This window comes from Scytonema sp. HK-05, assembly GCF_963872035.1.
In the GTDB taxonomy this organism is placed as follows: domain Bacteria; phylum Cyanobacteriota; class Cyanobacteriia; order Cyanobacteriales; family Nostocaceae; genus Kalymmatonema.
This window is the reverse complement of record NZ_CAWMYC010000057.1, coordinates 57,672-115,342: the sequence shown is the minus strand read 5'-3', so window position 1 is coordinate 115,342 and position 57,671 is coordinate 57,672. Positions and strand designations below refer to the sequence as shown.

General features: G+C 44.0%; 49 protein-coding genes and 1 pseudogene (1 of these 50 only partly in view). 18 read left to right on the top strand and 32 right to left on the bottom strand.

All coding sequences use genetic code 11. The annotated features are described in order from the left end of the window. The first annotated feature begins 228 nt into the window (after window positions 1-228). Window positions 229-1,854 carry a cyclic peptide export ABC transporter gene (locus AACT52_RS09225; RefSeq protein ID WP_073630430.1) on the top strand — a complete coding sequence of 542 codons (1,626 nt, stop codon included), beginning with the start codon at window positions 229-231 and terminating at the stop codon, window positions 1,852-1,854. Window positions 1,855-2,216: 362 nt separating this feature from the next. Here the strand turns inward: AACT52_RS09225 and hpnK are convergent, their stop codons facing one another. From hpnK to AACT52_RS09200, 5 genes are all read right to left on the bottom strand, one after another. Continuing rightward, window positions 2,217-3,077 (bottom strand): hopanoid biosynthesis-associated protein HpnK, encoded by an 861-nt coding sequence (gene hpnK / locus AACT52_RS09220; RefSeq protein ID WP_073630368.1) that lies wholly within the window; start codon window positions 3,075-3,077, stop codon window positions 2,217-2,219. Window positions 3,078-3,082: 5 nt separating this feature from the next. Next, the gene (locus tag AACT52_RS09215; protein ID WP_073630366.1) at window positions 3,083-3,949 is read right to left on the bottom strand and encodes a ferritin-like domain-containing protein; all 867 of its coding nucleotides are present in this window, start codon (window positions 3,947-3,949) and stop codon (window positions 3,083-3,085) included. A 302-nt stretch (window positions 3,950-4,251) separates the two neighbouring features. Beyond that, the gene (hpnJ, locus tag AACT52_RS09210; RefSeq protein ID WP_073630428.1) at window positions 4,252-5,718 is read right to left on the bottom strand and encodes a hopanoid biosynthesis associated radical SAM protein HpnJ; all 1,467 of its coding nucleotides are present in this window, start codon (window positions 5,716-5,718) and stop codon (window positions 4,252-4,254) included. Window positions 5,719-6,190: 472 nt separating this feature from the next. Further along, entirely contained in the window at window positions 6,191-7,012 is an 822-nt protein-coding gene (locus AACT52_RS09205; RefSeq protein ID WP_073630364.1) for a squalene/phytoene synthase family protein, read from the bottom strand. A gap of 438 nt (window positions 7,013-7,450) precedes the next feature. After that, window positions 7,451-7,672 (bottom strand): hypothetical protein, encoded by a 222-nt coding sequence (locus AACT52_RS09200; protein ID WP_143172759.1) that lies wholly within the window; start codon window positions 7,670-7,672, stop codon window positions 7,451-7,453. Between the two features lie 438 nt (window positions 7,673-8,110). On the opposite strand from AACT52_RS09200, the gene AACT52_RS09195 reads away from it, so the two are divergent. From AACT52_RS09195 to AACT52_RS09170, 6 genes are all read left to right on the top strand, one after another. Next, window positions 8,111-8,398: a hypothetical protein gene (locus AACT52_RS09195; protein ID WP_073630360.1), complete on the top strand. Its 288-nt coding sequence runs from the start codon at window positions 8,111-8,113 to the stop codon at window positions 8,396-8,398. Between the two features lie 298 nt (window positions 8,399-8,696). Next, window positions 8,697-9,212, top strand: a complete 516-nt coding sequence (locus AACT52_RS09190; protein ID WP_073630358.1) for a hypothetical protein — start codon at window positions 8,697-8,699, stop codon at window positions 9,210-9,212. A 388-nt stretch (window positions 9,213-9,600) separates the two neighbouring features. Continuing rightward, window positions 9,601-11,946 carry a two-partner secretion domain-containing protein gene (locus AACT52_RS09185; protein WP_073630356.1) on the top strand — a complete coding sequence of 782 codons (2,346 nt, stop codon included), beginning with the start codon at window positions 9,601-9,603 and terminating at the stop codon, window positions 11,944-11,946. A 706-nt stretch (window positions 11,947-12,652) separates the two neighbouring features. Continuing rightward, window positions 12,653-12,892 (top strand): type II toxin-antitoxin system Phd/YefM family antitoxin, encoded by a 240-nt coding sequence (locus AACT52_RS09180; protein ID WP_073630354.1) that lies wholly within the window; start codon window positions 12,653-12,655, stop codon window positions 12,890-12,892. After that, window positions 12,889-13,296, top strand: coding sequence for a type II toxin-antitoxin system VapC family toxin (locus AACT52_RS09175; RefSeq protein WP_073630352.1), 408 nt, complete (start codon window positions 12,889-12,891; stop codon window positions 13,294-13,296). The genes AACT52_RS09180 and AACT52_RS09175 overlap by 4 nt, the downstream gene beginning before the upstream one ends. Window positions 13,297-13,567: 271 nt before the next feature. After that, window positions 13,568-14,818 carry a tetratricopeptide repeat protein gene (locus tag AACT52_RS09170; protein WP_073630350.1) on the top strand — a complete coding sequence of 417 codons (1,251 nt, stop codon included), beginning with the start codon at window positions 13,568-13,570 and terminating at the stop codon, window positions 14,816-14,818. A 106-nt stretch (window positions 14,819-14,924) separates the two neighbouring features. Here the strand turns inward: AACT52_RS09170 and AACT52_RS09165 are convergent, their stop codons facing one another. Beyond that, window positions 14,925-15,749 carry a phosphate/phosphite/phosphonate ABC transporter substrate-binding protein gene (locus tag AACT52_RS09165; protein ID WP_073630348.1) on the bottom strand — a complete coding sequence of 275 codons (825 nt, stop codon included), beginning with the start codon at window positions 15,747-15,749 and terminating at the stop codon, window positions 14,925-14,927. Next, the gene (locus tag AACT52_RS09160) at window positions 15,716-16,000 is read right to left on the bottom strand and encodes a hypothetical protein (RefSeq protein WP_073630346.1); all 285 of its coding nucleotides are present in this window, start codon (window positions 15,998-16,000) and stop codon (window positions 15,716-15,718) included. Before AACT52_RS09160 ends, AACT52_RS09165 begins: the two co-directional genes overlap by 34 nt. A gap of 390 nt (window positions 16,001-16,390) precedes the next feature. Here AACT52_RS09160 and AACT52_RS09155 point away from each other — a divergent pair, with 390 nt between their 5' ends. After that, window positions 16,391-16,975, top strand: coding sequence for a beta-class carbonic anhydrase (locus AACT52_RS09155; RefSeq protein WP_073630344.1), 585 nt, complete (start codon window positions 16,391-16,393; stop codon window positions 16,973-16,975). 8 nt (window positions 16,976-16,983) lie between these two features. Here the strand turns inward: AACT52_RS09155 and AACT52_RS09150 are convergent, their stop codons facing one another. From AACT52_RS09150 to AACT52_RS09130, 5 genes are all read right to left on the bottom strand, one after another. Further along, on the bottom strand, window positions 16,984-17,475 hold the full coding sequence (locus tag AACT52_RS09150; RefSeq protein ID WP_073630342.1) for a hypothetical protein: 492 nt from the start codon (window positions 17,473-17,475) through the stop codon (window positions 16,984-16,986). A gap of 69 nt (window positions 17,476-17,544) precedes the next feature. After that, on the bottom strand, window positions 17,545-18,639 hold the full coding sequence (locus AACT52_RS09145) for an RNA-guided endonuclease InsQ/TnpB family protein (RefSeq protein ID WP_198940888.1): 1,095 nt from the start codon (window positions 18,637-18,639) through the stop codon (window positions 17,545-17,547). Continuing rightward, entirely contained in the window at window positions 18,596-19,231 is a 636-nt protein-coding gene (locus tag AACT52_RS09140; RefSeq protein WP_073630338.1) for an IS607 family transposase, read from the bottom strand. Before AACT52_RS09140 ends, AACT52_RS09145 begins: the two co-directional genes overlap by 44 nt. A 137-nt stretch (window positions 19,232-19,368) precedes the next feature. Then, complete coding sequence (locus AACT52_RS09135; RefSeq protein ID WP_073630337.1) at window positions 19,369-21,522, bottom strand: pentapeptide repeat-containing protein; 2,154 nt, start codon at window positions 21,520-21,522, stop codon at window positions 19,369-19,371. 56 nt (window positions 21,523-21,578) lie between these two features. Further along, window positions 21,579-21,920, bottom strand: a complete 342-nt coding sequence (locus tag AACT52_RS09130; RefSeq protein ID WP_073630335.1) for a hypothetical protein — start codon at window positions 21,918-21,920, stop codon at window positions 21,579-21,581. Between the two features lie 482 nt (window positions 21,921-22,402). On the opposite strand from AACT52_RS09130, the gene AACT52_RS09125 reads away from it, so the two are divergent. Then, complete coding sequence (locus tag AACT52_RS09125) at window positions 22,403-22,849, top strand: hypothetical protein (RefSeq protein ID WP_073630331.1); 447 nt, start codon at window positions 22,403-22,405, stop codon at window positions 22,847-22,849. 31 nt (window positions 22,850-22,880) lie between these two features. Here the strand turns inward: AACT52_RS09125 and AACT52_RS09120 are convergent, their stop codons facing one another. Both AACT52_RS09120 and AACT52_RS09115 read right to left on the bottom strand, forming a co-directional pair. Continuing rightward, complete coding sequence (locus AACT52_RS09120) at window positions 22,881-25,133, bottom strand: diguanylate cyclase domain-containing protein (RefSeq protein ID WP_073630329.1); 2,253 nt, start codon at window positions 25,131-25,133, stop codon at window positions 22,881-22,883. Between the two features lie 109 nt (window positions 25,134-25,242). Next, the gene (locus tag AACT52_RS09115) at window positions 25,243-28,119 is read right to left on the bottom strand and encodes a PAS domain S-box protein (protein ID WP_073630327.1); all 2,877 of its coding nucleotides are present in this window, start codon (window positions 28,117-28,119) and stop codon (window positions 25,243-25,245) included. A 125-nt stretch (window positions 28,120-28,244) separates the two neighbouring features. On the opposite strand from AACT52_RS09115, the pseudogene AACT52_RS09110 reads away from it, so the two are divergent. The 6 genes and pseudogenes from AACT52_RS09110 to AACT52_RS09085 all read left to right on the top strand — a co-directional run. Continuing rightward, window positions 28,245-28,331 (top strand): annotated as a pseudogene (locus AACT52_RS09110) (DUF2887 domain-containing protein); the annotation flags it as partial. Window positions 28,332-28,761: 430 nt separating this feature from the next. Further along, window positions 28,762-30,456, top strand: coding sequence for an ABC-F family ATP-binding cassette domain-containing protein (locus AACT52_RS09105; RefSeq protein ID WP_073630323.1), 1,695 nt, complete (start codon window positions 28,762-28,764; stop codon window positions 30,454-30,456). A 206-nt stretch (window positions 30,457-30,662) separates the two neighbouring features. Further along, entirely contained in the window at window positions 30,663-32,261 is a 1,599-nt protein-coding gene (gene gpmI, locus AACT52_RS09100; protein WP_073630321.1) for a 2,3-bisphosphoglycerate-independent phosphoglycerate mutase, read from the top strand. A 704-nt stretch (window positions 32,262-32,965) separates the two neighbouring features. Beyond that, a complete protein-coding gene (gene secG, locus AACT52_RS09095) occupies window positions 32,966-33,199 on the top strand; it encodes a preprotein translocase subunit SecG (protein ID WP_073630319.1) in 234 nt (77 codons plus the stop codon). A 39-nt stretch (window positions 33,200-33,238) separates the two neighbouring features. Beyond that, window positions 33,239-34,090 carry a peptidase gene (locus AACT52_RS09090; protein ID WP_073630317.1) on the top strand — a complete coding sequence of 284 codons (852 nt, stop codon included), beginning with the start codon at window positions 33,239-33,241 and terminating at the stop codon, window positions 34,088-34,090. Between the two features lie 451 nt (window positions 34,091-34,541). Then, window positions 34,542-36,200: a fasciclin domain-containing protein gene (locus tag AACT52_RS09085; RefSeq protein WP_073630315.1), complete on the top strand. Its 1,659-nt coding sequence runs from the start codon at window positions 34,542-34,544 to the stop codon at window positions 36,198-36,200. Window positions 36,201-36,374: 174 nt separating this feature from the next. On the opposite strand, the gene AACT52_RS09080 is transcribed toward AACT52_RS09085, so the two are convergent. From AACT52_RS09080 to AACT52_RS09010, 15 genes are all read right to left on the bottom strand, one after another. Then, a complete protein-coding gene (locus AACT52_RS09080; RefSeq protein ID WP_073630313.1) occupies window positions 36,375-37,526 on the bottom strand; it encodes a glycosyltransferase family 4 protein in 1,152 nt (383 codons plus the stop codon). 378 nt (window positions 37,527-37,904) lie between these two features. Beyond that, window positions 37,905-39,554, bottom strand: a complete 1,650-nt coding sequence (locus AACT52_RS09075) for an MFS transporter (RefSeq protein ID WP_073630311.1) — start codon at window positions 39,552-39,554, stop codon at window positions 37,905-37,907. Continuing rightward, a complete protein-coding gene (gene recO, locus AACT52_RS09070; RefSeq protein WP_073630309.1) occupies window positions 39,538-40,449 on the bottom strand; it encodes a DNA repair protein RecO in 912 nt (303 codons plus the stop codon). The genes AACT52_RS09075 and recO overlap by 17 nt, the downstream gene beginning before the upstream one ends. A gap of 45 nt (window positions 40,450-40,494) precedes the next feature. Further along, a complete protein-coding gene (gene deoC, locus AACT52_RS09065; protein WP_073630307.1) occupies window positions 40,495-41,175 on the bottom strand; it encodes a deoxyribose-phosphate aldolase in 681 nt (226 codons plus the stop codon). A gap of 179 nt (window positions 41,176-41,354) precedes the next feature. Next, on the bottom strand, window positions 41,355-42,521 hold the full coding sequence (locus tag AACT52_RS09060) for a DNA cytosine methyltransferase (protein WP_073630305.1): 1,167 nt from the start codon (window positions 42,519-42,521) through the stop codon (window positions 41,355-41,357). A gap of 260 nt (window positions 42,522-42,781) precedes the next feature. Beyond that, the gene (locus AACT52_RS09055; protein WP_073630303.1) at window positions 42,782-44,254 is read right to left on the bottom strand and encodes a slr1306 family protein; all 1,473 of its coding nucleotides are present in this window, start codon (window positions 44,252-44,254) and stop codon (window positions 42,782-42,784) included. Further along, window positions 44,151-44,486 (bottom strand): group I intron-associated PD-(D/E)XK endonuclease, encoded by a 336-nt coding sequence (locus AACT52_RS09050; RefSeq protein WP_272937086.1) that lies wholly within the window; start codon window positions 44,484-44,486, stop codon window positions 44,151-44,153. Before AACT52_RS09050 ends, AACT52_RS09055 begins: the two co-directional genes overlap by 104 nt. A 32-nt stretch (window positions 44,487-44,518) precedes the next feature. Beyond that, window positions 44,519-44,923, bottom strand: a complete 405-nt coding sequence (locus tag AACT52_RS09045) for a group I intron-associated PD-(D/E)XK endonuclease (protein ID WP_233153889.1) — start codon at window positions 44,921-44,923, stop codon at window positions 44,519-44,521. 90 nt (window positions 44,924-45,013) lie between these two features. Further along, window positions 45,014-45,136, bottom strand: a complete 123-nt coding sequence (locus tag AACT52_RS09040; RefSeq protein WP_272937085.1) for a hypothetical protein — start codon at window positions 45,134-45,136, stop codon at window positions 45,014-45,016. A 252-nt stretch (window positions 45,137-45,388) separates the two neighbouring features. After that, the gene (locus AACT52_RS09035) at window positions 45,389-46,342 is read right to left on the bottom strand and encodes an asparaginase (RefSeq protein ID WP_073630301.1); all 954 of its coding nucleotides are present in this window, start codon (window positions 46,340-46,342) and stop codon (window positions 45,389-45,391) included. An 86-nt stretch (window positions 46,343-46,428) separates the two neighbouring features. Then, window positions 46,429-46,929 (bottom strand): CGLD27 family protein, encoded by a 501-nt coding sequence (locus tag AACT52_RS09030; RefSeq protein ID WP_073630299.1) that lies wholly within the window; start codon window positions 46,927-46,929, stop codon window positions 46,429-46,431. Further along, window positions 46,926-47,387 (bottom strand): ribosome silencing factor, encoded by a 462-nt coding sequence (gene rsfS, locus AACT52_RS09025; RefSeq protein ID WP_073630297.1) that lies wholly within the window; start codon window positions 47,385-47,387, stop codon window positions 46,926-46,928. Before rsfS ends, AACT52_RS09030 begins: the two co-directional genes overlap by 4 nt. Before the next feature lie 126 nt (window positions 47,388-47,513). After that, window positions 47,514-48,110, bottom strand: a complete 597-nt coding sequence (gene yqeK / locus AACT52_RS09020) for a bis(5'-nucleosyl)-tetraphosphatase (symmetrical) YqeK (RefSeq protein WP_073630295.1) — start codon at window positions 48,108-48,110, stop codon at window positions 47,514-47,516. A gap of 396 nt (window positions 48,111-48,506) precedes the next feature. Then, a complete protein-coding gene (locus AACT52_RS09015) occupies window positions 48,507-49,778 on the bottom strand; it encodes a glycosyltransferase family 4 protein (RefSeq protein ID WP_073630293.1) in 1,272 nt (423 codons plus the stop codon). Window positions 49,779-50,369: 591 nt separating this feature from the next. Next, the gene (locus AACT52_RS09010) at window positions 50,370-51,392 is read right to left on the bottom strand and encodes an exopolysaccharide biosynthesis polyprenyl glycosylphosphotransferase (RefSeq protein WP_198940889.1); all 1,023 of its coding nucleotides are present in this window, start codon (window positions 51,390-51,392) and stop codon (window positions 50,370-50,372) included. 353 nt (window positions 51,393-51,745) lie between these two features. Here AACT52_RS09010 and AACT52_RS09005 point away from each other — a divergent pair, with 353 nt between their 5' ends. Together AACT52_RS09005 and AACT52_RS09000 are read left to right on the top strand one after the other, a co-directional pair. Next, window positions 51,746-52,543: a 7-carboxy-7-deazaguanine synthase QueE gene (locus AACT52_RS09005; RefSeq protein ID WP_073630291.1), complete on the top strand. Its 798-nt coding sequence runs from the start codon at window positions 51,746-51,748 to the stop codon at window positions 52,541-52,543. A 242-nt stretch (window positions 52,544-52,785) separates the two neighbouring features. Continuing rightward, window positions 52,786-54,312, top strand: coding sequence for an esterase-like activity of phytase family protein (locus AACT52_RS09000; protein ID WP_073630424.1), 1,527 nt, complete (start codon window positions 52,786-52,788; stop codon window positions 54,310-54,312). Between the two features lie 78 nt (window positions 54,313-54,390). Here AACT52_RS09000 and AACT52_RS08995 read toward each other — a convergent pair whose 3' ends face one another. Beyond that, a complete protein-coding gene (locus AACT52_RS08995) occupies window positions 54,391-55,035 on the bottom strand; it encodes a DUF3318 domain-containing protein (RefSeq protein ID WP_073630289.1) in 645 nt (214 codons plus the stop codon). Window positions 55,036-55,110: 75 nt separating this feature from the next. Then, window positions 55,111-55,668 carry a hypothetical protein gene (locus tag AACT52_RS08990; RefSeq protein ID WP_073630287.1) on the bottom strand — a complete coding sequence of 186 codons (558 nt, stop codon included), beginning with the start codon at window positions 55,666-55,668 and terminating at the stop codon, window positions 55,111-55,113. A gap of 289 nt (window positions 55,669-55,957) precedes the next feature. Here AACT52_RS08990 and AACT52_RS08985 point away from each other — a divergent pair, with 289 nt between their 5' ends. Next, complete coding sequence (locus AACT52_RS08985) at window positions 55,958-56,965, top strand: alpha/beta hydrolase (protein ID WP_073630285.1); 1,008 nt, start codon at window positions 55,958-55,960, stop codon at window positions 56,963-56,965. Window positions 56,966-57,029: 64 nt separating this feature from the next. On the opposite strand, the gene AACT52_RS08980 is transcribed toward AACT52_RS08985, so the two are convergent. Further along, a protein-coding gene (locus tag AACT52_RS08980; RefSeq protein ID WP_233153888.1) for a hypothetical protein crosses the window boundary here: on the bottom strand, window positions 57,030-57,671 show its 3' portion. Its footprint extends 489 nt past the window's final position; the window shows 642 of its 1,131 coding nt (coding positions 490-1,131); the start codon falls outside the window, past its right edge — the gene reads right to left on this strand; it ends in the stop codon at window positions 57,030-57,032.

Sequence of the window (57,671 nt, the reverse complement as noted above, 5' to 3'; positions counted from 1 at the left end):
GGTAGAGTTAATATTCTTTTATAGGAGCGCGAACTCAATTGGTTGGCAGTCTACCGTTTCATCGAATCCGGAAAAATCTGCCAGCCTCATTACCAGTTAACTGGTAAGAAGTCCACGACCTTGACGGAAAAATCGCCCCGAAAGTACTGGGATACAAAAATCACAATCTTTCATAGGGCGATTTTTCCTCTGGCTCGGCAGATTTTTGTAGGTTTTTACCCAACCGTCATGAATTTGATTTACTTTCTCCTAAGTTCTTCTTGGCGGATGGTAGCGATCGCGATCGCCACCGGATTCCTGAGTGGTGGCAGTAGCGCTGGTCTGATTGCCCTAATTAGCAGTGCTGCAAGTCGCAGTGCCAGCGAGCGCGTCATATCAATAGTTTGGGGTTTTGCGGGTCTTGCTCTAGTTGCACTAATTACTAGTATCATTTCGCAAGTGATGCTGATTCGCCTCTCTCAGAATGCAGTCTTGCAATTACGCATGCGCTTAAGTCGGCAAATTCTTTCCACAGAGTTAAGTCATCTAGAAGAGCTAGGGAACCCCCGACTATTGGCAACCCTCACAGAGGATGTTCAGGCAGTTGCTAATGCTGTTTATCAAATACCTTTCCTGTGTATTAATTCGGCGATCGTCTTGGGTTGCCTGACGTACATAACCTGGCTATCCTGGTTAGTCCTTGTGATGGTTTGTGGTCTTTCAGTGGTGGCGATCGCCAGTTGTCAGTGGCTGTTAAACAGAGGAGATAAAATGCTCGCTCTAGCTCGTGAAGATGAAGACCAGCTGTTTAAGGATTTTCGCACCATCACCGAAGGAGTCAAAGAACTCAAGCTGCACTACAGACGGCGTCAAGTCTTTCTAGAAAAACAACTGCAATCAACTGCGACCAAGTTCCGTCGTCACAACGTTGACGGGTTGACGCTTTTCGCGACAACTTCTAGTTGGGGTCAACTCGTGTTCTTTTTTGCACTCGGTTTTGTACTGTTCGCGCTGCCTAATTTGCTTGCCATCAACGCCCAAACTCTCTCTGGCTATATCTTGACTTTCACCTACTTGATGTTGCCGATGGACAATATCATTAGCAAACTTCCCTTGTTAAGCCAAGCTAGCATTGCTTTGCAAAAGATCGAGTCGCTGGGTTTATCTCTAGGAAGTCGAACTGAAGTCTCAACGGTTCCACCTGCCATAAACACGACTTGGCAGCGCTTACAACTTGTAGGTGTTACCCACACTTACCATACAGAGCTACAAGATAGTAACTTTATCTTTGGTCCAGTCGATCTGACCTTTTATCCGCAACAACTGGTGTTTATTGTTGGGGGAAATGGTAGCGGTAAATCCACTTTAGCCAAACTCATTACTGGTTTGTATATCCCTGAAGCCGGAGAAATTTGGTTGGATCAGGAGTTGATTACCGAAGAAAACCGAGAGTGGTATCGTCAGCATTTTTCCGTCGTATTTTCTGACTTTTATTTGTTTAATGAGCTTTTGGGGTTAGATAATCTTGACCTAGATACTCAGGCTCAAAAGTATTTGAAGCTACTTCAACTAGAGCATAAAGTCAAAATTGAAAATGGCAAACTTTCCACGACAAATCTTTCGCAAGGACAGCGCAAACGACTAGCTTTGCTCACTGCATACCTAGAAGACCGACCAATTTATTTGTTTGATGAGTGGGCGGCTGACCAAGACCCAGTATTTAAAGAAATCTTCTATACTCAACTTTTACCAGAACTGAGAGATAGGGGCAAAACAGTGCTAGTCATCAGTCACGATGACCGCTATTTTCATGTAGCAGACCGGGTGATAAAACTCGATTACGGTAAAGTGGAGTATGACAAGCAGTTGACGTGAACAACAAGATTCCCGACTTCGCAGAAGTTGTCGGGAATCTGAGGCAATAGATTTATGCCCTCTCGTCCCTCATGGTGCGGCACGGCTTCGCCCTAAGCGCATTAGTGTCAACTGAAGGTGAAACTCAGTATAAGCGACAATCCTTTGAGAGATTGCCTTGTTCCCAGCCTCAGGCTGGGAATACCTACTGGGAGGCTCTGCCTGCCTTACTTGCGTTACTAGCCGCTTCAAGGGCATTTCCAGGTCGAACCTGGAAACGAGATTTAACGAGATTTTAGAAGGGTTTTGGCTTAAGTTGACACGTATGCCCTAAGCGTTGCCCCTCCTTCGGAGGACTTACAAAGCAGGCACTTTCACACAAATCAAATAGGATTGTTATAGTTTATTAGCTTAAAGCCATTTGCACTCAGGATATCGCGCACCTCGCGACTTAACCAGGCGGCGAGTTCAGCTTCACCCGCCCCTGGTGGACCATTCAGCGGTTCGTCAGCTATAGCCACTGTTGGATGAGAATAAATCTCCACTAAATCTGCTTGAATCTGGGGGATCAAACCAAGCAAGTATTCCTCAGTCATACAGCCAGTTTGCAGCAACCCGTAAACTCGGTCAGCAAAGCGGATGCCCTTTGATTTCAGTAAGCCTTCACCGTAGCGGCGCAATCTACCAAATACACCTGCCCAAACCAGCTTAGTCAGTAGGTTCCGACGGTCAAGCCCTAAGGTAATCCCCAGTTCCTCATAAGGAAGACGGATGAACCGAATGCCGAACTCATCCGCCAAGTCAACTAGGATACGCAGTACTACCGGATGGACGTGCATATGCAAATGCCCGTCTACATGGGAAAGTCGCAGCCCAGAGGAGCGGAATTTTTCTAGTTGGGCGCGGATTTCCAGCCGCAATTCCTCGCGGGTTGCTCGCTTGAACTGGTAGCGCAAACCACTTATCGGCGGACTGTATGGAAAGTTACCTGTTGAGTCAACCAAGTGAGGAATCTGCGAGGGTGGCAGCACAGCCTGACCGCACACTAGAACCAAGTGCAGACCAACTGCTAGGTTGGGGTGAACGCGTGCCAGTTCAACAGCTTCATCAAAGGCAGCACCCGTCACCATCAGGCTGGTACTGGTCAGGACTCCTTCTTGGTGCGCTTTGATAATCGCTTGATTCACGCCACTAGAGAATCCGAAGTCATCACCATTGATAATGGCGAATCTCTGAGCCTGCATAGCTTTTAGTTTAATGGTTCGGAAAACTGGGCAGTTGGGTTGGATTGACGCCGGGGTCTTAGTCTAAGAATGCGGAGGGCAATTTTGGCAAGTTTAGGCAGCAGTCGTGGCTGGAGTAACTGTTGGTCAAAGACGCTCATCCGTCTTGTGTTTTCTTCCAAGCAAGTAGACAAAAACAGTTCGGGGGTCAAATTATCCATAAAGTTACTAGCGGCGGTAGCAGTAAAACCTTCCTGTTTCTCCTCTTCTGAGCCACTAAAGGCTTTGATTTTATCTTGAAACGCACTGCAGTAATGCCACAGAGCATCAACCCCTCGCAACCAATTCGCCCTACGTCCTTCCTGAATTTGTTGGTAAGTGACCCAATTCACAAAGAACATAATATGCCGCGCTTCTTCGTTAAGAATTTGCTCGAAGATGTCGAATATTGCTTCAGGCATATACTTAGCTTGGCGGGCAATTTTAAACAGTCCAAAGGCTAAGAAAGAATCGAGGCATTCCCCAAAGCCAAAGTCAAGGAAGGCAGTTTTGATATTGCTAGGAAGTACAGGAGAAGGAGGTTGGGAAATCTTTATGTCGTAATGGTTGATGACAAACTCAATGAGTCGGGAGTGGCGGGTTTCCTCCATTGCTTGCAGAGCGATCGCCTCTTGCAACAGGGGATCGCTGACTGTCTGGGCAAAGGCGCTCACCATAGCCCCAGCATTTCGCTCTGTGCTGAGGGCTTCTTTCCAAAAGGGAACGCTGCGTATGCGTTCTAGGGCTACGCTATCAAGAGAAGGCCAATTAAGTTGCTCTGGCTCGAACTCTATGTGGCTTTCGATAAAGCTGCGGCAGAAGAGTTCCTTATGGTTTTCGCTGCCAATTTTCATTTTGCAATAATTTTTAGTTATTGTTGGTTGTTGGTTGTAGAGACGCGCTGAATGAAAGCGTCTGTACATTTGGAGCGTTGTAGAGACGCGCCATGGCGCGTCTGTACATTTGGAGCGTTGTTGGTTATTGATTGGTAGCTGCAGGTTGATAGTTGTTGGTTGTTCTTTACCACTAACTACTATCCACTACTCACTACCTAGTGGTCTGTTTCATTAATTTTGAGGGATTCGTAGTGAGCGCAAAGAGCGCTCTTGGAGTTTAGGACTAAAGTCCTTAGTACGAACTTATATAACTATCATAATTAATGCGATGAACCACTAGTCACAACTGATTGTGTTTTAGCAGCCGCCTGGGTATGGCGCTCTTTCAGGTAAGAGAAAAATTCGCGTCCCTCACGCAGGCGACGCACTAGCATCTGAGGATTAGTCAGCATTTCACCCACAATCGGGATGATGGCTTGGGGTCGGAAATAGAAGCGACGGTACATCTGCTCGACAGCATCCTCAATTTCGGAACTGGAGAGATTCGGATATTGTAGTGTAGACATTTGAATGCCAGATGAGGCAACCAGGGAATTGTCGCTAAACCAACCGTTAGTCTGAGCTTGTTGATAAAGTTCGGTTCCTGGATAAGGAGCGGCGATGGAAACTTGGATAGTATGAGGATTCACCTCGCAAGCAAAGCGAACCGTCTCCTCAATTGTCTCACGGGTTTCGTTTGGCAAGCCGATGATGAATGTGCCGTGTACGGTGATCCCGAGTTTGTGGCAGTTGTCCATAAACTTCCGCGCCACTTCTAACTTAATGCCTTTTTTGATCCCGTCCAGAACTTGCTGATTGCCGGATTCAAATCCCACCAGCAACAGGCGCAAGCCGTTGTCACGCAGTTGCTTCAGTGTGTCGTAGTCTAAGTTGGCGCGGGCGTTGCAGCTCCAAGTGAGCTTCAATCGTTTCATGTGTTCGCTGATGGCGATCGCCCGCTGCTTATCAATGGTGAAGGTGTCATCATCGAACATATATTCCTGCACCTTGTCACCAAAAATGGCTTTCGCTTCTTCCATTTCTCGCCCAACTGCTTCGGGGCTTTTGGTGCGGTACTGGTGACCGCCTATTGTCTGAGGCCACAGACAGAACGTGCATTTGGCAGGACAGCCACGTCCTGTATAAAATGAAACGTAAGGATGTAAGAGATAACCGATAAAATATTTTGTAATGTCCAAGTCACGGGCATAAATTGGCAGAACGCTGGGCATTGCATCCCAATCGTGGATGAAGTCGCGCTCGGCATTGTGATGCAATTTACCGTTTTTATCTCGGTAGCTCAGCCCCTTAATCTGATCCCAAGGTTTGCCTTGCGCCAGTTCCTGACAGGTGTAATCGAACTCGTTGCGACAGACAAAGTCTATAACCAGGTTTTCGCGTAGTGTTTGGTCTGGTAGGACTGCCACATGCGCCCCAACAAACCCAATCTCCACATCAGGGTTTTGTTCCTTAATTGCCAAAGCACACTTGACATCATTAACCAGCGAGGGTGTGCTGGTGTGCATGATCACCAGTTCATAATCTTTGGCGATTTTCAGCACATCTTCCACAGTCTGACTGTGTGGAGGAGCATCTACAAGCTTGCTTCCTGGGACTAGGGCAGCGGGCTGTGCTAGCCATGTAGGATACCAGAAGGAGGTAATTTCCCGCTTGGCTTGGTATCGGGAACCTGCACCACCGTCAAACCCATCAAAGGAAGGAGGACTGAGAAAAAGGGTTTTTTTCACTAACATTTCTCCTTTTGTTAAGTAAGGCAATACACTGCCTCGCAAGTTATATTGGCTGTGGCAATCTGAATCATCACAAAAGTTGAATACTCAAGAGATGGCGTTCCTGATCGACAATTCAACTGCTTAATCAGTGCAAAACATTACTGTGGCTGAGTATATCTTTAAATACCATCAAGAGGTTTAATAAGAAAAAAATAATTTTGCAAAACCAGTCGTTTTAGTCCTATTAAGATCTATTATTCGGCTACCGTAGACCCTGCATCAACTTCCCATCAGAATAGAGAGCGAAATGCTGCGTTGTTGCTAAGATTCTACTTTAGAAGTGTGTGAGTAAGTGCGAGGAGCAATGTTGAGCAAAACCTCGGGACGTTTAGTCAGACCTAAAGAAATAGAGTTTCTAGTTGGTTGAGGTATGGGTGTAAGTGGACGCCCGTGGGTCCCATAAAGGAAATGCTTGACGGCGGGTATTTTACTTGCTTGTGTTAGTCAACTGGTCAAGCAGTGCAAGGACATCACTGCGGCTGAGTTTACTTTTGCCATTAGCCATAGCATCAAGAGTGCCATAAGCCAAAGTCAAGGGAATTTGACAAAAGTCCAAAGCAGGACCAGCAGGAAGGGCACTGGTGTAGGCATCTGCTAGCGCCAAATTGCGACGAGCATAATGATGTAGGTCTTTCGCACTCCAACCCTCGGGGAAGAAGTCCACCCCACGCACCAAGTCTTCACTGTGGTTGCGGATGATATTCACCGCTTGTAAACCGCGACCAAAGCCAATGGCATGCAGACGGTTCGTTTGCGTCCCATCGTACCAAGCCCATAAATCTGAGAGCATTAAGCCAACAGCACCAGCTACTCCAAATGTGTAACGGTCTAAGTCAGACTCTGTACGGATTTTCCAACTCGTTTCTGCCCAGTAAGCCATTCGGTCTGCCATTGCTGCAGTCGCATCCCAAATCCGAGGTGCAATTGTTGCAGGCGCAAGTATTGCCCATTCTCGAATCCGCAGGGAAACCTCTGGTAGTAGATGTTCATGTGATTTTAAGCCCTTGTAGAAAGCATCAATGGCAAAGCCATCACCTCCTGCTTGTAATGTCAAGCTAATTGTATGTAACAGCTTTGCCTTGGTGAAGTTATCTAGGTCTGGATGGTCTTCAATTTCGTCAATAGCTCGTAAGCACAGGTATGCTGACGCTACCGCCTCTTGCAAGCCAAGTGGTAACTGAATAATTGGGATGTAAAAAGTTCGACTCGTTTCCTTAAGTATGTTTAATGCATCTCCATACAAGTCCATAAGACTGCAACTCCATTGGCTATGATTAACTTTGCTTAATATTGTTCGTGAAAAAGTAACCACTTAAATCAAAAAGTTGGGATTTGTGAATTTGGGATGCTTGTCTACCCGACTGCAATTGCATTAATCCACAGTTGGCTGCAAAGCTCAACCCAATCCAACATCTACCAACTTGTGAGTGACAAGGCAGATTCCGATTATCTATTTTCTCTAACAAAAGATTAAAACTATTCGCCAAGAACGACATCGGTTCCCACCTGCTGGACTTGTTAGTTATGGATCTTATGTGCTTCTTGGCTCTCACTCCTGATTCTATTGATTACCGTGCTAATTAATACCAAAAATGTACGGTTAATCCTTTGCAAGCTACTCTCCTCTGTGTGCGATATCGCAAAACGCTATAGACCTGCATTAGTATGAAATGACGACAGTAATAAGTCAAAGTTCCCAGTAAACGCTTAGTTGTGACTTAACCACCAGAAGTGTTGAGTCTGTTGAGCAGCGCGATCGCAGCGATCGCGCTTTCTCGGTGCGATTGGCTTTGCCACTGCCCCTTGGGCGATCGCAAAGTAGGGGACTGCCTAAGAGGCGATCGCGAAGCGGCTCCTCCGGAGCATCGCTTTTGTGGGTGTTGTCGTTACCGTATCCAAAGCAAGGCATAACCAGATAGAAGGTAAAGTACTTTCAAAGATATACCAGTCCTGTACCTCCTAAGTCATCATTTACAGGCTACGGCGTTTCAAGGAATGAGGAATTTTATGGTAGCAGGCGAGGCGATCGCTCCACAAGGAAAGATAAGCATGTTACTGGGGTAGATATTTTTCCTGCCCTTGCCTGAGAAATGAGCATCTTCTGTTTAATGACGACTAGTGTTGAGGCGTGAAGGGAAAAGGTCGTTTCAAGTTTTTCTCTCAAAAGTGCATAAGTTAATTTCACTCGCCCTTATTAAGGAGTAGAAGGAAGGCGGTGAAGCTAAAGCGCAAACGCATTTAGTCTTAACTACTTTCCTAGCAATTATCAGTTAACGCATAGCATCACGCACCTTTTTTGGTGCAATATTCAGTTCATAAATCTACCAGGTTGCAAGGAGAAAAAGTCATGGATTCTGAAAATAACTTAGATCTGTTAAAAAAAGAGATTCAACAGGAACTATTGAATGCAGTAAATAACTCTAAATTAGTCAATTTATTCCAGAAATACGGTTTAACAGAAGACGGTCTCGTAAAATTTCAGTGCATACTTGATATAACTAAAATTCAATTGAGTGATGCTGTTGTGGCTCAGCAACTTAAAGAAAGTTTACCAGCAATTCGAGAGAAGGAACTCATTATACCAGCATGTAATTGCTGGTGCGAAAATCCACCAGGATTTTGTTGTCAGTGTTGAGTAAACTGTAACAGTATTGTTAACTTAATAGCTATAGTCTCAACTTATTGAGAATAAAAGTGATGACACTACCTTAAGAAGCCCTTTCTCCTACTAGCAATTAATTTTATCTCATTCTCAATAAGCTAGCTTTCCAGCAGTTAAGTTGACAATATCGCTACTCATTAAGCTTTGCTAAGGAGTGGAACGCAGATTACCGACCTCAATGTAGTCTACTCTATTAAAGAGCATTTCTACTTAGCCTGCAATATCTATTGCAGGCTAATCTATCTGATACACAGATTTAAGGTAAGCAAAAATGTCTCAAAGCCGAAGCGGTCAGTACTGGAAATTAGGGCTAGCGAGTGCTTTCACAATTGGTGCAGTACTTGCCTTGTATGGGGATTATGCCTTGGCTCAAATCAGAAGCGATGGCACCCCAGTAGCTGAAAGTTCAGCAGTTAAATCTAATCCGAACAATGACCGCCCTAGTAACGAGGTTAATGGTAGAGCAAATTGCACAGCGAACCTGTTCCGCAGGGTTGAACATTTTTCTACTTCCACCGATGTAACAGATCACAGGAACAACACAGCTGATATTAACAACATCAACGAGGTGACGGCTAAGTCTATCTCTGATATAGGTAGCACATTTCGAGTCAACGGCACCACCAATCTGTTTTTGCTCAATTCCATTAGAAAACCGCCATCTAGTGATGCTATTGAAAACCAGCAACTTAAGGATCATTTACGACAAGCAATTCAATACCACAAACCGATCAAAGTCGCTTGCTGTATGTGTGGTCCGAGCTGTTGTCCGCCGGGCTATTGTTAGTCGCTAGTAACCCGTAACGGTATTGTCAAGCTAATGACTATCGTCTCCAGTGATTGAGAATACAATGAATAACACTACCTCATAAAGCACGTTTTCCTAGCAATTTCATTTAATTTCGTCGTTATCCTCAAGAAATTTGCTTTTCAGTAGTTAAGTTGGCAATACTGCTCCTAATTAAACTTATGGCTGTTGTCATGAAACAGCTGAGAGTTCAGATGTTACACGTAAGCTGATGAATAACCACTCTATTGGCAAGTAGGCTGGGTTGAGGAACAAAACCCAGCCTACCAATATTTCGGTAATCCAATACCAATAGGGAAGTAATATAGTTGCAGCTTTAGCGTTGTTCAGCAACAGTTACTTCGCATGGAGGGGTGCAATATCCGAGATGAGTACTCTTTGTAACTACTTTAGAGGGCTAGGAGTTGCAATAGGTGGTGCAATAGCTTTCTCTGCTAACTGTGCCATTGCCCAAATTACCCCGGATGCCACTCTACCAAGCAATTCTCGCGTTACAACACAGGATAATATCAGAATTATAGAAGGTGGAACCAGAGCAGGAAGCAATCTTTTCCAGAGTTTTGAGCAGTTTTCCGTCCCTGCTGGGACTACAGCTTACTTTAACAATGCACTTGATATCCAAAACATTATTAGCCGGGTAACAGGTAAATCTATTTCTAACATTGATGGCATCCTTCGAGCTAACGGCACAGCCAACCTGTTTCTGATTAATCCCAACGGGATTATTTTTGGTCCGAATGCCTCGTTGAACATCGGCGGTTCGTTTGTAGCAACTACTGCCAGTAGTCTTAACTTTGCCGATGGTACCAAATTTAGTGCCACAGATCCCCAAACCACACCCCTGCTAACAGTCAGTGTTCCTATTGGCTTACAATTTGGAGCAACTGCGGCACCTATTGGCAATCAATCACAAGCAAGTCCAAATGGTGCAACTAATATCTTACTTAGACCTGTTGGTCTACAAGTGCAGCCAGGCAAAACCTTGGCACTTGTAGGTGGTGATGTAACTCTAGAGGGCGGAAATTTAACGGCACCAGGGGGAAGAATTGAGCTAGGAAGTGTCGATGGCAATAGTTTGGTAAATCTGAAGCCAACAAACCAAGGTTGGGTTTTGGGATATGAAGGTGTCCAGAATTTCCAGAACATTCAACTCATCCAGCGAACAGTCGATGGTTCTGAAATCCTATCTATTATAGATGCTAGTGGCAACGATGGCAGTGGTAACATCCAGGTGCAAGGCAAGTCTGTGGAACTAATTGGTAATGTGCGATTGATAAATTTAACTAATGGTGTCACAGATGGCGGAGATTTAAAGATTACCAGTAGCAAATTAATTGTTCGGGATGGTGCACAAATATTAACTTCTACTTTTGGCGAAGGTAAGGGGGGAAATTTGACCGTAAACGCCTCCGAGTCTGTGGATGTGATTGGTAATGCTACCATCTCAAATAGAACTTATCCTAGTACAGTTAGTAGTACAACTTTGGCTTCTGGAAAGGCGGGTGACATAGTTCTCAACACTGTAAGGTTGCGTATTCAAGGTGGAGCACAGGTATCAGCAGCATCTGGTGGAAGACAACAGAACTCAAAATTTATACCAGCTACAGGACCTGCAGGGAATTTAACCATTAATGCCTCTGAGTCCGTAGAGATTATTGGAACTTCAGCAGATGGTTCTGCGGTCAGTAACTTAGCTACTTTGACTCTAGGTTCCGGAGATGCTGGAGAAGTGACAATTGCCACAGGGCAATTGATCGTTCGGGGCGGGGCTGCAATAAATATAACCAATCAAGCTCAAAAGAATGTAATCTACCTAGGGGATGCACGCAATCTAGGGAAGGCAGGCGAACTTAATGTCATTGCTCGCTCCATACTTTTGGACAACCAAGGAAAACTCACATCTGAAACTGACACTGGTCAAGGCGGAAATATTAACCTACAATTGCGAGACTTATTACTGCTGCGCCGCAATAGTCAAATATCCACAAATGCAGGCAAGACTCAGGCTATTGGTGATGGCGGTAATATCACCATCAACGCTCCTAATGGCTTCATAGTCGCCAAACCACAAGAAAACAGCGACATCACCGCCAATGCTTTCACAGGTTTTGGTGGCAAAGTCCAAATCAATGCTACTGGTATTTTTGGCATAGCACCACGTAGTCGAGAAGGCTTGGTAAGACAATTGGGAACAAACGACCCTACCAAACTAGACCCACAAAACCTATTTACAAGCGACATCACGGCAATTTCTCAGACCAACCCGACTTTAAACGGGGTGGTAAATATCAATACACCTGAAGTTGATATCAACCGTGGATTAATCAACTTGCCAGTGGAAGTTGAGGAACCGAGACTGGCACAAGGCTGTGATGTAGCTCCACAAAATCAAAGCGAATTCATTATCACCGGACGCGGCGGCATACCATCCAACCCTAGGGAAATTCTTAGAAGCAACAATGTGCACGTAGATTGGGTGTCCTTGGATGGGGATGCAAATTATTCTTCTGGTGCTTCAAGCAGGGAGACGCAAGAGCGCAGAAGTGAACGTAATACACAAAATAACAAAAATGTCAATAATCCACCCAATGAGATTGTGGAAGCACAGGGTTGGGTGGTGGATAAAAATGGTGATGTGATTTTAGTGGCTCAAGCTCCCACTATGACACCTCATGGTCCTTGGTTCAATTCTGCATCTTGCAATGGTCGTTAGGAACACAAATTTATTGATGTCCAATTTTTGGGTAGGGGCACAAGGTTTTGCCCATTGGTGTCAACTTAAGCCCAAAGTGATTATTGACAAGCATTAGACGATTTTTCGATGTACCATCTAGATTTTCGATCCCCCCTTAATCCCTCCTTAAAAAGGGGGAAATAAAATCAAGCCTTAATCTCCCCTTATACCAATTCAAAATTCAAAATTCAAAATTCAAAAATAAAATCAAAGCCCCCTTTTTAAGGGGGTTGGGGGATCTAAAACGAGGGTAAATTGAGTGTTTGAGTATGATTGTTGACACCTATGGGCAAAGAAGAACCCCTACGAAGCTTTATTGACAAGCATTAGACGATTTTTCGATGTACCATCTAGATTTTCGATCCCCCCTTAATCCCCCCTTACAAAGCGGGGAAATAAAATCAAGCCTTAATCTCCCCTTATACCAATTCAAAATTCAAAATTCAAAAATAAAATCAAAGCCCCCTTTTTAAGGGGGTTGGGGGATCTAAAACGAGGGTAAATTGAGTGTTTGAGTATGATTGTTGACACGCATGGGCAAAGAAGAACCCCTACGAAGCTTATGAATTTTGCAAGTTATTTAATCCAGATTGCTTAGTAAGGGGTTTCGGCGATCGCAGTTGTGAAACTTGCACATCTCATCAAGAAATATTTAGACTAGCTTTAGACTAGTCTAATAAGAATTATGGAATCAGTAGGCTCATACGAAGCAAAGACGCACCTTCCAGCGCTTCTTGAACGAGTTGCAAAGGGAGAAGAGTTTGTGATTACAAAGCACGGAGTCCCCATTGCGCGACTTGTTCCCGTGGATCAAAACCAACAGCGTGACGTTCGCTCAGTGATTGAAGAGTTAAAGCAGTTCCGCAAAGGGCACACTTTGGGAGGACTCTCGGTACGAGAGATGATTAACGAGGGCAGAAGATGAATTTTGTGCTTGACTGCTCAATAGCAATGGCATGGTGCTTTGAGGACGAAGCAACAGAATTTACTGATTCAGTATTGGAGGAACTTGCCCAAGGAAGTGCAAAAGTGCCATCTATCTGGTTTCTGGAGGTTGCAAATGTCCTAGCGATAAGTGAACGAAGGGGACGAACCAATCAGGCAAAGATAACTCAATTCCTCCGACTGTTAAGCAGTCTTCCGATTACTGTTGATGCAAAAACTGGGGAAAAAGCGTTTACTGACGTGCTTACCCTTGCGCGAACCCATAAGCTTACCTCGTACGATGCAGCATATTTAGAGCTTGCGCTGCGTGAAGGATTAGCTCTTGCAACACTTGATGAAGAATTGAAACGAGTTGCCAACAAGCTTGGTGTCACCATACTGTAATCAGAATTGGTGGTTGCTTGTCCTTGAAATAAATAAACCGCACTACGCCGAAGGCGCATGCCCAAAGGGCTTTAGGCGCAGAAAACGCAGAGGAAGAGAGAACAGAGAGTTTTTTGCGTAAGCCCTGTATTGTTCTTGTCATTTCAAGATTGGCTATGACATACTCAAAAAGTACGGTTATTTGGTAGGATTACTGTAATTAAAAATTCTAAAATTTCGTGCGTTAACGGGTGTTGAAAGAGAAAAGCCGATCTTGAACGAAGAATAAACAATGCTAAAAGACGCTCAAGGACTTGAAGTTACAACAGACTCAAAAGAGACGATCGCAGCCATTGACTGTTTCATCGAACAAGCCCTCAGCTATGGTAAGGATGCTGAAGCTTGTATCTTACGAGGAATTGCCGCAGATCCAACTTGTGCATTGATTCATGCTTATGCAGCCGCTCATTACCTCTGTCAAGAAAACGCTACGGCTTGGAAGCAAGCTACACCGCATTTACAAACGGCTCAACAGCATTTAGCAAAGATAACAAAGCGAGAGCGGTTGTACATACAAGCGATCGCCGCTTGGGCTTCCGGAGCAATTGATTGGGCGATCGCCCTACACGAGACTCTTGCTGAAGACTTTCCGCGTGATCTGATCTCGGTTCAACAGGGACAATATCACTACTTCTACTTGGGCGATAAACAGAGATTGCTCAAAATTGCTGAAAAAGTTCTTGCTGCTAATCAGGAAAATCATTATCTATACGGGATGGTAGCGTTTGGTTTGGAACAGTGTCATCGGCTGACACAAGCCGAAGCAATAGCTCGAATGGCAACGACTCTCAATCGTCATGATCCTTGGGCGCATCATGCTATTGCTCATGTGATGGAAACTCAAGGACGAGTGGATGAAGGCATTGCTTGGATGGAGAGTCATGCTGACACTTGGAATAACTGCAACTCCATGCTGTATACGCACAATTGGTGGCACGTGGCGTTGTACTACCTAGAACAAGGCGATGAAGAAAAGGTGTTGACGCTATACGATACTTATGTATGGGGACGCGCCGAGAAAGAATCTCCCAAAGACCAAGTGGGGGCGATCGCACTGTTGTTACGGTTGGAGTTGCGTGGAGTGGATGTGGGCGGACGTTGGCAAGAGTTGAGTGGATATCTTTTTCCCCGCCTTCACGAACACGCATTGCCGTTTCAAGACTTGCATTACGTCTATGCACTGGCAAGAGCAGGACGTAGCGAATGGTTGCTTCAAATGCAACTGAGTATGCACAAACACGCTACCACTGTCAATCCCTATTTACGTGGAAACTGGGCTGTTGTGACAATTCCGGCTGCTAGAGGTATGATTGCTCATGCAAAAGGTGACTGGTTAGAGGCGATCGCTCAACTAAAATCTGTGTTGCCCCTATTGCATAAAATTGGTGGTAGCCATGCTCAGCGAGCTTTGTTTGAGCAAGTTTATCTAGATGCTTTGTTGCGAAGTGAAAAGCAAAGTAGAGTTCATTGCACAATTGCTTGAAACCAATATCGTTTGTCTCCAGAACAGCTGTAGAGACGTAGCATGCTACGTCTCCACATCGGGCGGGTAAGGGCAGTCATCGAGAATAGTGCAAGATATCCATAATTTACAATACCGATTCTTGAGACACCGCATTGTAAATATCAGCCAGTACATTGTAATCTTCCAACTTCACTGCTGCAAAACGCTGAACTTTTACTTGTTCCATCGCGGCTTGTACTTCTGCATCTGGCTCAAGTAGGGCAAACTGAAGCTGCTGAATCACAGATGCACCCAGACGCTGGGATACCACCAAAGGCGGCATAGGACAAGGTCCAAGCACTTCCACAACTTGCAGATGATCAGATATTTCCGGAAAATCGCGCAGTTCCTGCTCTAAGACGACACTGTCAATTGCTGCACAATCTACCAACCCGTCTGCCACCCAGCGAATTGAACGCTGGTGAGAACCTGATTGTATTGCCTTGCTAAAAAAGTTTTTGGGATGTCCGCCTTGAATTAACCGATAGCGCAGCAAATTGTAGCCGCTGTTGGAACCTCGGTCATTGTAGCAGACTGTTTTAAGAGCTAAATCCTCAAAGGTTGCCAAGTTGCTGGTAGCATTCACAATCACATCTGAAAAGTAAATGGGACGGTTTTGATAGCGTGGTGCTTGCATCACTGGAGCAACCAACGCTTGCAACTGATGTGGGACAACTTGGCAATACCGAATCAGCGGTAATCCACAAATGAATGCCAGATCCAGTTGGTCTTTTAAAAGTACCGGGTCTTGTAGTGGGTCGCATTCACCTTGGTGAAGCTGTGTTTCAACTCCCAAGACGCGACCCAGATAAGCCAAAATGGTTTTGTAGAAATTGAACCAATTAGGAGCCAGGTAAGACACAGCCTTCAGCTTAGTTAATCCAGTGACTTGCGGTTCAGAATATGCCACTTATGTCCTCCAACGGCTCGATGAGTAGAAACAGAAAGTAGCTTGCGGCAAGCCCAATGAAAACGCAAGAACACCAAACTTAGCAAGGTCACTAACCCAATCATCAAAACTGTTCCATAAGCCTTGCTGTACCACCAAAACCGTACAACCAGTGCTGTACCCAGTTGCACAGCCTCCCATAAGCCAGGAGTTACCCTCTTTGAATCATCAATCGTGACAACCAAGGATGTTGCTCTATTCGCCATTGCCATTTTTATTACCACCCTACCTGATTTACTCAATTTTGCAGTTTAATGTACGGTAATTCTATAGATATAGTGTAGATTATAGGCAATATCTCATAGCTTGCTGAAAAAAGCAAGATCTAATGCTAATTGCTACTGGAAAATGCACGTCTAACCAGTAAAAGTTTTCGTGCTTTATCTTTTATTGGCGCTTGCCTTTTTAACAAACTCGTGGCAAAGTACTTTTTATACAAACTTGTAAACCTATCGATTTACCGTAGATTTTATGCACAAAATCACGTTGAGATGGATACTGCATTGCATCAACTATTTCTATCAAAGTAAGACCCAATTATGGAGACGCAGCCATTGGCATGTGTGTCAAATGAATGCATATGGAGAAATCTGGTCAAAATTATGAGTCAAATTTTAGAAGAAGTTTTATCTGCAAACCGTGGTTATGTTGAAACATTTGGTAACAAAGGCAACCTTCCCTTGCCTCCATACCGTCGGTTTGCTATTCTCACCTGTATGGATGCTCGACTTGACCCAGCCAAGTTTGCTGGACTGGCTGAAGGGGATGCTCATGTGATTCGTAATGCAGGCGGACGTGCTAGCGATGATGCGATTCGCTCCCTGGTGATCTCCTACAAACTACTCGGTACTTGCGAGTGGTTCGTGATTCACCACACTGATTGTGGTATGGAAACCTTCACCAACGAAACCATGCGGAACTTACTAGCGAGTAGCCTCAAAACTGCCGTTTTAGATGAGAAGGGTTGGCATGATGTTGGCTCTAGTTCGGGAGCGGTTGAAGGAAATTTTATTGACTGGTTGACTATCAGCGACCAGGCAAAAAGTGTCTGCGCAGACGTAAAGCGGATTCGTTCGCACCCGTTGGTTCCGGGTGAAATTCCAATCTACGGCTACCTCTATGATGTCAAGACTGGGAAATTGATTAAAGTTCCCGAAGCTACAGAAATTGGTAAAGCTAACGCATAACCTCAATATTAGAATCTCAAACCAACCCCACCTTGCAAGGAGAAAGCGGTACCGCCGTCACGGACAGCGTCAAAGGCAATGATAGCGTTCCCAAAAATCACCGTATTGCTATTTGGAACAACGTAATCAATTCCTGGTTGCAGGGCAAAGCCAATTTTATTGCCAACTGGGGAAGGTGTATCACCGCCAGCTAAAACAACCCCAGCTCCTATGTAGGCGTCAGTTTGCCAGTTGATCGGGTAGTCGTAGGAAACTGTTGGCACAAGGGCGACATTTGAACCAATGAAAGCCTGAGCGCGGAAAGAAACGGGAACTTCAAGAAGCTTGTAGCGGGCAGCAATCACTCCTCCGACTCGCGCACCATCTGCAAAACCAACTGCTGGACCAACGCCGACATAGCTGCCATATGCGACTTGAGCTTGTGCTGGTTGGCTAAATAGAGCAAAGCTAAAAACTGAACCAGTCAAAACAAGTGATACTAAGTACTGAAGACGCTTCATTTCCCCGCTCCTCACACAATTGCTGAGTTAATTGTAAATTTTATAGTTAATAGTACCGAACGTTTTAAGTTAACTTTGGTTGCCCATTGCTAACAAATGCTCCCTCCATTGCAGGAGTTCAGGACGTTCTACCAATGCCTTAAGATATATCCCAAGGCTCCCATTCAAATCTCTTGGCAGTGTGTGACCACAGCTAGGACATTTGAATTTTTTGTTTCCACCCAATTTGGTGTGAATATGTCCACACTTTGTACAGGTTTTCGATGTGTAAGCTTCTGACACTTCAATGACCTGTGTCTTCCATTCTTGTGCTTTGAACTTTAGATATTCCTTGAATCTATAATGTGACCAATTGAGCATTGCTCTTGCTGTCTTTGACCTGAGCTTTCTAGACTTTTTCACTACCATTTCTGATGTTTCAAAGCTAGGTAATAGAATCACATCAAATTGAGAGCAGAGATAATGAGCAACTTGCTTATGTGCTTCATCTACAATATTACGAATGCGTTCTCTCATTCTTCTAGAAGCTTTAAGCATTCTATACTTTGGAGTGCCTTTCGCTTTAGAGATACGACTGTACAAATTATCTAGATAAGCGCATAGCCTGTAGATTCTACCAATGTCTAAGTTTCCAAAATCACCATTCAAATGAAGACTGAAGAATGTTTGAAATGTTCTTACACCAGGGTCTAGAGCAACTAAGCCTAATCTTTGGTTCTCAGATTTTTTTGACTCAAATACCATAGGAATTATGATGTAAAACTTCCCATTCTGATGCACTAACTTACAATCAAACTCTATGTCTGGAAAAACTTCAGCAGGTTGTAAAGACTTACCTAAAGAAGTTATATACACCGATTCCGATTTCACAGAACCTTTCGGAATATAGATGCTATCCCGTCTCTCTTTTTTCGAGCGAAATTTGACGAGTTGAATCTGTTTTGTCTGCTGGAATTTTTTCTTAGCATTTTTCACAGCATCGCAAGCGTCTTTAATCGCAATTGATTTTATCTGATAAGGTGTTTCTTTCGACCATTCAGGTAAAGATTGAATGATTCCTGTTTTGATTGCTTTCCAAGAAGCCTTAGTATCTGGTTTGTTCAGGTATGCGATAGTTTGATTAAACACATATCGAGCCGTTCCCATCCATTTCTTCAGAGTCACCGTTTGTTGTTGGTTTGGGAATATCCTTATCTTCTTTGATTTCACGTTGGTACTTTCTGAGTCCATGCATTCTGTATGAGAAAACATGGATGATCGAAAGCAAATCCCTTGTAAGTTCTTCTGTGGGTGAAAGTTTATTCTCGTCGAGAACCACGATTTCACAGGAGAATTTTTTACCAAACCATTCGATAAGGTCAAACCCAAATCTAACGAGTCTATCTCGATGTGCGACAACAATTTCACAGACAGTTCTTTCGCTAACCCAGTCCAATATGGATATAAGACCTTTTCTTTTAAAGTTGAGTCCTGACCCGATGTCTGTGATAATTTCGTGATTTGGGTAGCGTCGGCGCATGAACTCAACTTGTCGCTCAAGGTCATCTCGTTGCTTGTGACTGGAGACTCGACAGTAGCAGATTTTCCGCCGTTTTTCCCCCTCTTTTTCCTTGAGGTAGGAGTCAATATCGAACAATCGTTGATTCCCTTGTGTTCGGATACTTGGCAATTGTCCAGTATCTGCCCACCTCCTTATCGTGTTTGCATGAACCCCTAGTCTGTCACAAGCAACACGTAAAGGCACGTACTTAGACATCACTAAACTTCACTGTTGCTCACTGAAATTAGTCTAGCAAGCTTTGGTAAGCTTTTGTGAGAAATAGTGATATTTTACTTAACTGTTGAAAAACCTTCTGTTAGTCAGAAGTCATGATTCGTTGCTGCTCCCCATCTCTAGGGGCAACGAGGATGAATACCTCCTTGAGTACAAATGTAAGCTATTTGCTTGGCATCTAAATTTTTGACTTGACTGAAATCCACTCCATCCACAACAGCAGATTTTGCTCCTATAGCTGGGGTTTGGACAAATTGCTCTGTTTGGTCTTGTTTGCTAGGGGAAAGAATTGCTCCCTGGAAATCCGCTCCTGTGAGATTCGCGCCCCTGAAATCTGCAAGGCTTAAGTCGGCGTTTCGCAAGTTGGCATTTTCCATGTTGGCAGAGCGCAAAATAGCATTAGCAAGGCGAGTGGCGTTGAGGTTGGCATTGCTGAGATTGGCATGATCCAAATAAGCTCCTGTCAGGTCTGCGCCTTGCCAATCGGTTTTGGTTAAGTTGGCGAATGACAATTGCGTTCCTACTGCAATAACGCGACCCAGACGAGCAGCATACAGATCCGCGTCTTTCAACTGTGCATTGCTCAAGTCGGCTCCTGTAAGGCTGGCATTTTCCAGTACGGCACCTTCCAAATCGGCTCCTTGTAGCTGGGCGCTACTGAGGTTAGCAGCAGTTAAGCGTGCGTTGGATAAGTTAGCTTTGTTGAGAGTGGCGCGGCTTAAATCAGTACGAATCATCAAGACACGGCTGAGGTTAGCTTCAGTCAGATTAGCTTGCGTCATTCGTGCATGGCTTAAATCAGCAATCCAATCGTCGTAGGTATCCCAGCGACCATCTTCGCCTCCTCCCCGGAAGCGACTCCCCTTGAAACTGCCGAAGGATAGGTTTGCGGATTTGAACCTAATTCCCCATAAATCAATCTTATCTAGTACCAAGTTGAAGGAGCTTTGCTCAGAGCCGTTTTGACCTAAGTTGATATTGCTCAGATCTGAGCCATTGGCTTGACCGTTGTAGACAGCCAAAATCTTATTCATTGCACGCTGGTTTGCTTGCAACTGCTTTTGTAGCACTTGTGGTGGTAAGGCTTTGCTGCCCCTTGCTGGATCTAACTCGCCAGTCAGGTACTGATTCATGCGTTTTAAATCAGGCATGGCATTCGGTCCAATGCTGACCAAAGCTTGCTGAATCGTTTCAACTAAGATAGGGTTGGTTTCTTTAGATAGCAAGTTGACAAGGTATTGGGTTGCTTGGGGGTCCTTGAGAGTACCCATAGCCAAAATTGCTTTCTGGCGTTCGTCGTTTGTCGCTGTCGAGTTGGGAGTTAACTGTTTGATCAGTGCAAGAAACTGCTGGCTGTTGCGCTGCTCGACAGCACGTTGATTTTGCTGATCCTGAATGTATATTTGAGTACTGACTAAAAGTGTTAGAACTGCACTCATGCTGAGGAGGGCGACTGCGGTCAGCGTTTGACTTGGATTTTGCTGCGTCCACTGCCACACCTTAGGATGCTCGCGGCTTGGCTGTTCTGGAGTGATCACAATTGATGCGATCGCCGCTTCTTCATCTGGTTCGGTCAACGGAGATTGACTCTGCTTGCTATCTTTATGTGGGGATGTAAATGGTTCGCTCTGATCTATCGTGTAAGTTCTTGCCAGCCTGTCGTGCAGTGCGCGGCGGTTTTGCTGCCAAGGGAAACCCGTCGCTTCTAACACAAGCATGATTGTCGCCAAGCTGGTAAAAGCACCTAAACTCGGAAACAAGAAGCTGTTGCGCCACAGAAAATAGGCGATCGCCGTCGGCAAACCCCAACGACCGAGTCCTTCTCGCACCAAAACAGCTGCGAATCCTGGCGGCTTACCAAGATCGTTGACAACTTTAATCCCAAACTGACGTTTCGCCAGTGTGCTTCCAGTTTTCGCTAGTAAATATAATTGCCAACCCGAAAGTGCCAGCGGTGCTAGCAAGGCGATTGTCCATAAGAAATTCGTGGGCGATGCTACATTCCGGGTTCCGTAGCTGATAGGCAAAGCGAGTGGGCGGGCGATCGCTCGTTCCGTTTGTACTAACAAAGGGTTGAGTGGCGCTCGATTCAAATCGCTTCTAGAATTGGCATATGTACCCATACCAAAGGGCACTAATCCACTGGCAACCACCAGTGTGATTTCTACTGCCCAAGCCGCAATGCGCCTAGTCGCTAAAGGCAATGAGTTAGATTTTCCCGGTTCTTTAGCTTGACTAGATTGATTAGTTCTCCTCACACTTGGGGTCGCCATTGGATAATTCCCTTTAACTTTATTTCTATCTCACTCTCTGCATGTTTAAAAATAAACTACTGCTTTTTTTGAGAGTTATTAGATACTAAAAATTTGTATCCAAGGTACACTAATATTGCCAATAGTGCCAAACTGATCGCAGCAGCGACGAGTTTAAGGACTGCTTGCAGTATGGCAAAACCCAACAGCAAAGCTGCACCAGAAACTACAAGCTTTCTCACGACCGACAGATTGTTGAACCAAGTCACAAATCGCACTAGCTGAGGCTCCAAGCTAGCAAAACCAAACTCAGAGGGCTTTACTCTTTTTTGTGACCTTGTGACCACAAACGGGGTATTAATCTCTGCCTCTAGCTTTTCGAGGCGACGCTTTAAGTCTTCTTCTGGTTGAGGATTCATTTGTTTCTACCTTAGCTTAAACACTCTTATGAACAACGAACCAACAAAATGCTTTTGTTGGTAGTTTCTAGCGTGATTTTAGCGAATGCCTTTGTTTGAAAGACCGCTCTTGGTAGTTAGGAATTAAGCTTTTTATATGAGCTTTGCCTAAAAAATTTATAAAGAAGAACTCAGAACTCTCCTGAATTCTGTGCGAGTGGGTGATGAGACTGCCCTTAAGACATCACTCCTTGTAGGCGAAACCAATACTAAAATTTTCTTGCAACTTAAAACTCCATCCCTTTATGGGTGGAGTCATTCTGAGTTTCTAGCTGACATTCTGACTCCTTTTATTTCTTTAATATTTAACCATATAGTTATTCATCTACCCAAGAAAATTTTCTACGAAGCAGTTTGGAACAAAGACAGTTCGTTATCGTCTTTTAACTTTAAGATATATGTATCAATAATAGCTATAAAAAAGTTGGAATTATAACAATAATATGAAGATGCGCACGCGATTTAAAGGTGTTCCCGCATCATTAGCGATCAGTTTGGTTCTTACCAATGCTCATTTAGTAGACGCACAAGTTGTGCGAATTCGTTCTAATTTGCAGCCAGATCCGCTAATTGTAAACGGTACATCTGGGGGAACACTCCCAAGCAACTGTGGTAACATTGCCCCTAAACCTAATCAAGTTATACAGGTGACAGAATCACTGCCTTACCTACGATTAACAGTTGAAAGTGGTGGACAGCCTACTCTATTAATTGATGGTCCAGGAGGACGCTTTTGTGTATTAGCAGATAGCTACTCTGGAGGCAAGCCAGAAATTTCTGGTTATTGGCAGGCAGGAAAGTACTCTTTATATGTAGGAGACTTATCCAAAGGACAGTATAACTATACTCTATCAATTTCGCAACAAAAGACACCTAAAAAGGGTATCTAATCAATTAGGCTTGATATGAGTTTTCTGTTGGTTAAAGTGTTTTGATGCAGTATCGATCGCGCCCCTGCTGCTTTGCTTGGTAAAGTGAGCGATCTGTCGCTGCAATGAAGGCTTGGAGCAAGCTCTTGTCAGTGGGCACAGTGCTGGCAATACCGATACTAACGGTGACGTAATCTGCGACACTAGAACCAATGTGGTCTAACTGAAGCTGACGCACTTGGTTTTGAATAGTTATTGCTACATGGACTGCCCCTGTCTGATCAGTGTTAGGCAAAATTACGGCGAATTCTTCACCACCGTAACGGGTTACCAAATCTGCTGGGCGTTTAACGGAACAGTTGATTGCTTGAGCAATTTGCACTAAACACGTATCGCCAGCTGGATGACCGTAAGTATCGTTATAGCGTTTGAAAAAATCAATATCGCACAAAATTAATGATAGCGGTTTTTGCTCGCGTGCTAATTGATTCCACTGTTGCTGTATGTACTCATCAAAGCGGCGACGGTTGGCAACTTGAGTGAGTGCATCAATTTTGACAAGGCACTCTAGTTGCTGGTTTGCCTGTTGTAGTTTTTGGTAAAGTTCTGACTGCTGGATGGCGATCGCTAAATGATGTGAAATTTGACGCAGTAAATCAACTTCTTGGCTTTCCCATTGACGGTAGTCATCACAAGCGTGAACAATCAGCAGACCCCATAATTTTCTCGCTGGAGATTTGAGGCTTGTTGTGGCAGTTTCTTGGTGTTGAATAATCGGGATAACAACCTTGGATTTAACGCCTAATTCCTGCATCAATTCCCTCAAACACTGGCTCCACTCATCTTCACTTGTATCACCAATCACCCGCGAGTGTCCCTGCCAATAAAACTCATAACAATCCGATGGAAAACATTTGTCTGAGAAACTCAGTCCCAGCGTTGGGGGAACAGAATCCACTGATTCTTGGATAACAACTCCCGAACCATCTGGATTGATCTGAAAAATTAACACCCGATCAACCTGAAGGATTTCACGCACTCTGGTCACTACTGTGGTCAGAATTTCATTGAAATCCAAAGATTTGTAAATTTGCTGAGCAATTTCAGCCAGTAGCCGTTCGCGCTGCATTTGCCTTTGCAAGGCTTGCTCAGTTCGTTTGCGATCGCTAATATCCACAATCAAGCCATCACAAACAATGTCTCCATTTGCCTGTCGGGAGGAGCGGTTGATCATTTGAATCCATTTGATCCGTCCAGAAGGAACAAGAATGCGTCCCTCCCATGTGTAAGCTTGCAGCGTTTGCAGCATCGTCTCAAACGCTCTGTGCAGAGAACTGGCATCATCAGGGTGGATAGCAGCCAGAATGGAATCTCTTCCCTGCTGGAAGGACTCTAGCTCCATTTCAAACAGCGTTTGGAAGCAGGGACTGAGGTACAGGCATTCAACTGAGCCATCTAAGCGATGTAGCACCCGATAAATTACGCCGGGTAGGTTCGCTGCTAGCGTCTGAAATCTGGCTTCGCTCTCCCGCAGCAACCCTTGCATCCGCTGACGTTCGGTGATATCCCGAAAAACCATGACCCCGCCTTGTACCTTACCAAAAGCGTCGCGAATTGGGGTCGCTACATCATCAATTAAGCGTTCTGTGCCGTCTTTTGTTCGCAACAGGGATTGCTCAGGTAATTGAACAGGGAGACCCTCTTGTATAGCTAACAGCAGTGGATTTTCTATCTCCTGCCCCGTTTCACCATGATACAGATCCAACACCTGATTGACTAACTTGCCAATAGCTTCTGTTTCCTGCCAGCCTGTGATCGCTTCAGCGACTCTGTTCATAAAGGTGATGCGACCTTCTTGGTCAGTGGCGATTGTACCATCACCAATACTGTTTAAGGTGGATGTTAGCCATTGCTGTGTTGCTTGCAATTGTTTTTCTAATTGACAACGATGCAAAGCTGTGGTAATGGTTGTGTGTAATTCGGCGCGTTTGAAGGGTTTGGTCAGATAGCCGTAGGGGTCGGTGGCGATCGCCCGCTCTAATGTTTGGTCGTCAGCGTGAGCAGTTAGGTAGACAACGGGAATCTGAAACTGATTGCGAATTCTGGCGGCGGCTTCAATACCATCGATTTCACCCTGCAACCGGATGTCCATGAGTACCAGATCCGGTTTGAGTTTTTCGGCAAGGTCAACTGCTTTTTCACCCAAAGCAACATTTCCTACAACGGTATACCCAAACTTCTCTAAACCAGCTTGAATATTCCAGGCAGCCACCCTTTCATTTTCAACGATTAAAATACCAGCCATAGATGGCTTTTGTTAGAATTGCAACCCAAATGTTTTATCATAATGACTCTAAAACACTAAATTTAGATAAAATTTTACTTTTCTTCGTATAACTTTAATAAATCTTTGATTAAGTATTACAAACAGGAAATTGAACTTTGAACCATGTGATCTCACCCTGCTCTAGCTCAAGAGAGCCGGTGAGTTGTTCAACAAGCATGATAACAAGTCTCACCCCCATTGAGGCATTACGCTGGAGGTCAAAATCGGGAGGTAGGCTAGAGCCATCATTGCCCACTGCTATTTCAATCCAGCCATCAGCCAAAGAGGTGATTCGGATGTAGACTTGACCAGAACTACCTTCTGGAAAGCTATGTTTGAGAGCGTTGGTAATTAACTCATTGAGCAGCAACCCGCAGGGAATAGCTTGATCAAGACTGAGGAACACCGGAGTGCCAACAAAATTGAGCATCACCTGACTGGCAGGAGATCTGTAGGTTTCTAGCAAATAACTCGCCAGTTGTTGAAGATACTCAGCAAAATCAATTTCAGAAAAGTTGTGAGTTTGGTAGAGGCTTTCATGTACCAATGCCATTGAACTAACCCGATTGCAGCTATGCTCCAAAGCTGCTTTCGCTTTTGGATCGCTTACCCAATCTGTCTGTAGCTCGAGCAAACTGCAAATAACATACAAGTTGTTTTTGACTCGGTGGTGAATTTCTGCTAACAAAACTTCTTTTTCTTGTAGTGAGGCTCGCAGTTGGTGTTCTGCCCGTTTGCGTTCTGTGATGTCTTCAGCAAACCCTAGCACATACTGTGGATTTCCTTGCGAGTCGTAAATGCCGACTTTTTTGTTGCGGACAGTTTTTGTTTCCCCCTGCTTTGTGCAAATCATCCCTTCAAGGGTTTCCACTGCCTCTGAGGTGGCTAAAACTTCCTGGTCTTTAGCAGTGCAAAAATCTGCATGCTGTGTTGTGAATACCTCATAAGCAGTCTTACCTAAAACATCCTCTGCTGTATAGCCCATCAACTTAATACACGCCGCGTTCCAAAGCACAAACCGGAGATTGTGGACTTCTTTAGTGAAGACAGCAACAGGCAAATGATCTAAAACTGATTGCAGGAAATTACGAGTCTCCACAAGTTGCATTTCTGCCCGTTTGCGCTCTGTGATGTCAGTGCTCACAGCATACCATCCCCTAACCTGGAATTGAGCATCAAAATCTGGGACAATTATTGCAGAAATATAGCGTCTGCCACCCAATCGATAGGGCGCTTCAGTTTCATAGTACACCGTCTCCCCGGCAAGCACCTGCTCGTTATATTGCTGAATCGCACTATAGGTAGCTTCACCAACAAACTCCCTCAAGGTTCTACCGTAGATTTCCTCCCGACTGCGCCCAAACCACTCCTCATACGTCTTGTTAACAAACCGATAGCGTTGTTCTCGGTCAACGTAGGAAATGCATACTGGTAGAGAATCGGTGATGAGGCGCAACTGTTCCTCGCTCTGGCGCAGGGCTATCTCTGCTTGTTTGCGTTGGGTGATATCCACATAAACAGATACAATCCCGTAATTCTCCAAGGGAATAGGGGCTGACGTCAAGCTGATCCAAGTAATTTCACCATTGGGCTTAAACACGCCCATTTCCACATCTCGAACAACCCGCTGCTCGGTTAGCGCTATCACACCGCCATATTCAGAAGTGGGCTTCGGGCTACCGTCCGGGCGGATAATCTGCCACTCAGGACTGTCATACCGCCGCCCACAATGTTCAGCAGCAGAAATGCCTAAAATTTCCTCAGAAGCTGGGTTGACTTCAACCACCTTGCCTTCGGGGTCGGTAATAACAATGCCAATAGGTAAGATATCAAACAGGGTTTTGTACTTCTGCTGGCTGGTGCGTAACTCATTTTGTAGGCGTTGGCGATCGATAATTTCCTTGGTCAACTCGGCAGTTCGTTGTACCACCCGTTGCTCAAGTTCTTGACTCAACGCACGATACTTTGCCTGACTCTGGCGCAATTCCTCCTCAGTTTGCTTAATGCGCGTAATATCTGTTGCCGTACCAAGTATCTGCCGGGAAGAGCCATCGGCATTTCTGGTTAACACCACTTCTCGGCTGTAGAGCCAGATCCACTCTCCAGTCGCATGACGCATTCGATACTCAATTTCTATAACTTCCCCATCTCTGACTGTGGCATATTGCTTCAAACTCTCAGCCACTTTCACCCAATCGTCAGGATGGATCAGGATTTGCAGCACTCCTGTTCCCATTGCCTGAACGGTTTCGGCAGACAAACCCAATACTTCCATCATCTGCCGATTTGCATAGACATTGCGTTGTTCACATAGGTCGTAGACATACAATATTGCTGGCATCGACTGAGCAATCTGCTCAATAAATCGCTGGTTCTTCAGCAGTTCCGCCTCTATCTGATTGCGTTCAGCTTCGATGCGCTTGCGTTCAGTAATATCTCGCAAAATTGACAGGTGACGATGGGGAACAAAGTTTGCTACGGCTGTGTTTTCCGTTTCCCGCACTGTGCCATCTGGACGTAGGACGCGAGATTCGCCCCTAACCCTTCCCTGTTCTAAAAACCGTTGCCACCCTTGAAAAAAATCAACACCAGGTTCTAGAAAGTCACCCACGCTTTTGGTCAAAATCTCTTCTCTGGACAAACCCAGCAGTTCACAGGCACTAGGATTGACATCTATATAAGAGCCTGCATCATCAGCAATCAGCATTGCATCCAAAGCTTCATCAAATAACGCCTGTAGTTCGTATTCGCCAGTCGAAAATCTTTCTTTGGACGGTTGCTGTGTGGTAACGTCAGATCTCAGTCTTTCCAGGCTGGTTTGCAAGGCTACAAAAGATTGCGAAATTTGCTCAGATTGCGCTTGGCTTTTTGGCAGTTCGCTGATTTGCTGCTCTAGGGTGTTGAGGCGATCGCGAAACGACTCTATCTGCTTCAATTGCCTGACACTCATACTATTATTAATCATGAGAAAAAGTAGTAATATGCACTCTACCCCAAGCGAATAAACCCTTTGGGAGTCAGGGCAATGTCATACACCATGTTCATTTTGGTAAATAAATTTTAAATGGAAACAGCAATTTTCTAAAATTCGTGAAAACCGATAGCCTTTTTTATTGCTTGTTTCAAGAATTTCCCACTATTTTCTTTGAGCTTATACCAATTCGACCTGAAGATGCTCTTAAAAAATGAGGTCTCGCCTCCCTAACTCGTTCCCAGGCTCAGCCTGGGAACAAGAAGTTGGATGCACTAATCCTTAAAAGGTTAACCATAGAGCAAATCGCACAGGAGTTAGGTTTGAGTGTAGAGGAAGTCAGGCAAGCAGCACAAGAAGAGCCTGCTTCGTAATATCATGTCCGATTAATAACCTTATTTAGTTTGTAGTGAGGACAAGAGTCCTCTTCCTTTGAAAACAAGGACTTTTGTCCTTACTACATATAAGTTTTATTATCGGTTATTTGCCGGGCTTGATATAATTTCTGGCTTCCCCTCAAAACTTTCTGTCTCCAAGCAGTTTACACCCAAGAAATTTTAGTTAAATTTTGTTAAGATTGGACTCGATACAAGCACTTCTGCCATCTCTATTCATTGCCTACCTTGGAGACACCCCATGCTGCGACTTGAACACATCAGTAAAATCTACCCCACAGGCGAAGTCCTTAAGGATATCAACTGGGAAGTCAAAGCTTCTGATCGCATTGGTTTAGTTGGTGTCAATGGTGCCGGAAAATCCACCCAACTCAAAATTATCACTGGGGAAGTTGAACCAACCTCTGGCGAAATTATTCGTCCTGCCAGCTTACATATAGCTTACCTCAATCAAGAATTTGAAGTAGACCCGACTCACACTGTTGCAGAAGAATTGTGGACAGTCTTTAAAGAAGCCAACTCTGTACAGCAGTCTTTGGCGAAGGTGCAGCGAGACATGGAAAGCGCCTCTCCAGAGGAACTCGAAAAACTCATCAATAAGTTGGATCGCCTCCAGAGACAGTTTGAAGCTTTGGATGGCTATGTGTTGGATACACGGATTGGGAAAATTTTACCAGAAATGGGGTTTGGGCTAGAAGATGGCGATCGCCTTGTCAGTGCTTTTAGTGGCGGTTGGCAAATGCGAATGGGTTTAGCCAAAATTCTGTTGCAAGAACCTGATTTATTGCTGTTAGACGAGCCAACGAACCATTTAGACTTAGAAACGATTGAGTGGTTGGAAAATTACCTCAAAGGCTTGAACACGCCTATGGTGATAGTTTCCCATGACCGTGAGTTTCTTGACCGCCTCTGCACCCAAATTGTGGAAACCGAACGTGGCGTTTCCACCACCTACCTTGGTAACTACTCGGCATATTTGCAACAAAAAGCTGAAAACCAAACAGCACAATTTGCCGCCTACGAACGCCAGCAAAAAGAATTAGACAAACAACAAGCATTTGTTGATAGGTTCCGCGCCAGTGCGACGCGCAGCACTCAGGCAAAAAGCCGGGAAAAACAACTGGACAAAATCGAGCGTATCGAAGCACCTACATCTAGTGTAAAAACGTTGCGATTCCGTTTTCCGCCTTCACCCCGTAGCGGACGCGAGGTTGTACAAATCAAAGATTTAACTCATGTATATGATGAGAAAATCTTGTTTTTGGGTGCGAATCTTTTGATTGAGAGAGGCGATCGCATTGCTTTTATCGCTCCCAATGGTGCCGGCAAATCCACTTTGTTACGCCTGATTATGGGTATTGAGCAACCCACAGAAGGAGCCGTAAAATTGGGTGAACACGGCGTGTTACCTGGATATTTTGAGCAAAACCAAGCAGAAGCTTTAGATTTGAAAAAGACTGTCATGGAAACTATCCATGACGAAGTTCCCGATTGGAAAAATGAAGAAGTTCGCACCCTTTTGGGAAGGTTTTTATTTAGTGGCGATACTGTCTTGAAACCAGTTGCGGCATTAAGTGGGGGTGAAAAAGCACGTCTTGCCTTGGCAAAAATGCTTTTGCAACCAGCAAATTTGTTAATCCTGGATGAGCCTACGAACCACTTAGATATTCCAGCAAAAGAAATGTTAGAAGAAGCCATCCAAAACTATGATGGCACCGTACTTGTTGTTTCCCACGACCGTTATTTTATCTCCAAGGTAGCAAACAAAATCGTCGAAATCCGCGAAGGAGATTTTCGTGTCTATTTAGGAGATTACCACTATTACTTGGAGAAAATAGAAGAGGAAAAAGAACAGGCTTCTTTAGCGGCAATTGCTGCGGAAAAAGCGGCAAAGAAAGCAGCCAAAGCAGCTAAAGCTGGCACAAAAAAGAAATGATAGGCATTTAGTAGCGAGTCATCTGAGAACTCATAAGCAGCAATTCGCTACTATCACAAGAAGTAACCAAAGATAACGAAAGTTTAAGAAATGTTTAAGAAGCCGCAAATCTGCAAAAAAAATGGGTATTAGGCAGAAATTCACTTGCGGTTGTAATTAGCAATGGTATCATTCGGGTATTACAAAAAGTAAAGGGCAGTTTTACTATGACCAAAGCACCTGTTGCTCCCGTGGTGCTAGTCATTTTAGACGGATGGGGCTACTGCGAGGAAACTCATGGAAACGCTATTGCCGTTGCTAAAACTCCGGTGATGGATAGCTTGTGGGCGGCTTATCCCCACACCCTCATCCGAACATCAGGGAAAGCGGTGGGCTTACCAGAGGGTCAAATGGGCAACTCGGAAGTTGGTCATTTGAACATAGGCGCTGGTAGAGTTGTGCCCCAAGAATTGGTCCGTATCTCAGATGCGGTAGAAGACGGTTCTATCCTCAAAAACCCAGCACTTGTCAAAATCTGCCAGGAAGTGAATAGTCGAAATGGCAAGCTGCATCTGGTGGGGCTGACTTCTGAGGGTGGAGTGCATTCGCACATCAGTCATCTATTCGGATTACTTGACTTAGCCAAGATTCAAGGGGTATCACAAGTTTGCATACACGCCATCACCGACGGGCGTGACACGACCCCAACCGAAGGTGTGAAAGCACTCTCGCTTCTTCAAGACTACATCGACCGTATAGGAGTTGGGCGCATAGTCACCCTCAGCGGTCGCTACTACGCGATGGATCGCGATCACCGCTGGGATCGCATCAAACGCGCCTACGACGTGATGACTATTGATGGACCATTAGATGGTCGTTCGGGTGTGGAAGTTCTACAAGCATCGTATGCAGAGGGTGTGAAAGACGAGTTCATTGTCCCAATTAGAATTGCACCCGGAGCAGTAGAACCAGGGGATGGAGTCATATTTTTTAACTTCCGTCCCGACAGATCGAGACAACTCACCCAAGCTTTTGTCAGCCCAGGATTTAACGGTTTTGAAAGGCAGCAAATCACGCCGCTGTCCTTTGTAACCTTTACCCAGTATGAGCCAGAATTACCAGTTGGGGTAGCTTTTGAGCCTCAGAATTTGAGTCATATTCTAGGGGAAGTCATATCTGGGCATGGTTTAAAGCAGTTTCGCACAGCAGAAACAGAAAAATACGCTCACGTCACCTACTTCTTCAATGGCGGTTTAGAAGAACCCTTTGAAGGAGAAGATCGGGAACTGGTAAACTCTCCGATGGTCGCAACCTATGATAGCGCTCCAGCGATGTCAGCCTCTGCGGTGACAGACGTGGCGATCGCGGCTATTGAAAAGCGCATCTACTCGCTGGTTGTGATCAACTATGCCAACCCGGACATGGTGGGACACACGGGTAATATAGAAGCGACTGTGACAGCAATTGAGACAGTTGACCAGTGTTTGGGTCGCCTACTTGCCAGCATCACTAAAGTCGGAGGTACAACAATTATTACAGCCGACCATGGCAACGCCGAACATTTGCTAGATACTGACGGGAATCCCTGGACAGCGCATACGACCAACCCAGTCCCTCTCATCTTAGTAGAAGGCGAAAAAGCGAAAATCCCAGGACATGGTACAGATGTCGCCTTGCGAAGCGATGGCAAGCTAGCCGACATTGCACCCACGATTCTGGATATTTTACAGCTACCTCAGCCCTCGGAAATGACAGGGCAGTCCCTGTTGCAACCCGCCGAGTATCAAGTGCGACGCTCTCGCACTCCTGTAAAACTGGGGCTTTAACACAGTTCAAGAATGAGGATTATGTGTCAACGACCCAGGTCTAAAGACACTGGGCTTCTAGCCTAAGTCTTAGTCTTCAGTTGACCCGATTAAGTACTTTGCGTACTACGTTAATGGTAAGAGTTCAAGTCCTACCTACGGATGCTTTCGCCAGTCTGTAGCTCTAGAAATTGAGGATTAAACAGGTTTATTGGGTTAAGCCAGTGTCTTCAATATAGTACCGACCGTTAACATTATCTAGGCTAACTTAACCCCGAAAGGGAGGCTCATTCGAGCAAAACCATTATGCGTACAGGTGAGTCCAGTCTTGAAGGAGGGTTTCCCTCCGCAGGGAACTGGCTCTCCCGTTGGGGTAAAAGATATCAGTTCATAATTGCCTGAACGAAAGTAGATTGCAATACTACATAGTATCGAGTAACCCCAAGGCGGTAATGGAATAAGGCGACTAAAGGAGCCAGTGCGGTGGGCGGGCAATGCCCGACTTGTAGCATCTGGCGTTCGCTTGAGTCGTATTTCCTCTCAGGTCTGTTCAAAGCAGCGTGCCGCAGGCATAGACACGCTCGTTTCCATACTTCCCACGAGGTTTTATGAATGATGAATTATGAAACAGACTTAACACAACTCATAATTCATCATTCATGATTTATAATGAATGATTTAAGGTTACTTTCTGTTGAAACTTCTCATCAATTACATTAGCTATTATGACCGTTAATAATGTCGTAGAAGCCATTTGGGCACTTTCCGCTGTTGGTTTGATTGTCTTAGTTATGCTACACAGCCCCAAAGGTGATGGCATAGGAGCCATTGGCGGACAGGCTCAGTTGTTTAGCAGCACCAAGAGTGCAGAAAACACATTAAACCGAGTCACTTGGGCGCTTACAGTCATTTTTCTTGGTTTAACCGTGGTTTTGAGTGCTGGTTGGCTCCCTAAATGAGATGGGGAGACGGGGAGATGGGGAGATTAGGGAGATAAAATAACCAACAACTCTACATCTAGCACCCAACATTGCATTTTGAAGAATACCATCACAAAAATAGTATTTTGGCAGCGCTTGATCACCTCTTTAGCATTGGCTATGAGTACAGCGCTGCTTATTATTTTGACTAACTTCCAATCCAGCGCCATCCTTGTTACCTCTCCCTCATCTCCCTCATCTTCCTCATCTCCCTCCACTCTCCCCACCTCTCCACCTTCCCCTAAACCTCATCCTTTACCACCAACACTGGCGCAGTGGCAAGATAGTACCAACAGTGGTGACTACTTTTCTCAAGTTACTCAAATCCAAGTTGGTTATCTAGTTTGGTCGCAGTTTCCGGTTCGGGTTTATGTAGAACCGCCGCAAGCAGTCAATACTAAGCAGGCAGAAGAATGGGTGAATACTGTTTTACAAGCTGTACAGGAGTGGAATGTTTACTTACCTTTGGCGGTGATTAAACAGCCAACAGATGCAGATATTACTATTGTGCGGAAAGCTCCACCACTGCAAACTTCTCCTAATAATAAAATTCCTCGTGCGCGTTCTGCTCAAACCACCTACGAGTTCTACGTCAGCAAAAATAATCTTTTATCCCACCGCTTCACTATCCTGTTGAGTCCCAGCCAAACAGGTCAGTATCTTTTAGCAGCGACCCGCCACGAATTTGGTCATGCAGTGGGAATTTGGGGACATAGTCCGCTACCAAGTGACGCCTTATACTTTTCCCAAGTCCGCAACCCGCCGCCAATTTCTCCTAGAGATGTGAATACCCTCAAGCGGGTTTATGAACAGCCAACGAGTTTGGGATGGTCTGTGCAGGAAAAATCCGTCTCAATACCTTTGAAATAACTGATTGAAGCATTTGAGTTTCAATCAAAAATTGTTGTGAAAGTAAGTTAAAGCCAGGATTTAAGGTTGTTCTCTGCTGAAAGTAATACAAGAGTCATTATTTTATTTAGTGACAACTAAACTAAATCCTTGCCTAAGATAGATGTTTAGTCTCTTCTTAAAGAGCTATATCAAGCTATATAAATACTTCATTGGTTGCAGTAAGTGTCTTTTTCTAAAATGAAAAGTTCATTACTGTATTGTTTTCTACGTTTTTAGCTAATTGATACCTAGGTGTATCAAAACATTTTGAATTTTCCATGAGTTGTTATTTCTATTGAGGTCTAAGTTGCAACGATAGCTTGTTCTGTCGTTGATTCAAGTGCAATCTATCAACTGAGTCTCATGACTTCTCAGGATTTTTCGGTAGGCGAGATGGGTGTCATCTTTTATGTGAGGAGTGAAAAAACTTATGTATAGCTTAAGGCGTTTGTCAATAGTAAGCACCGGATTCATAGCGCTAGGAATAATAACTGCTACAGTTAGTCCCACATTAATTTCTGCTCAAACTATAGCTCAAGAAACCGCTCCAACGACAACTCCAACGACAACTCCAACGACAACTCCAGCGAGTAACTTTCCGGATGTTGGAGCAGATTACTGGGCACAACCATTTATTCAAGCCCTAGCCGCAAGAAACGTAATTACTGGCTTTCCTGATGGCACTTATAGACCGGATCAACCCGTGACTCGTGCTGAATTTGCAGCAATGATTCAAAAAGCTTTCAACCAAAACCGAGTTCGGCAGTTAAGTCCTGGTGGATTTAAGGATGTTCCTTCTGGCTTCTGGGCAGCTTCTGCAATTCAGGCAGCCTATGAGACTGGATTTCTGTCAGGCTATCCAGGGAATTTGTTTCTGCCAAATCAGCAAATTCCCAAGGTGCAGGCGATCGTTGCTTTAACAAGTGGTCTGGGTTTGACTGCTAGCGGTGATGCAACAAATATTCTTACTACCTACTATACAGATGCCAATGCTATCCCAAGCTACGCCCTAAATAATGTAGCAACTGCAACACAAGCTAATCTTGTGGTTAACTATCCAAATGTAAGGACGCTCAATCCCCTTACGCCTCTAACTCGTGCAGAAGCTGCAGCACATTTATATCAAGCTTTAGTCAGACAGGGACAGTTACAACCTATTCCTAAGAATATCGCAGCGGCTAGTTATGTTGTAGGTGGAACCACTAGTGCTACTCAAACCAACCAAGATATTGTATCCCTTGCTGCCTCTAGTAATTCCTTTACAATCCTAACTTCTTTACTAAAGACAGCAGGTTTAGCAGACATTCTACAACAACCAGGTCCGTATACTGTTTTCGCTCCGACCGATGAGGCATTTGCTGCTTTGCCGCAACAAACTCTACAACGGTTACAGCAGCCAGAAAACAGAGAAACATTGATTAAAATTTTGAGATACCATGTGGTGCCTGGTGGTCTCAGTGCTAATGACCTTACGACTGGCAATCTAAAAACTGCTGAGGGCTTACCCTTAAACGTTAACGTCAATGCTGGTAGTAATCAAATTGCAGTGAACAACGCGAGTGTGATTCAGCCAAATATCCAAGCAAGCAATGGTGTTATTCATGCGATAAATCAAGTCCTTATACCATCTGATGTGAGTCTCAATCAGCAGCCGCAGAATGGTGGAGACGGCATTACACCAGGTAGAGCCACTCGTGGTGTCTCCAGCTATATTGGGGTTGGTGGCAATATTGGGTTAGGCGGTGATTCAGCTCTTAGTGAAGGGAACTTTGCAGTTTTCAGTAAAATTGGGTTGACACGAAACTTCTCGGTGCGACCTTCAGCAGTGATTGGGGATGATCCCATTGTTCTAGTTCCCATCACCTTCGACCTTTCCCAACGAGGAACAGGACAAGGGTTTAACATAGCTCCTTACATAGGTGCTGGTGTAGCTATTGAAACGAGCGATGATGCTGATGTTGCTTTCCTTCTCTCTGGTGGTGTAGATGTGCCTTTGGGTAATAGATTTACATTAACAGGTTCTGTAAATGCAGCTTTCCTAGATGAGACTGATGTAGGGCTTATGCTAGGAATTGGTTTCAATTTCTAACCAAGTAGACATTCCTGTTATTGTTACAGATGTCTGTGGTGCACGCATGAGAGTGCATTTGAACGCTTGTTTGACAGCCTCAAATTTACTTGAAATGATTTGTAGTCTGCTACAAGTAGTAAGGCGATAGGTTACAGGTTATGGGTTTTTCCCCTATCCTGTCGCCTATGCTTTCTATGCTCCCCAACTCAGCGGTACGCGTCGTCGCTGTTCCAAAACTTTGGTATAAAGTTCTTCAAGTCGAGTAATGTTGCCGCTGAGGGTATACTGTTCTAAAACCCGTTTTCTTGCTTTCTGCCCTAGCAAAGTTGTCAACTCGGGATGGTCTTGGAAGAGTGGCAAAAGGGTTCTTAATTGAGAGCGTGTCGTTTTTGTGTTAAGAACAACACCCGCTCCCTTCTCCAGAACTTCTCCATCTGCACCCACATCGGTAGCCAAACATGCCAACCCACAAGCCATTGCTTCTAATAGAGACAGAGACAAACCCTCTACTAGAGATGGTAAAATAAAGACATCTGCTCCCTGTAAAATTTCGATGCGTCGTTGTTCATCAGCAACAAATCCCAACCAGCTAATGTTGTACTCCGAACCATAGAATGGTTCTAAAGAAGCCTTCAAAGGACCATCGCCCACAATAAGTAATTTGCTGTTTGGTCCCATTTCTGCCTGTTTCCAAGCACGCAGCAGGGCTTCAACATTTTTTTCTGGGGCTATCCGACCTTGGTAGACAAACAAGCGTTCGGCTCGAAATTCCTCTTTAATCCTAGAAGGACCAGGAGAATACTTATCAACATCCACACCGTTGGGAATAACCGCAATATTTTGTTCCGGCACACTCATGCGAGCCAACAATTCTCGTTGAATTTGGGAAAATACAATCACGCGATCGTAGTTACCCAAAAAGGGTGCGTAGAGTTGATAAGCCAAAAGTTGTGTTCCTGATACCAGTTTTGCTCCCTTTCCGGCAAACGGTGTGTGGAAAGTGGCAATGAGTGGCAAATTCAGTTGCTCACAAATTTCCGGCAGAACAAAGTCAAGAGGAGACAGGGTGAGAGAAGCATGGACTATATCAGGTTTGAGGCGTCGCAGCGACTGAGTTAAAACCTTGGTCGCTTTGAAAGCCGGAATTGTGTAAACCTGGGACTTGTAAATGAAGGGTAGGGTGACTTCTGGGCAATTGGGCCAGTTATCCAAGTCTGATTCTTCTTGAGCGAAGTGGAGAAAGCTAACTTGGTGTCCCCGATCTAACAACGCATTTGTAATCTCTCTACTGTAGGTGACATTGCCACAAAAAGGTGATTTTTTTCCAATCCAGGCTATACGCATTCTTTGTTAGCTATCAGGAAAGCGAAATTATTATATTAACTTTTTGTCCTTGTTTAATCAGTCCTTTGTCTCGCTCTACTTGCTGGCTCCTCAAGTATCACAAAACACAATTCATTGTTACATCTGTTGGAAGGAAAATTTTTTACATTTCCCCAAACAGCGCACTTTTGGCTTGACTTAACTTTATTTTTCAGTTGTTAATTTATATAATTTCATAACAACTTATCTAGACGCTATACATAACGTCTAGCTAAAGTTCACATTGCTCGCCAGCAAGTCGGTGAGAATTTCTTACTGAGCTAAGTTTACCACGAAAACAAAAGCTTTCGGTCAATAAGCGGTTGCAGAAAGCTGAAATTAACTCCTTTTATCTAATAGCTACTTAGAAGAGGTATACCAGGTTAATATACCACCTGAAAAGACGATCGCAGCTAATCCCAAAAACACTGTCTGTAATCCGACAAAGGTTTCTGCTACGCCTGCTAATGCCAAAGGTAAGGAAAGAGCAATATTAATCACGTTGTTTTGCAGACCAAAGACTTTGCCACGCATTTCTGCTGGGGTTTCTGTTTGGATAGCAGTCTGCATGGGGATACCCACTAATGCACCAAAGACACCTAACAGTGTTATCAACAGCAGGACGATCCATAACTGTTTGGTAAATATCGACAGACCAATCAGAGATGCTGCCATACCCACAGATCCGAAAAGACTTAACTGGGTGTAAGAGAAGCGTTGACAAAATATACCTAAAATCGTTGCTCCAACAGCAATACCAACGCCTCCAGCTGCCAGTAAAAAGCCGAATTGGGAAGCTTTCAAACCCGGAATTAATTCTGCCATACGAACAGCTAAAACGGTTAAGGCCGCAAATATGGAGAACAAAATGATAAGTTGCATCAGGGCACTGCGGAGGTGACGATTTTCTCCGAGATAGCGGAAACCATCTCGCAAGTCAGCAAAAATGTGAGGGTATTCTGCTTGTGTTTGGTGGGGTTTTTCTTTTGTCACAAGCAGCAACAAAATCAGTCCGGCGATCGCATAACTACCACCTACCACCAATTCTTTGCCCAATCCGCTGCTACCACCTAATTGCGACCATACTTGATCCGCGACACCTAACAATGGTTCCCCAACAGCAAACCCGACTATCACCGACGCCATCATTGTTGTGGTATATAGTGAGTTAGCAGAAAGTAAATGCTCCTCTTTAACCACTAAAGGAATTGCCGCCTGTTCTGCTGGTGCAAAAAACTGCGTCAACGTGGAAACTAAGAAAGTCATCGCTAAAAGGATAGTAAAACCCACTGGCAACACTCCCACCAATGGTTGCCAATCGTGAGTCAACCATAGTAATGGTGGAATTGCCAAAACCAGTATGCCGCGCCAAATATTCGTTGCTACCAGCACCGTCTTTTTCGACCAGCGATCTACAAACACACCAGCGACGGAACCGAAGAGAACTGCGGGAATGGTAAATGCCATCATCAGCGTCGAAACCCAACCACTAATAGTTTGGTCACTGCTTTGAAACTGAGTATTAATGATGGCAATCATCAAAACCAGGTACACTTTATCTGCCAATTGACAGAAGACTTGACCACCCCAAAGTGCTAAGAAGTTGGAGTTTTTTAAGATCGGCAAAAACCCTTGTTCATCACCTGACGCGGCGTCTCTATTTGAATCAGAAGCCTCTGTATCTGGTGTTTTCACTACAGTGGCTGTAGCGGATTGCATACTATGCTCAGAGGTACTACTTTTGCCATTTGCCTGACTATGGGTTAATTGATTTTCCGATTTTTGTTCGCTTGGGTTAGTCACATCAGTTTTTGGTATTTCCGATGTGGAATTTTTTTGGTTTCCAGAAACGTCTTTTGCCGACATTTCATGAAAGTGAATATGACTAGATAAAGACTTTGGAACACTTGGGTGCTTGGTTCCTTTAGGCACCGATGCCCTATTCTGTTTTCTAGCGTAGCTTTGTGACAACGGCAGGATTTTTGTATCCAAATCAGACGGTTGCATCATGGTTGGCAGCAAAATAAGAATCTATTAAAGCAGCGGAGCGAATAGGGCGACCAAAGTGATACTGAGCATACGAACGTAAAATTTGCTCAACGGATAACCAGGCATCATTTCTGGCTGCATCTTGTATTATCTCTGGTTGCGACAGATGCTGGAGTATAGCAAGTTCTGTGGCATTCAAGCGACTAGATATGACTGGTATTTCTTGCCGATGAATGACTGTTTGGTAGCTGGAAGCCTTCTCTTTCACAGTAGCAGGAGAGTGGGGAGGATGAGGAAGATTTTGCTTCCTCATATCCCTCATCCCCTCTTTCAGGCGTTCCCAAGCGCTTAAGCAAACTGTTCCACCCGTTGGTATGCTAAATCCTACTTGCCAGTTAGGGTCTGTTAAATCTGGTATCACAGAGCGCCCAGTCAGGCAACAAACTTGTACTTCGGGAGTTAGTCCTGCCAAAGCTAAAAGGTGAAATACCCCATGAGATAGATGTGCAAGAACATCAAATGCTTTTGTGTTGGGCAATGCCTCTAAGCGACTGAGATGTTCGTTTAGTAACTCATAGAGTTCTTCTTGGGGTTGTTCGCTTAACGCCTGATACAGTACTATTTCCGCTAAATACTGGCTGGCAGCAAGTTTACCTAAGTCTTTCGCAAGACCTGGATAAGATTTTACAGTTTGTGCTTGAGTAATTTTATCGAGCGATCGCCCTTTAGCAATCAGTAACTCATTGACTACAAACATCCCACTCCTCCCACCCAGGGAGGAATTGTGCTTGCGTGAACCAGGGGCAACTGCTCGCATCAAACCAAACTCTCGTGTCAAAATTGTCACTAGTCTATCTGATTCTCCCAGAGCCTGTGCCTTAAGATTAATTCCAGTTACTTTATACGTTTTAGTCATTAGTTATTAGTCATTAGTCATTAGCAAAGGACAAAGGACAAATGACTACTCACTTTTTTCCAGCCTACCGCGCTGGCGGAGCAAATCGATACCGCGAGATGTACCCAATCTAGTGGCACCTTCTACGATTAAGTCTAGAGCTTGCTCGATGCTGCGAATACCCCCTGAGGCTTTAATTCCAACCCTCTCCCGTGCAACTTCCTTCAAAAGTCGTACATCCTCGACTGTTGCACCGCCATTCCAACCTGTACTCGTTTTGAGAAATGCCGCACCCGCTTCCATACATATTTCTGCGGCTATTCTTTTTTCTTCATCCGTCAGCAGGCTAGTTTCCAAAATAACCTTCACAGTTTGCCCAGTTTCTTCACAAATTTCCGCTATTTCCCGATGTACGTCGTCAGTTTTGCCTGCTTTCAACCAGCCCAAGTTGATCACCATATCTAACTCAGTAGCACCATTTTCCACCGCTTCTTGAGCTTCATACAGCTTCGTTGCCGAAGTCGTCGCACCACTAGGAAAGCCAATGACTGTACAAACCTTGGGCTTTTTGCCGTGGAGGAGTTCTGCTGCTTGCCTTACGTATGCCGGGTATACACAAACTGCAGCAAAATGAAATCTATCTGCTTCTTCACACCATTGTTCAACCTGCTCTGGAGTAGCCGTTGGTATCAGCAGGGAGTGATCGATAAATAGTGCAATATCAATGTCTGGATAGTCTGCTGCCATCGCCTTTTCTACCAGTGATAAATTATTAACCTTTATAAAAAAATTTAAAACTATTTGGATAAATTAAACCATAATTTTTACGTTCTTTACCTGAACTTTACGCCCTTACTTAGTGTTACTGGTAACTGCTATAATCCTTACTGAATTCCTGCAAGTCTTCTAATTTACATTAAGTTTAGTTAAGTTGAGCAGCCCAAATAGTTTTTATTATAAGTTGCTAAAAACTCAAGAATAGTTTGAGCTAGTGCCTTTGATGCTAAATAAGGTACCCCATTACCAATTGTTTTAAACATATTAGTTAGAGACATATTATCTGGAAGCACAAAGTTAGCAGGCAAAGATTGTATTGCTAAAGCTTCAGCTGCTGAAATGCGCCGAACTTTGTAGGGATGTAAATGGACTTCATTATTTCCATAGCAAGCTGTGGGAGAGTAACGCCATCTGTGAAGACGTTTGTAAGACTTTTTTGAATCATCTCCCTCATCTATGGTAACGAATTTTTTAATACCCGCCCTTGGCTGAAAATAATGTTGAGCATTGGGATGATTTAACACACCATTTTTTCTAAACCAGTGTTCAACTGTGAGTTCTTGAGGAATACCATCAGGGCAAGACAGAATAGAATCTTCTTTAAATGGTTGTGATTGACTCCAGTTGTAATAAAAAACTTTATCTAGAGGATATAAAATATATTTTTTCCAAGGAAAAGTACCTTCAGGCAAAACATTTTCCTTGTCAATTTGTATTCCCATGTCCTTTATTAACTGACTTCGGAAACCAAGAAGAATAATTCTGTCTCTATGCTGAGGCACACCATATTCAATAGCATTAATTAAGCGCTCTGTTAAGACATAACCAGCTTGGTTTAAGTTTTGCTTAAGGGCTTCAAAAAACAAACGATGTTTTTTTGTCTTCCACAAACCTTTGACGTTCTCGAATAAAAAGAAATCGGGTTGCTGTTGGCAAATTAATTCAACGTAGGAAGCAGAAAGTTTTCCATTATCTCCTAAGTGTCCTCGATTTTTTCCACCTACGGAGAAGTCAGGACATGGAGGACCACCAATAAATCCGACAATATCACTAGACTGGCGGCAATCTTTTACTAATTCTTGCAAATGAAGTGCTTGTAATCCTTCAGTAAGTTTGGTTACGTCTCCTTCTTCCCCATGATGAGAACCGTATTCTGGTGATGGCAAATTGAGAGTAGCCCGTGAATAGCGGTGTGCTTCCATAAATGGGGAAAATATTTCATTGACATAGACAATATTGAAACCAGTGGTTTCAAAACCGAAATCAAGAAAACCTGAACCTGCAAAAAAGGAGAAGATAGTAGGGCAATTTCTCATTTGCTGATTTTGAAAGCTTATTTATAAAGCTGGCGATTAGAAATCGCGCCTACACAAACAAAACCCGCCTGCGCGGGTTTCAGGAAATTTAGTCCGCGTAGGCGGACTTCGTCTGTGTAGACGCGACTTCTAGTCGCCAAGGCTAGTGGTCTATCGGATTAATTTTGTGGGGAAAATGATTTCGTAGTCAGGACTTTAGTCCTGGATTTTGAAGCACTAAAGTGCTTACTACAAACTATCAAAAATTTTGCGATGAACCACTAGGCAATTGTCTGAGATTCAATGAGTTGTGGCTGCTGTGCTTCTGGCAACAAACGCCCCACTCCTTGCTTAACAAAACTTTGCAACAAACCAATCTGCTGGTTCTGCTGAAACACGTTTTGCAAGGTTTGCCGCAACTTGTCGAGATTCAAGCCACCTTCAGAATTCATAGCGACTTCCTGCTGTTGGAAATACTCGACTAGGCTTAAACCGGCTATGCGAGTCAGGTAAGCTGCACTAACCCCCTGTACTGCGCCACCAGCAACAAAGGTGATAGCGTTACTCTTCAGCACCGTACCGATCGCCTTGGAAGACAGTTCCACCAAACCCAATTTCAGCATCAAACTTCCCATTGTTCCAGCAACAGTTTGCGCCTGTTCCAAGGAAAATTTCTGCTGATAGACACTACTTAAATCCATAACCATCTGGGCATTAATTGCCGCTGTTGCCAGGATATCAAGCGCTGGTACTGGGTTGGCAAATGCTGCCGCCGCAGCAATCCACTGGTATTGTTCAATAACTGGTAGGGCGCGATCGCGTCTAATTCCATTGAGCAAGTTTTTCGCCTCAGCTTTCAGCAATAGGCTTTTCCTCATCGTAGTTGCCCACACCAGCTGCTGTCCTTGCTGTGCCACCATTTCACCCAACACAGAAGTCAATTGTTGGATATCTGGCGCTGGCACTTCCAGCGACTCTTGCACGGAACCATCTTGTTGATGCTTACGTACTTTGATGGGAATAGGAGACGCCGCAGTTGCTACGACAATTGACGGCACCCGATGTTTCAGCGACTGCAACACGCACACGCGTTCTTCTGGCAAATACTGGTCTTGTTTGTTAAAAACCAGCATTGTGCTTTGATTTGCTGCTTTTAGCTGCTGCAAGCTCTGAAATTCTGAATCTGTTAAATCACCATTTGTCAGAAACAAAACAACATCAGATGTCTTCGCTTCTGCCAAAACAGCTGCATCTGAATTTTCGGCTGCTTCTACAAACAAAGGTTGTGTTTCTTGAAAGTGTAGAGGCGTTGCATCCGAGAGTTCTAGATTTTGCTTTAAGAGTTTAATTAAAGTCGTTTTACCTACCGACTTACCGCCCGTGACAGCAGCGATCATCTCTTGTCTGTCTAACTCAGCCGCGAGATTGGCAACTTGTTCTCGCAGTACAGACGTTGCATGCAACGTCTCTACATGATTTTCTGCTTCTTGTGCCAGTTGGTTAACCACGGCTTCGGCTTTGGCGATCGCCCCGAACACTGTTGCCCGATCTACAGGTAGATCATCTAGCAGTTCAGAACTGTCTTTGGCGCGATTTTGTTTTAACAACCACAAACCGCCGCCAACTGCTAAGAGACTTAATAAGCCGAATTCACCCACCTGCACAAGTGAATCTTGCCAACTTTGTAACATCCATAAAGAGAAGGACAGTCCCAATCCTCCCACTAAAATCGGTCGCCGCAACTTCACAACTATGATTCTCCCCGCTTTTTGGATGGCTTCTACTCCAGATTAGCTCAAAACCCGCTTCGCTTAATCCGACTGGCGGAGGCATAACATTTTCTTTACATACAGCAGCTTCTAAAATTAACTTCCAAGCGTCGCGATACTTTGCGGAACGAGGTTTACGCTGTCGCTTCTCGGCTTCAACGAGGTGTATTTCGCTACCGTAACCTATGAACACATCTACAGGGAAGACATAAAACAGGTCACCCCTTTGGGGAAGTCAAAAGTCAAAAGTCAAAAGTCACGCATTGAAGACCCCACGGATGAATCCAGGGGCTTGAATAAAGTTGCTCCGCATTTTTTCTTCTCCAGAAATAAATTTCGGGGCTTGTATCCTTTTCTTTTTCGGTCAAGTGTCTCTACATAAACCAGGGCAAAGTCAAAGTCTGATGCCTTGTAGGCTTCTCTAAGCATAAACCGCCGATTTGTTTTTGTCCGCCGATTATCTACAACATAATTGCTAGAAGGTTCATCAAACCAAGCATACTTGACTTGAATTTTAATTAAAGTTCCTTCGACATCAAACGCTAAATCGTAAGGAAGCCTATCGCCAACAGGTTTTAAAACTCCCCAACCACGCTTCAAGGCATGAAGAACGGCAGCTTGTTCTGCTATGTCTCCTTTAAGCTTTGTATCCATCTGCCACTACAAGAAATCTGGAAATAGCTGCTAATCACCATAAAACCAAACCCCACAATCTTTTAGGATTGCAGGGTTTGGTTTCATCTTTCATTTGGTGGCGGGAAGTGGATTTGAACCACTGACCTTCGGGTTATGCTTACCATCTACAGCTTTCGCTGCCTGGATTAACCAGTTTGTGGTCTGGACTGTCCCTTCACCCTCGTCTTTCACGTTAGGGTGCCTGCCTCCCAGTCTCTACACCTTCCCCATTTCTGAGGCTTGGTTCGGGATTACCGCGCTAGTGGCTTCCCCGAGTTTGACAGGTAATCGTACATAAGTTTCCTCATGTACCGCCCACTGCAAGACTAACTGATAAGCGTTTAGTTTGCCTTGCGGATTGAGCCCGACGAGCTACCAGGCTGCTCTATCCCGCGTCGCCTTCTCGTCTTTTTAACTATAACACCATAGTCCGAAATTTGGCAACTATAAAATCGATAATTCTCCAATAACTTCTAAACGCTTGTATTTACCGAGGTTCATAAACTTTTCCGACAGGGCTTCGGCAACGCTGGGACTAATCCAGCCCAACTGCTTAAGTAAGTGAATGGCAACGGCATATTTTGCTCGCTTGGCTCCATCCATAACTTTAATTGCCAATCCCATGCCTTCACCCAGTCTGCCAATGCACTGTACTCCTTCAGCACCTGCTTTGCTAACGACTTCCCCAGGGGCTAAGCGCATCAGTTCTGTATCAAATTCTCCAACTCCAGCCACCATGACTGGGTGATGAGTCATGGCACGAACAATACGCTCCATATCCAAACTGCTACGAGCAGCGAGATGAGCATACAATGACGCCATGTGAGCGAGTTGCATCAAATACGTTGGTGCGCCACAGTCGTCATGAACGCTGATGAATTCCTCTGCTGGCATTCGCAGCAATTCTGATACTTTGCTTAAAATCAGCTGCTGTACTGGGTGTTTCCGCTGTAAGTAGTTGTTTAAGGACCAATTGCACAGCTGACAAACGGCTAGCATTCCGGCGTGTTTGCCAGAGCAATTGTATTCCAAAGGACTGTGCTTACCTTCTGGAATTGGACATTGGAGGGCTGTTGGATCTACATCAGCTCGCCAAAGTATATTAAATGCCTGTCGGACTTGCTCTATTGTTCCTCTATGGGAACTTGTGATAATTGCTAGGTCTTTATCGCTTAGGTTGTAGCGTTCTAAAGTACCCGTGCTGGTTACGGCGATCGCCTGAAATGGTTTGAGTGCGGAACGGACAAATGTTGCAGTTTCGGAGTTTCCGGCAACGGAAAGCACCCGTCCTTTGTCGTCGCATACCACAGCTTGGACGATATGCTTTGATTCTATAATGCCTTCACGCAGTAACCTGACTTCTAATGCGGCGGCTTGTGTTCGTTTTCCCATTGTCATGGGTTAAAATGTACCACCTTTTTGAGTTATGAGTTATGAGTTATGAGTTAGGAGTTACAACTTATTAACTTCTAACTCCTAACTATTTACACTAGGTGCCAAACTATCGTACCAGCAACGAACAACACAGCCAAGCCAGCAAAGGTAATTTGTAATCGCTTAATAATTGGTTGAATCGAGTAGGAAACAATCAGGCGATCGCGTGTTACCACTTCTTCTGGTTTCGTCCAAGTTTGACCATCATACCAACCTGACTCTTCGTAAAAGATGATTGGACTTATCAGGCGATCCCGAATGTAAGACCAGCCCAAAGATAACCGCACCAGTACCAGCACTAAAGCGACACTTGCTCCTGCACAACTGCTGAGAATAAACTGTGCAGTATGCTTATGTGGGGGAAAGCTAGCCGCTGCTACTGGTCCTGCCACGAACCACGATAAACCCCAAATCAGAGCGATTTTTGTAATATAGTCGCGCCAACTTAAGGTGCAGTCACGAAACAGCCAAGAGGATTTTAACTCTTCGTACTCATTGAGTGGTTGCTGTTCTGCAGGAACTGGGCAATTTGAGACTGAAGACTTAATCATGTTGGTTTACCCCCACCGTCAACGGATGTTGGATACTCGATACGTTCCGCATGTCCCCAGAACGCTTCAAGATTATAAAACTCCCGCTCCGAAGGCAACATGATGTGAACAATGACTTCGCCGTAGTCTTGCACCACCCAACTTGCCTCAGATTTTCCCTCTGAGCGCAGGGGACGCCGTTGCCACTCTGTTTCCACTTTTTCTTCAATTGCTTGTGCGATCGCCCTGACTTGTACCCTCGAATAGCCCGTCACTACCACAAAATAATCCGCTAGGTAAGATACATCTGCTACCCTCAGCAGTAAAATATCACCTGCTTTGCGGTCTGATGCCGCTTCGGCGACCTTTAATGCTATCTTTCCACTTACATCGTTGGCGTCACCCACTGGGTTCCCTACTGGGCTGTTTGTCACTGCGACGGATTGTCTTGGGAAATTTGGTTGGAAATAATCAGACATTAAACCTCAGCTGCTTTATCTTTTTGTGTAACGATTTTTGACAATTTCTACTAACAAACAAAAATTAAGATGGAACTGCAACTGTGAGAACTGGTTTTTTTGAATACTAACAAAAAAAAGAGGTGTCTACGCGGTTTGTTGTACAACTGGTTGTTTTGCCTTCCACTTTTGTAGGAACCAGTTGCGCGTAAACACGACTCGCGGATGAACTAAACAAGAACTTTCGAGCAAGAATTTGAGAGTGTAATCGCAATTCTTCCACACAGCCTGATTGATATCTTGACGGCTAAGTTGTCGTAAAGCTTGTAATTCCGAGGTATCCCCACGTCCTGGCTCTAAGCTATCTGCTAAAAATACGATACTGCACAGTAGACTCATGCCTGGTCTACCCAAAGTGTGATTGGCAATGGCTTGTAATACTTCTTTATCTTCTACGCCAAATGTATCTCTTGCTACGATAGCGCTCACGTCTGCATGCAAAAGATGGGGATTTGCTTCCATCACTTCGTCTACTTCCAATCCCTCTTTGTGTGCCATCTGCAAGAGTTTCTGGGGCTTAAAATATTTTGCTAAATCGTGCATTAACCCTGCCATTGCAGCTTTATGGTGATCCACTTTGTAGTGCACCGCCAGATCCACCGCCATTTGCTCAACCCTAAGAATGTGGTTGACCCTAGAAACTGGAACATTCTCTGCTAACCAGGCTAAGACTTTTTCGTGCATAATGGCTGTACTTTTAGAATTGAGCTTTGTGGCAGGTTTTGCAGTGAGTCATTAAGATGTAATTCTATTCTAACGAAGTTTTAGTTTGGATTCCTTCGGCTTAAGCATGACCTGTTTTTCAGCCTAGATGTTCACCACAAAGTGCGCGACGGGAGCTATAGATGCGATCCTGACAATTCTGCTGTCATATGAGTCTATCAAAATATTCCATTGCCGCAAAATAACTAATTTTCAAGGCTACAACAGTAGTCCTGTTGAGTAGGACAACCATACGCTCATTAAGCTATGAGATCTGTTGAGTAGGAAGTACCCTGTGACGAGCAGCCTTGTTTTCAATCGTGAGGAAAGAGATATCCAGATTTGCGGTAAGTGTCGAGCGACCAAAAGCTAGATAGGTTAAACTTCCTGCTTGGACACGACGACTGGCTCAATTGCTGAACGCTCAGCCGTCAGTGAGTAGAACAAAGACTCATACTGATTTAATGCTTGTTCAAAAGCATATTGGTCAACTGCAAATTGGCGACTCTTATAACCAAATGTTTTCACTTTTTCTGGGTGGTTGTACAAATCCAAAACTGCCTTTGCTAAAGCTTGAGGATCTTCTGGAGGAACAACGACTCCACCGCCACTTTGTTTGATAGCTCGTGCTGCTGTGCCATTTGCAGGCACAGATCCCAGCAATGCGCGACCACTGGCGAGTAACAATTGGATTTTCGATGGCATATTGAAAGATATGACATTTTTCTTTTGCACCACCAAACCCACATCAGCAGCTGCCAACATTTCTGGCAAATGTTCACGAGGTTGAAAAGGCAGTAGTAAAACATTAGTTGCACCGCATTCCTGACAAACCTTCTCCAATCGCTGCAAACCTTTTGCTTCACCAACAATCACAAAGGCAATATCTGGAATATGCCGCAACAAAGAAGCAGCTTTGACAACGGTTTCTAAGCCTTGAGTGAGGGCAATGTTGCCAGAGTAAAGTACTACAAATTTGTCATCTAGGTTATGGGCTGCTCGGAAAGCATTATTTTTTTTCGCTAAAGGTCGGATGAAATTGACATCCACCCAGTTGGGAATTTGTACGATTTTTTTAGAGGCTACGCCCTTTTTAAGCAAGTTTTCTACAAAGCCATCAGCGATAACGCTAATTTTAGTAGCACTGTGATAAGCGAATTTTTCTAACGCTGTAAACAATTTGATCAGCCATTTGTTCTTCAAAAGACCAACATGTACAGCAGCTTCCGGCAGTATATCTTGAAGATTTAAGACCACAGGGCAGCCGTGTAGCCATCCCAAAAGGGCTGTTGGTAAGCAAACAGGTAAGGATGGTGAGGTTGAGAGAATGACATCTGGACGCCACCCTGCAAGCGCTGGCAGAAAACTTGTAAGCACGAAGCTAGCATCTAGCAATACCCGATCTATAAAGTTGGGCTGCGGACGAATCCAAACATAACTACGTTGGATTTGAACTCCATTTTTGTACTCAGTGAGATGCCACTTGCCCCGATAGCCCGGGTATATCCGACGTTCAGGGTAGTTGGGCATAGCAGTCACTACGCGCACTTGGTGTCCGCGCTTGACCAGTCCCTCTGCTAATTCAGTCATGAGAGGGGCGATACCAATTGGTTCTGGGTAATAGTTGTACGAGTAAATCAAAATGCGCATTACAAATTAGTCTTCGTCCGAAGAAACCCGGTGTCCTGTTTTATGACAACATCTGTTCGCAACATCATTTCGCACGTAAGTGCGCCTCCTTGTTGTATTTTGCCTTCAGACTCTTTTAATATCAGTCATTCTTCATTGAAGATTGAGTAAAATTTGATGCGACCTTCTTAGAAATGGATTGGTATTTTTGTTAAGGGTCAAATATTATATAGTGTTTTTATACTCCTAGCTACGTAAAATTTATTTGTATTGTTTATTGTTATGCAAAATAATTGAGCCATAGCTTTTATATATATGAAAAAGGTATCTATATACAGGAGATTGTTCGTGCGTGAGGTACAGTTCTGATGTCTATAAACAAGATATAAAGCCCTTTTTACTTCTGAACGCCAGAGCCTTAGGTCGGGAAACCCTCCTGCATAAAGAGCGCTCCTCCTGACGACTGACGCCAATATTGCTGCTATATATAACCAGACAATAAAAAACCCGGCATTTATGCCAGGAGATTCAACATGAGTTGTTTAAATTTTGCAGTGAAGAAGTTAAGTAGGTTGGCTACACTCTTAGTTCTTTACACCCTTAAAAATACTTTTAAACAGCACCACTGTTTTTGTTAAACAAGATAGCTACTGTTTTAAAAATCAACTTCAAATCGTACATCAAGCTCCAGTTTTTTTGATACTGCAAATCTAGGCGAATGACGTCCTCAAATTTACGGACAGTAGACCGCCCATTCACTTGCCATTCTCCGGTCATTCCCGGTTTTACATCCAAACGTTGCCACTCTGGGACTTCATAGCGTTCAACTTCATCAGGCGTAGGTGGTCTAGTGCCTACTAAACTCATCTCTCCTTTTAAAACATTCAAAAATTGCGGCAGTTCATCTAGACTGGTTCGACGCAAAAAGCGCCCGACTTTGGTAATTCGTGGGTCATTGTCTATCTTGAAAAATGCCCCTTGAACCTGGTTCTGCTTTTCTAGTTCGGCTTTTCTCGCTTCTGCATCAATATACATTGAGCGGAATTTCCAAATTTGAAAGCGCTTACCCATCCAACCACAACGGATTTGACTGAAAAAAATTGGACCAGGACTATTAAGTCTAATAGCAGCGGCGATAGGGATAAATAAAATTCCTGTAATTACCAATCCTACAAGTGACCCAACTACATCTATAAATCGTTTCATCCAAGAACGGACAGAAGGATGTGTAGTTGGTAACTGTTCTTCAAATTGACTCTTTTGAGGTGGTGTTTCCCCTTGAGATTCAATTGAAAAAACTTTATCTAGTCCTGTAAGGTTAAGGACTGACATAACCTGAGGGGTAACATTTCGCAGTATGAATTGGATATTTTTTTCCTGAGCAATTTTCAGATTGCTAACCAGGGCACCTAAACCACTACTATCCATAAAAGTAGTTTGGTGAAAGTCAATGATAATTTGTTTGGTATCAGGATTTGCTTGTGTGATCTCTTGGCAGGTTTGCTTAAAGGCTACAGCCTCAAGCACACTCAACCGCGCGGATACCTGCACAATTGCCGTGTCATTTGAGAACATCACCGGAAAATTTACCTCTTTGGGTTGGCTAGTCATGAAGCCCTGCACTTTCGTTGCCATGTCAATATAATCTGCCAAACATTATTGTGTCTTAGCAAGTAGCCTTACCTCATGAGTGTTAATCAGTACGAATAACGACTCATCGCTAGTTACTTCAGTTGAGATTGGATATCATCAGGGACGATTCACAATAGAACAAGAAGCTAACTAAACTCTGAAGTATCAAGGATAAACTATGAAAGAAAGGATCAAGCGTAAAGGTTCAGGTATGAAATACTTTATACTTCAATTCATACTTCCTATTTCTCACTTTTGCCGTAACTTCATATTTCATACTTGATACTTCATACTTTTTTAGTGAAAAACATCCTTGTTTTTGTGCCGACGTAGCAGATACTTGTTGCTATCATCACATGACTGTTAAGAATACTATTACACCTACCGCACGCCTGATAGAGGTCTTTTCCGCCATACAAGGGGAAGGACTGAATGTGGGAACACGTCAAATTTTTATTCGCTTTGCTCTTTGTGACTTGCGCTGTCACTTTTGTGATAGCGCACATACTTGGAACGCACCCGCCACTTGTAAGATAGAGCAAACCCCTGGATTACGTGATTTTGAAATTTACTCGAATCCTGTTCCACTACCAATGTTACTCTCATGGGTAGAGCGGCAAAATCTGCCATGTCTACACGATAGCATTAGCTTAACTGGCGGCGAACCACTTCTTCATACCCCATTCTTGTTGGAATTTTTACCCCAAGTACGCTCAGTTACGGGTTTACCTATATACTTGGAGACTGGGGGACATCGTCCAGAACAACTGGATACCATACTACCTTATCTAGACTCTGTAGGAATGGATTTCAAACTGCCAAGCACGAGTGGCGAAAACCGTTGGCGAGAACACGCAGAATTTCTCCAAGTTTGTTGGAAATCACAAGTAGAAGTTTTTGTCAAAATAATTGTTTCTCAAACCACAGATCCAACTGAGTTGGAACATTCAGCTCAATTGGTAGCATCTGTCAGTCCATCTATCCCAGTATTTCTACAACCTGTCACACCATTAGATGATCCGATCGCCTTCAACCAACCGCCTGTCCTTGCTCCTTCTCCGAGTCAAGTGTTAAATTGGCAATCTCTGATGAAGCGTTTTGTCAAGCAAGTACGCGTGGTTCCTCAAACACATAAAATGCTTAATCAGCTCTAAGAACAAAACTCATAATTTAGAATGTTTCGACCAAGGAATTTAAAGGATTTCAATGAATAATTGAAAATTCATGATTGAGGAAAAGCCAAATCGGGTTATGAATTTTTCTTTATGAAGATGTCATCAAGCAAAAGCCAAATAGTATAAAAATTTGATGTCATAAACAGTACATAACTGGAGAGTTAAACTGTTCTTAATACGGGAGTCAGATGCTGAAAAAAGTGATTTTTTGGATTTTACACATGGTTCAAGTAAGGCATTGGCTTTCTGTATTAAGTTGCACGCTTATAATGTCTGCTGTTAGTATGACAGGATACGCAACATCAGCGTACGGTATTTCCCTGACCAATACCCTTTCTATTCCTGGTGAAACGACAGATTTACAACCTGGTAATGGTGCAAACGTCAACCGCTTTGGATTTTTCTCGGATATCTACTACGATCGCTTTAACAATGTGTACTATGCATTAGGCGATCGCGGTCCTGGTGGCGGGGTGATACCCTACCAAACACGAGTCCAGAAATTTTCTGTAGATGTTGACCAAAATACAGGAGCTATCGCTAACTTTAAAACACTAGAAACGGTTTTATTCACAAAAGATGGTACAAATTTCAAGGGATTGAATCCTAGGTTACTCAATGGCAATGCCGGAACTCTTGGTTTGAGTCATGATCCAGAAGGGTTTGCTGTTGCTCCCAATGGCAATTTTTACGTTTCGGATGAGTATGGTCCGTCTGTGTATGAATTTAAACCAGATGGTTCTTTCGTCAGAGCATTTACGACCCCACAAAATCTCATTCCCATTGCTAATGGCAACCCTAACTATCTCGATGGTCGTCCAACTATTACCAGTGGTCGCCAAGATAATAGAGGATTTGAAGGGTTGACTATAAGCCCAGATGGCAAAAAGCTCTATGGTTTGCTGCAAGACCCTCTCGTGAATGAGGGTTCTAACGATGGTTCACCAGATGGACGCCGTAGCCGCAATTTAAGATTGGTAGAATTTGACACAGCAACAGGACAGAGTACGGCACAGTACATCTATCAGGTAGAAAGTCTGGCAAATATTAATCAGCGGATTCCCGGAACAAAAGATGATTTTGGGGCGAATTCCCAAGGGCGCAATATTGGTATCAGTGCAATTACAGCCCTCAATGACAAGGAATTTTTGGTGCTGGAAAGAGATAATCGCGGGTTTGGGGTGGACGCATTGAACGCTTTAGTGGATGATCCAAACGAAACACCACCACCTGTTGGTAGCAAGCGAGTTTACAAAATTGACCTCACAAACGCAACCGATGTCACCCGGATTAGTTTGGCAAACACCAATACATTACCCACAGGTGTCAACCCCGTAAGTAAATCCCTATTTCTAGATATTGCTGCGGCTTTAAGCCCTGACAATCCAGGTGATTGGACAAAGATAGCAGAAAAGATGGAGGGGCTGGCGATTGGTCCGCAACTTAAAGATGGTTCCTACGCGCTTCTCATAGGCACTGACAACGATTTTAGTGTCACTCAAGAGGACAATTCTATAACTCAGTTTGATATTTGTACGAATGCCAACGGTACCAGCTATAGCCGTAGAGTGATTGACAGTGGCTGCCCAGAGGGTCAAAAGTTAATTCCTGGGTTCCTTTACTCGTTTAAGGTGAGTTCTGCTGAACTAGGCAAATTTGTCCCACCACAAAAAGTGCCAGAACCCACGGCAACTGCTGGGCTCATGTTGCTGGGTTTAAGCGGTTTATGGCTGAAACGGCGACGTTAGGCTGAAATTGTCACTTGTCTTTTGTAACGACAAATGACTCATGACAAAGAACGCCCTCTTTTGTGATTTGTTCTTTTTCTAAATTCCGCCGTCTTCTATATTCTTAGATTTCGCTTTTGCCTTATTGGCACTGCGTTTGAGAGCAGAGAGCCGTGCTTCGTATTTAGAGCGTTGGCGTTTGCTAGGTGTGGTGTCGATAAGGGTTTTTAAGGCACTCCCCAGACTTTTATAAGCATTGGGCATACTGTAACCGAAGCGAGTTGCCAAGGCGATCGCTTTATCATCAGCATCGACTAATTCTTTTAATTGCTTTTCGCCACTATTTTTTTGATAGAGTCGCCAGCCAGAAACTCCGCATAGAGCCAAAGCTAATACCAGCAACAATCCATCCTGTACCCACAACTCGCCGACAGCACCACCTAAACCAATCGCCAGAGCCGCCATTTCCCAACCATCTTTAGGAATGGTGTCATTTTGAATGCGGGCAACTTCGTGCCAGAACAACAAATTTCGCTGATCCATCGCCAGCGAATCCCATTTCGCCAAGTCAATTTGAATTTCAACTTGGTCTTTGCCAATTTCTTCGCAGCGGATCATGGGTGGATTGACCTCAGTCGTACCTTCAACCGTGACCCAGCTCTGCAATTCTGGCGGTAGTAAGCCCTTTAACCGCCTTAGTTCACTCATTTCCGCTTTAGCAGATGAGGTTACATAGGATGTCATAATATCCAGCCTTAGAAAACTTCAGTATATTGAGGGTATCACTTTGGAGTATAGCGATTTCACTGGCGTTCCGGCTCATTCGCTAGGAAAACTTCCCCGCCTTTTGCGAGCTTGCATCGCCTTTTCTAAAAGTTCTAGCAATCCAGGAGCCTGTTCTTGAATGCTAAGTAAAATTCTCTCACCCAGTTCTAGATTCCCTGGGTCATGACCCGTCTCCATCACCGCCATTAGGCGAGGTATGGCGACATTATCCACAAGCTGAATTAAGCCATGTAAACAACGGTTAAATTGTTTTTCTGTAAGAATCGAGTCTTCCAACGGGAACTCAATTATCGCACGGATCTCTCCATCCGATGGGTCATACTCCCATTGCAGCATTTTGGTTTCCCAGGAAATGGAAAGCATTGTTTGAAGAATAGCTGCTTTGTGAGGATGATCTGTCACGCCTGATAGCACCTGAGGCGCAAATAGCCGGAAAAATTTTCCGTCCTCGTCGAGCTGGACGACAATCAGGAAATCTTCGACGTTATCACTTTCGACACCTGTAATAATACGCTCTTCTTGTTCGTCAATACGGTAATCCCAACCTAAGTTGTCTAAGAAATAAGCAATCTGTTGCAGATCAGCTGCCATAAAAGCCTCATATATTAACAGAGCCGCTGTTGTTATCAGATTTAGTTTAACCTGCCAAGGGTAGGAGCATAGAATGCTATTGCTACCTTGTTTTCTGTTGTCTTATGTTCTCCACGTACAAAAATTTTGTTAAAAAATATACGAAAACTTTCAAAAGCGATTACTCACCTCCTCTACCATTCCTATAAGCTAATAAATTTAACAAGAACTCAGAACTCAGACAGATTCCAAGGAATTTTGGTTTCTACTTAAAATAATAGCGGCTTAAATATATATATACCTGTCAAATATGTCTGACTATTCCACAACAACAGCAGCCCTTATTGAGCAAGCAAAAGGCATTGAAAAAACTTTACCAATAAAAAACGATGCTTGTCGCTCAAAACTTTTTTTGCATCCATATCCAACTGCTAAAGTTTTCCTTTTTTTTCATGGATTCACTGCTGGTCCTTACCAATTTGAACCGATAGGAAAAAAATTATTTGATGCTGGTTACAATGTTTTGGTACCCTTACAACCAGGTCATGGAGTCGCAGGAAATTGGAATAGAGATAATCCCCCTCCCTTACCGACCGAACGGGAAATTTATCAAGATTTTGCGCTTTCTTGGTTGGAAGTTGCACAAAATTTAGGACAGCAAGTGATAGTCGGTGGATTGTCTACGGGTGGAAATTTGGCAGTAAGTTTAGCCTTAGAACATCCCCAAAAAATTGAAAAAGCTTTATTATTTGCTCCTTATATCAGCGGTAACAATGCAATAGTCAATTTCGGCGTGGAAATTCTGCCCATTTATTATGAATGGCTCAACAAAGATAATCCAGGCAATTTTGGCTATGACGGCTTTCGCATTCCAGCATTGCGGCTATTTTTAGATATGGGGCAAGAAATTACTGAGAGAGTCAAAAAGGATTTAGCAGTACCAGTGTTTATTATTTGTAGTGAAAGTGACCAAACAATTAACCATAGTGAATTGCAATATTTTTCTAGAGCTACAATTAAACAGCAGAGTAAATCCTGGTATCACAGCTTTGATAAATTCTTTGAAATTCCTCATACCATGATGACTAAAGCCGAGGGAAATAAATATCAAGATTTGCTCATAACTGTAGCTAAAGCTTATATTGAAAGCGATATTACCTGGACTGAAGTCATGGAAATTGGTTATCAAATACTGCAAGGAAAAAGTTTTGATACTGCTGTAAAAAAGCTCAATTTATCTGAAAGAGTTTCTCAGGATTTATCAGTAATGTTGGCAGTAATGAATAAGAAAATGATTATTGATTATTACCAATTATAGAGGCTGAGGCTTTAGATAATCAATAACAGAGTGAGGGTGTTATCGAAAACAAATTTTATAAAGTTTACAAGGTTTGATGAGATGTTTGAATTGACTTCAGAATTCCATTTTCCACTTGATTAATGGCTACCATGATGCCATTTTCAGGGTTTTCTAGCAGGGAGAATTTGGCTTGTCTCAAATAATCGTGAATAGCATCCCGTAAAATCGGTTTTTCGACCGCAACTGTATGATTATAATCCCAAACATCCCAAATTATTATACCTATACCTACAATTGGGTCTAATAACTGTGCTCCAATTTTTCCAGCCACTACACCACCAGTCTTTGCTGCCATTTTTGCACCAGCTTTTCCGGCAAAGGATACAGCAATTTTACTTCCTACCTTTGCCACTGTTGGAATCATTGCCTTTGCAAGTATGTAAGCGCTTCCTCCCGTCAAAACCTTTAATGACACGTTAGAGATATTTCCTTCAGTATCATTGATAGTCACTGCAATATCACCAAGATAACGCTCCCAATCTCCCTGGGGAATCTTGTAACTGCTTTGGATATTAGAAAGATTTTTATCCAATTCTGACACATACACATTTATACTATCACTTGTGATTTTCTCAAGTTCAAGCTGTGCAATTTTAGGTCTAAGGACACGCTTGGCAAATTCTGTTTGAAAATCCTCAGTCAATTTTTCGGCTACTGCTTGTTC

What these genes read in the sequence shown, in the direction of transcription:
- AACT52_RS09225 (WP_073630430.1), top strand. Translation starts at nt 229, where the DNA reads ATGAATTTGATTTACTTTCTCCTAAGTTCTTCTTGGCGGATGGTAGCG.
- hpnK (WP_073630368.1), bottom strand. Translation starts at nt 3,077, where the DNA reads ATGCAGGCTCAGAGATTCGCCATTATCAATGGTGATGACTTCGGATTC.
- AACT52_RS09215 (WP_073630366.1), bottom strand. Translation starts at nt 3,949, where the DNA reads ATGAAAATTGGCAGCGAAAACCATAAGGAACTCTTCTGCCGCAGCTTT.
- AACT52_RS09205 (WP_073630364.1), bottom strand. Translation starts at nt 7,012, where the DNA reads ATGGACTTGTATGGAGATGCATTAAACATACTTAAGGAAACGAGTCGA.
- AACT52_RS09200 (WP_143172759.1), bottom strand. Translation starts at nt 7,672, where the DNA reads ATGCCTTGCTTTGGATACGGTAACGACAACACCCACAAAAGCGATGCT.
- AACT52_RS09195 (WP_073630360.1), top strand. Translation starts at nt 8,111, where the DNA reads ATGGATTCTGAAAATAACTTAGATCTGTTAAAAAAAGAGATTCAACAG.
- AACT52_RS09190 (WP_073630358.1), top strand. Translation starts at nt 8,697, where the DNA reads ATGTCTCAAAGCCGAAGCGGTCAGTACTGGAAATTAGGGCTAGCGAGT.
- AACT52_RS09185 (WP_073630356.1), top strand. Translation starts at nt 9,601, where the DNA reads ATGAGTACTCTTTGTAACTACTTTAGAGGGCTAGGAGTTGCAATAGGT.
- AACT52_RS09180 (WP_073630354.1), top strand. Translation starts at nt 12,653, where the DNA reads ATGGAATCAGTAGGCTCATACGAAGCAAAGACGCACCTTCCAGCGCTT.
- AACT52_RS09175 (WP_073630352.1), top strand. Translation starts at nt 12,889, where the DNA reads ATGAATTTTGTGCTTGACTGCTCAATAGCAATGGCATGGTGCTTTGAG.
- AACT52_RS09170 (WP_073630350.1), top strand. Translation starts at nt 13,568, where the DNA reads ATGCTAAAAGACGCTCAAGGACTTGAAGTTACAACAGACTCAAAAGAG.
- AACT52_RS09160 (WP_073630346.1), bottom strand. Translation starts at nt 16,000, where the DNA reads ATGGCAATGGCGAATAGAGCAACATCCTTGGTTGTCACGATTGATGAT.
- AACT52_RS09155 (WP_073630344.1), top strand. Translation starts at nt 16,391, where the DNA reads ATGAGTCAAATTTTAGAAGAAGTTTTATCTGCAAACCGTGGTTATGTT.
- AACT52_RS09150 (WP_073630342.1), bottom strand. Translation starts at nt 17,475, where the DNA reads ATGAAGCGTCTTCAGTACTTAGTATCACTTGTTTTGACTGGTTCAGTT.
- AACT52_RS09140 (WP_073630338.1), bottom strand. Translation starts at nt 19,231, where the DNA reads ATGTCTAAGTACGTGCCTTTACGTGTTGCTTGTGACAGACTAGGGGTT.
- AACT52_RS09135 (WP_073630337.1), bottom strand. Translation starts at nt 21,522, where the DNA reads ATGGCGACCCCAAGTGTGAGGAGAACTAATCAATCTAGTCAAGCTAAA.
- AACT52_RS09130 (WP_073630335.1), bottom strand. Translation starts at nt 21,920, where the DNA reads ATGAATCCTCAACCAGAAGAAGACTTAAAGCGTCGCCTCGAAAAGCTA.
- AACT52_RS09125 (WP_073630331.1), top strand. Translation starts at nt 22,403, where the DNA reads ATGAAGATGCGCACGCGATTTAAAGGTGTTCCCGCATCATTAGCGATC.
- AACT52_RS09120 (WP_073630329.1), bottom strand. Translation starts at nt 25,133, where the DNA reads ATGGCTGGTATTTTAATCGTTGAAAATGAAAGGGTGGCTGCCTGGAAT.
- AACT52_RS09115 (WP_073630327.1), bottom strand. Translation starts at nt 28,119, where the DNA reads ATGATTAATAATAGTATGAGTGTCAGGCAATTGAAGCAGATAGAGTCG.
- AACT52_RS09105 (WP_073630323.1), top strand. Translation starts at nt 28,762, where the DNA reads ATGCTGCGACTTGAACACATCAGTAAAATCTACCCCACAGGCGAAGTC.
- gpmI (WP_073630321.1), top strand. Translation starts at nt 30,663, where the DNA reads ATGACCAAAGCACCTGTTGCTCCCGTGGTGCTAGTCATTTTAGACGGA.
- secG (WP_073630319.1), top strand. Translation starts at nt 32,966, where the DNA reads ATGACCGTTAATAATGTCGTAGAAGCCATTTGGGCACTTTCCGCTGTT.
- AACT52_RS09085 (WP_073630315.1), top strand. Translation starts at nt 34,542, where the DNA reads ATGTATAGCTTAAGGCGTTTGTCAATAGTAAGCACCGGATTCATAGCG.
- AACT52_RS09080 (WP_073630313.1), bottom strand. Translation starts at nt 37,526, where the DNA reads ATGCGTATAGCCTGGATTGGAAAAAAATCACCTTTTTGTGGCAATGTC.
- AACT52_RS09075 (WP_073630311.1), bottom strand. Translation starts at nt 39,554, where the DNA reads ATGATGCAACCGTCTGATTTGGATACAAAAATCCTGCCGTTGTCACAA.
- recO (WP_073630309.1), bottom strand. Translation starts at nt 40,449, where the DNA reads ATGACTAAAACGTATAAAGTAACTGGAATTAATCTTAAGGCACAGGCT.
- deoC (WP_073630307.1), bottom strand. Translation starts at nt 41,175, where the DNA reads ATGGCAGCAGACTATCCAGACATTGATATTGCACTATTTATCGATCAC.
- AACT52_RS09060 (WP_073630305.1), bottom strand. Translation starts at nt 42,521, where the DNA reads ATGAGAAATTGCCCTACTATCTTCTCCTTTTTTGCAGGTTCAGGTTTT.
- AACT52_RS09045 (WP_233153889.1), bottom strand. Translation starts at nt 44,923, where the DNA reads ATGGATACAAAGCTTAAAGGAGACATAGCAGAACAAGCTGCCGTTCTT.
- AACT52_RS09035 (WP_073630301.1), bottom strand. Translation starts at nt 46,342, where the DNA reads ATGACAATGGGAAAACGAACACAAGCCGCCGCATTAGAAGTCAGGTTA.
- AACT52_RS09030 (WP_073630299.1), bottom strand. Translation starts at nt 46,929, where the DNA reads ATGATTAAGTCTTCAGTCTCAAATTGCCCAGTTCCTGCAGAACAGCAA.
- rsfS (WP_073630297.1), bottom strand. Translation starts at nt 47,387, where the DNA reads ATGTCTGATTATTTCCAACCAAATTTCCCAAGACAATCCGTCGCAGTG.
- yqeK (WP_073630295.1), bottom strand. Translation starts at nt 48,110, where the DNA reads ATGCACGAAAAAGTCTTAGCCTGGTTAGCAGAGAATGTTCCAGTTTCT.
- AACT52_RS09015 (WP_073630293.1), bottom strand. Translation starts at nt 49,778, where the DNA reads ATGCGCATTTTGATTTACTCGTACAACTATTACCCAGAACCAATTGGT.
- AACT52_RS09010 (WP_198940889.1), bottom strand. Translation starts at nt 51,392, where the DNA reads ATGGCAACGAAAGTGCAGGGCTTCATGACTAGCCAACCCAAAGAGGTA.
- AACT52_RS09005 (WP_073630291.1), top strand. Translation starts at nt 51,746, where the DNA reads ATGACTGTTAAGAATACTATTACACCTACCGCACGCCTGATAGAGGTC.
- AACT52_RS09000 (WP_073630424.1), top strand. Translation starts at nt 52,786, where the DNA reads ATGGTTCAAGTAAGGCATTGGCTTTCTGTATTAAGTTGCACGCTTATA.
- AACT52_RS08995 (WP_073630289.1), bottom strand. Translation starts at nt 55,035, where the DNA reads ATGACATCCTATGTAACCTCATCTGCTAAAGCGGAAATGAGTGAACTA.
- AACT52_RS08990 (WP_073630287.1), bottom strand. Translation starts at nt 55,668, where the DNA reads ATGGCAGCTGATCTGCAACAGATTGCTTATTTCTTAGACAACTTAGGT.
- AACT52_RS08985 (WP_073630285.1), top strand. Translation starts at nt 55,958, where the DNA reads ATGTCTGACTATTCCACAACAACAGCAGCCCTTATTGAGCAAGCAAAA.